This window comes from Bradyrhizobium sp. KB893862 SZCCT0404, from assembly GCF_018130885.1.
Taxonomy (GTDB): Bacteria; Pseudomonadota; Alphaproteobacteria; order Rhizobiales; family Xanthobacteraceae; genus Bradyrhizobium; species Bradyrhizobium stylosanthis.
Map to the genome: position 1 here is coordinate 55,902 of NZ_JAFCLT010000008.1, position 56,080 is coordinate 111,981.

53 protein-coding genes (2 of these 53 only partly in view) are annotated in these 56,080 nt (G+C 65.1%); 20 read left to right on the forward strand and 33 right to left on the reverse strand.

What is annotated here, in order from left to right; all coding sequences use genetic code 11:
- Positions 1–387 carry the 3' portion of a DUF2946 family protein gene (locus JQ617_RS27860; protein ID WP_212029114.1) on the forward strand. 18 nt of this gene lie to the left of the window's left edge, so only the last 387 of its 405 coding nucleotides appear in the window; the start codon falls outside the window, past its left edge; its stop codon occupies positions 385–387.
- A gap of 148 nt (positions 388–535) precedes the next feature.
- Entirely contained in the window at positions 536–2,926 is a 2,391-nt protein-coding gene (locus JQ617_RS27865) for a TonB-dependent receptor (RefSeq protein WP_212029115.1), read from the forward strand.
- Between the two features lie 267 nt (positions 2,927–3,193).
- Here the strand turns inward: JQ617_RS27865 and JQ617_RS27870 are convergent, their stop codons facing one another.
- From JQ617_RS27870 to JQ617_RS27880, 3 genes are all read right to left on the reverse strand, one after another.
- A complete protein-coding gene (locus tag JQ617_RS27870) occupies positions 3,194–3,676 on the reverse strand; it encodes a GNAT family N-acetyltransferase (protein WP_212029116.1) in 483 nt (160 codons plus the stop codon).
- Positions 3,677–3,793: 117 nt separating this feature from the next.
- Positions 3,794–4,312, reverse strand: coding sequence for a GNAT family N-acetyltransferase (locus JQ617_RS27875; RefSeq protein ID WP_212029117.1), 519 nt, complete (start codon positions 4,310–4,312; stop codon positions 3,794–3,796).
- Positions 4,313–4,365: 53 nt separating this feature from the next.
- Positions 4,366–5,505 carry a hypothetical protein gene (locus JQ617_RS27880; RefSeq protein WP_212029118.1) on the reverse strand — a complete coding sequence of 380 codons (1,140 nt, stop codon included), beginning with the start codon at positions 5,503–5,505 and terminating at the stop codon, positions 4,366–4,368.
- A 265-nt stretch (positions 5,506–5,770) separates the two neighbouring features.
- On the opposite strand from JQ617_RS27880, the gene JQ617_RS27885 reads away from it, so the two are divergent.
- Together JQ617_RS27885 and JQ617_RS27890 are read left to right on the forward strand one after the other, a co-directional pair.
- Entirely contained in the window at positions 5,771–6,499 is a 729-nt protein-coding gene (locus JQ617_RS27885; protein ID WP_212029119.1) for a glycosyltransferase family 2 protein, read from the forward strand.
- A 62-nt stretch (positions 6,500–6,561) separates the two neighbouring features.
- The gene (locus JQ617_RS27890; RefSeq protein ID WP_212029120.1) at positions 6,562–6,939 is read left to right on the forward strand and encodes a DUF2304 domain-containing protein; all 378 of its coding nucleotides are present in this window, start codon (positions 6,562–6,564) and stop codon (positions 6,937–6,939) included.
- A gap of 3 nt (positions 6,940–6,942) precedes the next feature.
- Here the strand turns inward: JQ617_RS27890 and JQ617_RS27895 are convergent, their stop codons facing one another.
- Positions 6,943–7,434, reverse strand: coding sequence for an NUDIX domain-containing protein (locus JQ617_RS27895; protein ID WP_212029121.1), 492 nt, complete (start codon positions 7,432–7,434; stop codon positions 6,943–6,945).
- A 92-nt stretch (positions 7,435–7,526) separates the two neighbouring features.
- Here JQ617_RS27895 and JQ617_RS27900 point away from each other — a divergent pair, with 92 nt between their 5' ends.
- The gene (locus tag JQ617_RS27900) at positions 7,527–8,408 is read left to right on the forward strand and encodes a metallophosphoesterase family protein (RefSeq protein WP_212029122.1); all 882 of its coding nucleotides are present in this window, start codon (positions 7,527–7,529) and stop codon (positions 8,406–8,408) included.
- Positions 8,409–8,505: 97 nt separating this feature from the next.
- Here the strand turns inward: JQ617_RS27900 and JQ617_RS27905 are convergent, their stop codons facing one another.
- The 3 genes from JQ617_RS27905 to JQ617_RS27915 form a co-directional block, all read right to left on the reverse strand.
- Positions 8,506–9,060 carry a hypothetical protein gene (locus JQ617_RS27905; protein WP_212029123.1) on the reverse strand — a complete coding sequence of 185 codons (555 nt, stop codon included), beginning with the start codon at positions 9,058–9,060 and terminating at the stop codon, positions 8,506–8,508.
- A 196-nt stretch (positions 9,061–9,256) separates the two neighbouring features.
- Positions 9,257–9,466, reverse strand: a complete 210-nt coding sequence (locus JQ617_RS27910; protein WP_008560963.1) for a DUF4170 domain-containing protein — start codon at positions 9,464–9,466, stop codon at positions 9,257–9,259.
- A 30-nt stretch (positions 9,467–9,496) separates the two neighbouring features.
- Entirely contained in the window at positions 9,497–11,131 is a 1,635-nt protein-coding gene (locus tag JQ617_RS27915; protein WP_145667765.1) for an isocitrate lyase, read from the reverse strand.
- Between the two features lie 230 nt (positions 11,132–11,361).
- Between JQ617_RS27915 and JQ617_RS27920 the strand changes: the two genes are divergently transcribed.
- The gene (locus tag JQ617_RS27920; protein WP_212029124.1) at positions 11,362–12,807 is read left to right on the forward strand and encodes a helix-turn-helix domain-containing protein; all 1,446 of its coding nucleotides are present in this window, start codon (positions 11,362–11,364) and stop codon (positions 12,805–12,807) included.
- 182 nt (positions 12,808–12,989) lie between these two features.
- Here the strand turns inward: JQ617_RS27920 and JQ617_RS27925 are convergent, their stop codons facing one another.
- The gene (locus tag JQ617_RS27925) at positions 12,990–13,283 is read right to left on the reverse strand and encodes an antibiotic biosynthesis monooxygenase (RefSeq protein WP_027575542.1); all 294 of its coding nucleotides are present in this window, start codon (positions 13,281–13,283) and stop codon (positions 12,990–12,992) included.
- A 377-nt stretch (positions 13,284–13,660) separates the two neighbouring features.
- On the opposite strand from JQ617_RS27925, the gene JQ617_RS27930 reads away from it, so the two are divergent.
- Positions 13,661–14,467, forward strand: a complete 807-nt coding sequence (locus tag JQ617_RS27930) for a hypothetical protein (RefSeq protein WP_212029125.1) — start codon at positions 13,661–13,663, stop codon at positions 14,465–14,467.
- Positions 14,468–14,631: 164 nt separating this feature from the next.
- The gene (locus JQ617_RS27935; protein WP_063692119.1) at positions 14,632–14,988 is read left to right on the forward strand and encodes a hypothetical protein; all 357 of its coding nucleotides are present in this window, start codon (positions 14,632–14,634) and stop codon (positions 14,986–14,988) included.
- Between the two features lie 230 nt (positions 14,989–15,218).
- On the opposite strand, the gene JQ617_RS27940 is transcribed toward JQ617_RS27935, so the two are convergent.
- Positions 15,219–15,860 (reverse strand): tetratricopeptide repeat protein, encoded by a 642-nt coding sequence (locus JQ617_RS27940; RefSeq protein WP_212029126.1) that lies wholly within the window; start codon positions 15,858–15,860, stop codon positions 15,219–15,221.
- 135 nt (positions 15,861–15,995) lie between these two features.
- Positions 15,996–16,955 (reverse strand): zinc metalloprotease HtpX, encoded by a 960-nt coding sequence (htpX, locus tag JQ617_RS27945; RefSeq protein ID WP_212029127.1) that lies wholly within the window; start codon positions 16,953–16,955, stop codon positions 15,996–15,998.
- A 293-nt stretch (positions 16,956–17,248) separates the two neighbouring features.
- Here htpX and JQ617_RS27950 point away from each other — a divergent pair, with 293 nt between their 5' ends.
- The 6 genes from JQ617_RS27950 (at position 17,249) to JQ617_RS27975 (ending at position 25,013) form a co-directional block, all read left to right on the forward strand.
- Complete coding sequence (locus tag JQ617_RS27950) at positions 17,249–18,595, forward strand: HlyD family secretion protein (RefSeq protein WP_212029128.1); 1,347 nt, start codon at positions 17,249–17,251, stop codon at positions 18,593–18,595.
- Positions 18,592–20,532, forward strand: a complete 1,941-nt coding sequence (locus tag JQ617_RS27955) for a glycosyltransferase (RefSeq protein WP_212029129.1) — start codon at positions 18,592–18,594, stop codon at positions 20,530–20,532. Before JQ617_RS27950 ends, JQ617_RS27955 begins: the two co-directional genes overlap by 4 nt.
- Positions 20,533–20,653: 121 nt before the next feature.
- Positions 20,654–21,511 (forward strand): L,D-transpeptidase, encoded by an 858-nt coding sequence (locus JQ617_RS27960; RefSeq protein ID WP_212029424.1) that lies wholly within the window; start codon positions 20,654–20,656, stop codon positions 21,509–21,511.
- A 117-nt stretch (positions 21,512–21,628) separates the two neighbouring features.
- Positions 21,629–22,930: a lytic murein transglycosylase gene (locus tag JQ617_RS27965; RefSeq protein WP_212029130.1), complete on the forward strand. Its 1,302-nt coding sequence runs from the start codon at positions 21,629–21,631 to the stop codon at positions 22,928–22,930.
- Positions 22,931–23,216: 286 nt separating this feature from the next.
- Positions 23,217–23,720 carry a DUF1993 domain-containing protein gene (locus tag JQ617_RS27970; protein ID WP_212029131.1) on the forward strand — a complete coding sequence of 168 codons (504 nt, stop codon included), beginning with the start codon at positions 23,217–23,219 and terminating at the stop codon, positions 23,718–23,720.
- 192 nt (positions 23,721–23,912) lie between these two features.
- Entirely contained in the window at positions 23,913–25,013 is a 1,101-nt protein-coding gene (locus JQ617_RS27975; protein ID WP_212029132.1) for an alkene reductase, read from the forward strand.
- 211 nt (positions 25,014–25,224) lie between these two features.
- Here JQ617_RS27975 and JQ617_RS27980 read toward each other — a convergent pair whose 3' ends face one another.
- The 7 genes from JQ617_RS27980 to glpD all read right to left on the reverse strand — a co-directional run bounded on the left by JQ617_RS27980 (position 25,225) and on the right by glpD (position 32,940).
- Entirely contained in the window at positions 25,225–26,967 is a 1,743-nt protein-coding gene (locus JQ617_RS27980) for an ABC transporter substrate-binding protein (protein ID WP_212029425.1), read from the reverse strand.
- 131 nt (positions 26,968–27,098) lie between these two features.
- The gene (locus JQ617_RS27985) at positions 27,099–27,428 is read right to left on the reverse strand and encodes a DUF2160 domain-containing protein (RefSeq protein WP_212029133.1); all 330 of its coding nucleotides are present in this window, start codon (positions 27,426–27,428) and stop codon (positions 27,099–27,101) included.
- Positions 27,429–27,438: 10 nt separating this feature from the next.
- The gene (locus JQ617_RS27990) at positions 27,439–28,245 is read right to left on the reverse strand and encodes a carbohydrate ABC transporter permease (RefSeq protein ID WP_063692135.1); all 807 of its coding nucleotides are present in this window, start codon (positions 28,243–28,245) and stop codon (positions 27,439–27,441) included.
- Positions 28,245–29,219 (reverse strand): carbohydrate ABC transporter permease, encoded by a 975-nt coding sequence (locus tag JQ617_RS27995; RefSeq protein WP_212029134.1) that lies wholly within the window; start codon positions 29,217–29,219, stop codon positions 28,245–28,247. Before JQ617_RS27995 ends, JQ617_RS27990 begins: the two co-directional genes overlap by 1 nt.
- Positions 29,219–30,304, reverse strand: a complete 1,086-nt coding sequence (locus JQ617_RS28000) for an ABC transporter ATP-binding protein (protein ID WP_212029135.1) — start codon at positions 30,302–30,304, stop codon at positions 29,219–29,221. The genes JQ617_RS27995 and JQ617_RS28000 overlap by 1 nt, the downstream gene beginning before the upstream one ends.
- A gap of 12 nt (positions 30,305–30,316) precedes the next feature.
- Entirely contained in the window at positions 30,317–31,393 is a 1,077-nt protein-coding gene (locus JQ617_RS28005) for an ABC transporter ATP-binding protein (protein WP_063692140.1), read from the reverse strand.
- Positions 31,390–32,940, reverse strand: coding sequence for a glycerol-3-phosphate dehydrogenase (glpD, locus tag JQ617_RS28010; protein WP_212029136.1), 1,551 nt, complete (start codon positions 32,938–32,940; stop codon positions 31,390–31,392). The genes JQ617_RS28005 and glpD overlap by 4 nt, the downstream gene beginning before the upstream one ends.
- Before the next feature lie 231 nt (positions 32,941–33,171).
- On the opposite strand from glpD, the gene JQ617_RS28015 reads away from it, so the two are divergent.
- Positions 33,172–33,456, forward strand: coding sequence for a type II toxin-antitoxin system Phd/YefM family antitoxin (locus JQ617_RS28015; protein ID WP_212029137.1), 285 nt, complete (start codon positions 33,172–33,174; stop codon positions 33,454–33,456).
- Complete coding sequence (locus JQ617_RS28020) at positions 33,453–33,878, forward strand: type II toxin-antitoxin system VapC family toxin (RefSeq protein ID WP_212029138.1); 426 nt, start codon at positions 33,453–33,455, stop codon at positions 33,876–33,878. The genes JQ617_RS28015 and JQ617_RS28020 overlap by 4 nt, the downstream gene beginning before the upstream one ends.
- A 3-nt stretch (positions 33,879–33,881) precedes the next feature.
- Here JQ617_RS28020 and JQ617_RS28025 read toward each other — a convergent pair whose 3' ends face one another.
- Together JQ617_RS28025 and JQ617_RS28030 are read right to left on the reverse strand one after the other, a co-directional pair.
- Positions 33,882–34,727: a DeoR/GlpR family DNA-binding transcription regulator gene (locus JQ617_RS28025; protein WP_212029139.1), complete on the reverse strand. Its 846-nt coding sequence runs from the start codon at positions 34,725–34,727 to the stop codon at positions 33,882–33,884.
- Positions 34,728–34,829: 102 nt separating this feature from the next.
- Entirely contained in the window at positions 34,830–35,516 is a 687-nt protein-coding gene (locus tag JQ617_RS28030; protein ID WP_212029140.1) for an HAD family hydrolase, read from the reverse strand.
- Positions 35,517–35,671: 155 nt separating this feature from the next.
- On the opposite strand from JQ617_RS28030, the gene JQ617_RS28035 reads away from it, so the two are divergent.
- Together JQ617_RS28035 and JQ617_RS28040 are read left to right on the forward strand one after the other, a co-directional pair.
- Entirely contained in the window at positions 35,672–36,124 is a 453-nt protein-coding gene (locus JQ617_RS28035) for a nuclear transport factor 2 family protein (protein WP_212029141.1), read from the forward strand.
- 183 nt (positions 36,125–36,307) lie between these two features.
- Positions 36,308–36,781, forward strand: a complete 474-nt coding sequence (locus JQ617_RS28040) for a nuclear transport factor 2 family protein (RefSeq protein ID WP_502754898.1) — start codon at positions 36,308–36,310, stop codon at positions 36,779–36,781.
- Between the two features lie 183 nt (positions 36,782–36,964).
- On the opposite strand, the gene JQ617_RS28045 is transcribed toward JQ617_RS28040, so the two are convergent.
- From JQ617_RS28045 to JQ617_RS28090, 10 genes are all read right to left on the reverse strand, one after another.
- Positions 36,965–37,156, reverse strand: coding sequence for a hypothetical protein (locus JQ617_RS28045; RefSeq protein ID WP_063692150.1), 192 nt, complete (start codon positions 37,154–37,156; stop codon positions 36,965–36,967).
- A gap of 220 nt (positions 37,157–37,376) precedes the next feature.
- Positions 37,377–37,787, reverse strand: a complete 411-nt coding sequence (locus tag JQ617_RS28050) for an acyl-CoA thioesterase (RefSeq protein WP_212029143.1) — start codon at positions 37,785–37,787, stop codon at positions 37,377–37,379.
- Positions 37,788–37,819: 32 nt separating this feature from the next.
- Entirely contained in the window at positions 37,820–39,916 is a 2,097-nt protein-coding gene (locus JQ617_RS28055; RefSeq protein ID WP_212029144.1) for a 3-hydroxyacyl-CoA dehydrogenase NAD-binding domain-containing protein, read from the reverse strand.
- 2 nt (positions 39,917–39,918) lie between these two features.
- Positions 39,919–41,202, reverse strand: a complete 1,284-nt coding sequence (locus JQ617_RS28060) for an acetyl-CoA C-acetyltransferase (protein ID WP_212029145.1) — start codon at positions 41,200–41,202, stop codon at positions 39,919–39,921.
- Positions 41,202–43,469 carry an acyl-CoA dehydrogenase gene (locus JQ617_RS28065; RefSeq protein ID WP_212029146.1) on the reverse strand — a complete coding sequence of 756 codons (2,268 nt, stop codon included), beginning with the start codon at positions 43,467–43,469 and terminating at the stop codon, positions 41,202–41,204. Before JQ617_RS28065 ends, JQ617_RS28060 begins: the two co-directional genes overlap by 1 nt.
- Before the next feature lie 272 nt (positions 43,470–43,741).
- Positions 43,742–44,365 (reverse strand): flavin reductase family protein, encoded by a 624-nt coding sequence (locus JQ617_RS28070; RefSeq protein WP_212029147.1) that lies wholly within the window; start codon positions 44,363–44,365, stop codon positions 43,742–43,744.
- Positions 44,366–44,542: 177 nt separating this feature from the next.
- The gene (locus JQ617_RS28075) at positions 44,543–45,142 is read right to left on the reverse strand and encodes a TetR/AcrR family transcriptional regulator (RefSeq protein ID WP_212029148.1); all 600 of its coding nucleotides are present in this window, start codon (positions 45,140–45,142) and stop codon (positions 44,543–44,545) included.
- Positions 45,143–45,175: 33 nt separating this feature from the next.
- A complete protein-coding gene (locus tag JQ617_RS28080; protein ID WP_212029149.1) occupies positions 45,176–48,313 on the reverse strand; it encodes an efflux RND transporter permease subunit in 3,138 nt (1,045 codons plus the stop codon).
- 223 nt (positions 48,314–48,536) lie between these two features.
- A complete protein-coding gene (locus JQ617_RS28085) occupies positions 48,537–49,643 on the reverse strand; it encodes an efflux RND transporter periplasmic adaptor subunit (protein ID WP_145667713.1) in 1,107 nt (368 codons plus the stop codon).
- Between the two features lie 304 nt (positions 49,644–49,947).
- Positions 49,948–51,279: an MFS transporter gene (locus JQ617_RS28090; protein WP_212029150.1), complete on the reverse strand. Its 1,332-nt coding sequence runs from the start codon at positions 51,277–51,279 to the stop codon at positions 49,948–49,950.
- A gap of 77 nt (positions 51,280–51,356) precedes the next feature.
- Between JQ617_RS28090 and JQ617_RS28095 the strand changes: the two genes are divergently transcribed.
- Positions 51,357–51,785, forward strand: coding sequence for a ribosomal maturation YjgA family protein (locus JQ617_RS28095; RefSeq protein ID WP_212029151.1), 429 nt, complete (start codon positions 51,357–51,359; stop codon positions 51,783–51,785).
- 120 nt (positions 51,786–51,905) lie between these two features.
- Here the strand turns inward: JQ617_RS28095 and JQ617_RS28100 are convergent, their stop codons facing one another.
- The 3 genes from JQ617_RS28100 to JQ617_RS28110 form a co-directional block, all read right to left on the reverse strand.
- Entirely contained in the window at positions 51,906–53,072 is a 1,167-nt protein-coding gene (locus JQ617_RS28100; protein ID WP_212029152.1) for a winged helix-turn-helix domain-containing protein, read from the reverse strand.
- A gap of 107 nt (positions 53,073–53,179) precedes the next feature.
- The gene (locus JQ617_RS28105; protein WP_212029153.1) at positions 53,180–53,434 is read right to left on the reverse strand and encodes a hypothetical protein; all 255 of its coding nucleotides are present in this window, start codon (positions 53,432–53,434) and stop codon (positions 53,180–53,182) included.
- A 113-nt stretch (positions 53,435–53,547) separates the two neighbouring features.
- Entirely contained in the window at positions 53,548–53,793 is a 246-nt protein-coding gene (locus JQ617_RS28110; protein ID WP_212029426.1) for a hypothetical protein, read from the reverse strand.
- Positions 53,794–54,326: 533 nt separating this feature from the next.
- Between JQ617_RS28110 and JQ617_RS28115 the strand changes: the two genes are divergently transcribed.
- A complete protein-coding gene (locus JQ617_RS28115; RefSeq protein WP_212029154.1) occupies positions 54,327–54,968 on the forward strand; it encodes an OmpA family protein in 642 nt (213 codons plus the stop codon).
- Positions 54,969–55,031: 63 nt separating this feature from the next.
- Here JQ617_RS28115 and JQ617_RS28120 read toward each other — a convergent pair whose 3' ends face one another.
- A protein-coding gene (locus JQ617_RS28120; protein ID WP_212029155.1) for a phospholipid carrier-dependent glycosyltransferase crosses the window boundary here: on the reverse strand, positions 55,032–56,080 show its 3' portion. Its footprint extends 382 nt past the window's final position; only the last 1,049 of its 1,431 coding nucleotides appear in the window; its start codon lies off the right edge, out of view; it ends in the stop codon at positions 55,032–55,034.

Here is a 56,080-nt window from a genome sequence, read left to right on the forward strand (position 1 = left end):
CATATCAGGCACGGTGCCCGGCTCGCGTTGTTCGCGATGCTGGTGCAGCTCGCGCTGACGTTCGGCCACAGCCATTGGTTCGCCCAGGCCGCCCCGCTCGCAGCAAGCTCGTTCCAGCAGACCGATGGCGCCAAGGCGGTCGGCTCGGTCGACCGGCTTGGGGTCCAGAAGCAATCGCCCTCTGCCCCCGACCGCGAGCAGCCGGGCGACGACAATTGCGCGATCTGCGCCATCATCGCGATGGCAGGCACAGTCCTGTCGGCGACGCCGCCGCTGCTGCAGCTGCCGCAGGCGATCGAGCTGCTCTACCGCACGACCGATGCCGAATTCATCCATCTGAAATCGGCCAGCACGGCATTCCAGCCGCGCGCCCCTCCCGCGTCCTGACTCCAGCCATCACTTGATCACGCCCGCCCTCGCCGCTTGCAGGCGATCGGCCGGGAAAAGCTGAAGTCGAATTCCGTCGCGCCGCGACGGCAGGCCGCCTCCGATCAACACATCCATATGCGGACGGCGCCTGAGTGGAATCAGGACCATGTCATTTGAATTGCGACGCGTGCAGCGTCTGGGCGGAGCGAGCCTGCTCCTGCTCGGCGCCGCCGCCACATCCGCGCTCGCCCAGGAGCTCGCACAGGCACCGGCACAGGCGCCCGCGCAGGACAAGTCGTCGACGGAGATCCCGGCCGTCACCGTGACGGCGCCGAGCCCGATCGTGCGCCGGGTGGTGCCGACCCGCAGCCCGGTCCGCGTCGCGCGCACCGGACGCTCGCGCAGCCAGCAACGCACGGCGGAAGCTGCGCCTGCGGCCCCCGCGCCGGCCGCGCCCCAGCAGGGCGTGCTGTCCGTCGTGACCAACCAGTTCGCCACGGTCACGGTGGTGCCGAACGAGGAGATCCGCCGCGAAGGCGGCGGCCAGCTCGGCGATCTCCTGTTCTCGAAGCCCGGCATCACCGGCTCGAGCTTCGCGCCCGGCGCGTCCAGCCGGCCGATCATCCGGGGTCTCGACGTCAACCGCGTCGGCATCGTCGAGAACGGCACCAATTCGGGCGGCGCCTCCGATCTCGGCGAGGATCATTTCGTGCCGATCGATCCGCTCGCGACCAACCAGGTCGAAGTGGTGCGCGGCCCGGCCGCGCTGCGCTACGGCTCGACCTCGATCGGCGGCGTCGTCAGCGCCACCAACAACCGGATTCCGGATGCGCTGCCGTCCTGCGCGCCGTCGTTCCAGACCTGGGGCTTGCCGACCAAGGCCCCGCTCGCAAGCACCGCGACGTCGCCTTGCGTCACCGCCGAGACGCGCACCGCGTTCTCTTCGGTCGATCGCGGCGTCGAGAGCGGCGTGCTGCTCGACACCGGCGGCGGCAATTTCGCCTTCCATGCCGACGCCTATGGCCGCACGACCTCGGACTACAACATTCCCGCCTATCCCTATCTGAACGACCAGACGCGTCCCGTGAACGGACGTCAGCCGAACTCGGCAACGCGCTCGGACGGCGCCTCGATCGGCGGCTCCTATTTCTTCCAGGGCGGCTATATCGGCGCGGCGATCACGCAGAACGACTCGCTCTACCATATCCCCGGCATCGACGGCGCCGACCACCAGACGCGGATCGACGGTCATCAGACCAAGATCAACGTCAAGGGCGAGTACCGCCCCGACGCGACCGCGATCGACACCATCCGCTTCTGGGCCGGGGCGACCGACTACCGCCACAACGAGATTGGCCTCGCCGATCCCGCCGACCTCAACAGCGACGGCATCAGGCAGACCTTCACCAACAAGGAGCAGGAAATCCGCACCGAGGTGCAGTTGATGCCGTTCAACGCGCGCTTCGCCGAGGTGACGACGGCGCTGGGCTTCCAGGTCGGCCATCAGGAACTGAGCGCGCCGAGCCCGGACAATCCCGGCACGCTGTTCAACGGCTTGTGGGACCCGAACAACAGCACGCGCGTTGCCGGCTACGCCTTCAACGAGTTCAGGTTCACGGAAGCGACGCGGGCGCAGATCGCCGGCCGTATCGAGCATGTCGAGCTGCACGGCACGACGCCTAACTTCCCCGCCGACTATTTGCCCGACGGCACACCGCAGGCTGCGATCTCGCGCAATCCCTCCTTCACGCCGAAGAGCGGCAGCATCGGCCTGCTGCAGGACCTGCCCGGCGGCATGGTCGGTAGCATCACCGCGCAATATGTCGAGCGCGCGCCGAAGGCGGCCGAGCTGTTCTCCCGCGGTGGCCATGATGCGACCGCGACCTTCGACATCGGCAACCCCAATCTCACCATCGAGACCGCCAAGTCGGTCGAGCTCGGCGTGCGCAGGGCGACGGGACCGTTCCGCTTCGAGGCGACCGTCTACTACACGCATTTCGACAATTTCATCTATCGCCGGCTCACCGGCGTGATGTGCGACGACGACTTCGCCTCGTGCGGCAATCCGGGCGCCGAGCTGAACCAGGCGGTCTATTCGCAGCGCAACGCCAACTTCCGCGGCGGCGAATTCCAGTCGCAGCTCGACGTCGGCGCGTTCCAGGGCGGCATCTGGGGCATCGAGAACCAGTTCGACTTCGTCCGCGCCACGTTCAGCGACGGCACCAACGTGCCGCGCATTCCGCCGCTGCGGATGGGCGGCGGCGTGTTCTGGCGCGACGACAACTGGCTGATGCGTGTCAACCTGCTGCACGCCTTCGCGCAGGACAATGTCGCCGTGATCGCGGAGACGCCGACAGCGGGCTACAACCTGCTGAAGGCCGAGGTCAGCTACAAGACCAAGCTCGATCCGAGCCGGTTCGGCGCACGCGAGATGATCGCCGGCATCGTCGGCAACAATCTCCTCAACGAAAGCATCCGCAACTCGGTGTCCTACACCAAGGACGAGGTGCTGATGCCCGGCATCGGCGTGCGGGCGTTTGCGAACTTCAAGTTCTAGGCTTGCGACAGCCGAGGCCCACAGGCCCCGGTACACACCGTCGTTGCGAGGAGCTCGCGACAAAATTGCGAAGCAATTTTGCGCTGATGCGACCAAGCAATCCAGACTGCCTCCGCGGAAAGATTCTGGATTGCTTCGCTGAGCCTGTCATCGGGCCGCGCTACGCGCGGACCCGGTGGCTCGCAATGACGGAGCATGAGGCGCCGATGCGCTTCTAAATCAAGGGCTGTAGCCCGGATGAAGCGCAGCGAAATCCGGGCTACGCACTCACGCCGAGCGCGTCAGCCGCTTCTCGAAGCGCCACTGGTCCACCGGAAACGGCCCGTTCGACGTGTCGGACATCATCACGAATTGGCCGGCGTTGCGCCAACCGCTCTTTTCGTAGAACCGCGCAGCGCGATTGTTGCCGATGGCGCAGGCCAGCCACGCCAGTTCGACGCCGCGCGCGGCGAGCCGCGCCTCTGCGTCGGCGATCAGCGCCGCGGCGACGCCCGTGCCGTGCGCCAGCGACGACACGAAGAGCTGGTACAATTCGTCATTCCTGATGGCGCAGAAGCCGAGCGGTGCGCCGGCCGGGCCGGCGACGCTGATGCCGGGAAGCATGACCGCCAACCGGTCGCGAAAGCTTGCGAGCGTACGGAGGCGGACCAGTTCGGGCGGCGCCAGCGCGGCATGCGATCCATGCCAGGCGTCGTGCCACACCTGCGCGAGATGATCGATCTCACCGGTACTAGCGGGCCGCACCTGCATCGCCGTGACTCCGAATGATCGTAGCCCGGATGAGCGAAGCGATATCCGGGAAACCTGTCGCGACAGAGCTTCTGTCCCGGATGTCGCTTCGCTCATCCGGGCTACGAAAGACGATCCCTACCCTGCCCGCGCCTTGCTCCAGTCGGGGATCACCTGCCCCGAAACGCCATTGAAGGCGCCGTCGACAAGCTCGAACACCAGGATGCGGGCGGCATCGACCGGGCCCGGCATGGCGACGCGGCCCTTCGGGACCGGCTTGAAACCGACGCGACTGTAGTAGGGCTCGTCGCCGACCAGCAGCACGAGGCGGTGGCCTTTCTCCCCGGCGTCCTTCAGCGCACGCTCCATCAACTGGCGGCCGATGCCGCGGTCGCGGAACGGCGGCTCGACCGTGAGCGGCCCGAGCAGCAGCGCTGGCGTGTCGCCGACCAGCACCGGCAATTGCCGGACCGAACCAACCAGCAGCGTGCCGATGCGCGCCGTGAAGGACACGTCGAGCAGATGGTCGACATGCTCGCGGATGCGATAGGCGCTGAGCACGAAGCGGCCCGGACCGAAGGTGCGCTCGTGCAGCCGTTCGATCGCCTGGGCATCGCCGGCGGCTTCGGGAAGGATGGTGACCGAGAGATCGTTCATTTGGGCATGCGTCTTCGAGCGAAATGGACCCGGGTTCGCGTCACGAAAACGCGTCAACGAGGGGAGCGGGATAACATCTCGGCGGGCCGGGGTCCATCGGCCTCGTACCGGACTCGACCACCAATCGGGCTTCGGGCGAAGATGGTCGCAAACAGCAGGGTCCAGAACGAGAGCATCACGACCGGCATGACGTAATACTGCGTGAAGACCGGGTGCGTGGCAAAGAACGCCAGATTCAGCGCAAGATTGCCCGCCACCAGCAGCGCCAGTTGCCGGGCGCCGGCCTGGTTCGCGAAACGCCAGAGCAACGCGGTCCAGGCGCAGGCCATCACCGCCAACTGGAATTGCATGTCGGTCAGATATGCGTGCAGGACGGCGGGATCGAGGTGCGGTGCGGCCGTGTCGGGGCCGCCATAGGCCGAGACCAGCGGATTGCCCGAATTGACCAGGTTCGCTGCCAGCACCGGTAACAAACCGACTAGGAACGCGAAGCCGAGCGCAAGGCCCGACACGAAGCTTTCGCGGTTGCGCTGGATCAGGAACGACAATCCGAAGAACAGAAAATAGCCGGCCGCAAGCACGACGTTGGCGATCCTGAAGCTCGCGGACAGGCCGAGCAGGACACCAACGATGGCGATCGTCGGCAGGCGGCGGCCTTGGCCGGCGAACAGCCTTGCTGTGAAAAGACCTGTCAACGCACAGACGACCATGGTCGGCGCCATCGAATAGCTGGCCTTGGTCGGATTGATCATGAAGTAGATCGAGAGCAGTCCGAACATGGCGACGAGCGCCAGCGATACGGACTCCCGCGCCCGCCACACGCCGTACAGCGCAAAGCCGGCGATGATCATGTTCGCGAGCGCGTAGAGCGGAACGACCTGGAACCCCTCGGGGAACAGCGCCAGCACGAAACCCGTGCCTGGCGGCGGTGTCATCACCGATTTGCTGCCGTCGGCGGTCAGGGTGTGGCAAGGCGCGCGTGTCGCGTCGTTCCAATCCGGATAACCGATGCTGCGCAACTTGCCCGCGAGATAGCCGTCGGTTTCATGGGCGAGATTGGTGTCGAGCCCCTGCCATCCGAAGCGCTGGAACAGATGCGCCTGCCTGAGATAGCAGATGTCGTCATAGACGCCGCGGCTCTCGCTCCAATACGAGATCAGGCGAACATTGCTGGCCAGAATTGCCAGAAACAAAATCGAAATTAGTATTTTTACGGATTTCATAATGATCTGCCAGGCGCGCCTGGCGCAGCTTGAAAAGGGTTCTGCCGCCTGTACAGGAAAAGCATCGGCAAGTATAGCAAGGCTGGAGCGCGATCAGACCTTGATCGATCGTCATCGCGCTCAGGGTTGTTGGGGCATGATACTTTCGGAAAATCGATAGACATCTTTCCGGATCATGCGCCAGGATTTGCGGGGGCAAGGGGGCGTGGCCAACAGGGAATTGGGTTCGACCGGCATGTGCGTTGCTGATGCACCGTCGGGTTCCGCACCGCGGATCCTGCTCGTCATCCCCTGTTTCAACGAAGCGGCCTCGATCGGCAATTTGCTGAACGAGATCGCTGCGACCGGCTGCGACTACCACACGCTGGTCGTCGACGACGGCTCGTCGGATGCGACGTCCGCGGTGGCGAGCCGCTCCTCGCCGGTGGCGCGCCTCACGCAGAATCTCGGCATCGGCGGCGCGGTGCAGACCGGCATCAAATACGCGGCGCGTCAGGACTTCGATTTCTGCATCCAGATCGACGGCGACGGCCAGCACGATCCGCGCGCGATCGCGACGCTCCTGAACGCCCATCGCAAGGACCCCGCCAACATCACCATCGGAAGCCGCTTCATCGACAATTCCGGCTTCTGCTCCACGCGCATGCGCCGCGCCGGCATCCGCCTGATCGTGCTTGCGCTCAACGGTCTCTTTGCAGGCGGCCGCATCACCGATCCGACCAGCGGCATGCGGCTGCTCGACCGTTCCGCCATCGCCTTCTTCGCCAGATCGTATCCGACGGATTTTCCGGAGCCGATCTCGCTGGCCTGGGCCATGCGGGCAGGGCTGACGGTGAACGAGGTCCCGGTCGAGATGCGTCCGCGCGAGACCGGCGTCAGCTCGATCGACGGACTGAAATCGGCGAGCTACATGATCCGCGTTCTCGGCTACATCCTGCTCGCGCGCCTGGTGCGAGCGCCATGACGCCGCGAACCCGGTTTGCCCATTCGAACCCATCAACCATCGAAGCAGTCTGAGGAAGCGCCATGACAATCGTCCTTCCGAGCCTGGAGACCGTCGTCGTCATCTCCGCTTTCGCGTTGATCTACATGCTGGTGCTGCTGAAGAAGACGATGCAGGGAAAGTTCGATCTCTACGACTTCCTGATGCTGTCCATGGTGGCGATCATCCCCGCGGGCTTCGCGCTGTTTCCCAGCCTCGCCTATCTCGTCAGCCACCTGACCGGCGTCGTGTTCCCGTTCGTCGTGATGTTCGGCGCGCTGTTCCTCGTGGTGTTCGCCTTCATGCACAACATGACGGCGCGGCTGCACAAGCTCGAGCGGCAGAACTGCGCGCTGATCCAAGAGCAGAGCCTGATGGCGCTGGAGCTGCAGGCGAAGGAGCGCGGCCGGTCCGGCGGCTAGATCTCACCGCCACGTCGCGATCAGCTTCTGTCCGCCAATCACCTCGGCTATGCGCTGCCGCGTGCCCTGCGTGGTGCCCTCGGGCAGCGCCGTGACCGCGAAGAATCCGCATTCGACGATCTCGTGGTTGGGCGCAGGCAGCCGGTCCTGCCGGAAATGCCTGACGACATAGACCGCGACGTGGTCGCGGCGCGAGACGTGGTCGTTGAAGAAGATGCCGTGCAGCACGGCCTCGCCGGTGAGATCGATGTCGCCCTCCTCCTTGAGCTCGCGCCGCATCGCCTGCTCCATGGTCTCGCCGAGATCGACGCCGCCGCCGGGCAGATACCAGCCCTGGATGTAGCTGTGCCTGACCAGGAACACCCGGTTCTCGGCGTCCAGCACCACGGCGCGGACGCCGAGGGTCATGCCGCGCGCCAGCAGGAACCAGGTGTGGAAGATCCGCCGCAGCAGCGGCTCGAATTTCCGTCGGACGCGGTTCAGACGCTCCCCCATCAGGCTCCCTCAAATCCCCTCGTCAGGCCCTGCTTGCGCAGTTCGCGCGACCTTGCCATTACAGCTCAGCAATAGCGAGGCAATCGCGCGTCATGGCTCCCTTCACGCTCGCCCATCTGTCCGACCCGCACCTGCCGCCGCTGCCGAAGCCGCGGCTGGTCGAGCTCGCCGGCAAGCGCGTGCTCGGCTACGTCAACTGGACGCGCAACCGCCACAAATACCAGCGCCGCGAGGTGCTCGACGCGCTCGTCGCCGACGTCAGGGCGCAGGCGCCCGACCACATCGCCGTGACGGGCGATCTCGTCAACCTCGCCATGGAGGCCGAGTTCGCGCCGGCGCGCGCCTGGCTCGACGGGGTCGGACCGCCCGACCGCGTCACCACCATTCCCGGCAATCACGACGCCTATGTCCGCGCCACCTTTCATCGCTTCGGCGAGACCTTCGCGCCCTATCTTGCCGGCGACGACGGCCGCATCGGATTTCCGAGCCTGCGCCGGCGCGGGCCGCTGGCACTGATCAGCCTGTCCACGGCGGTGCCGACCCTGCCGCTGATGGCGACGGGCACGCTCGGGCGCGAGCAGCTCGCCGCGCTCGCCGCGCTGCTCGAAGGGCTCGCGACTGAAGACGTCTTCCGCGTGCTGCTGGTGCATCATCCATTGAAATCCAAGGCGCGCCAGAAGCGGATGACGGACTCCGCCGATCTGCTGGCGCTGCTGAAGCGCCACGGCGTCGAACTGATCCTGCACGGGCACGACCACATTCATTCGACCATGTGGTTCGAGGGTCCCAACGGCAACATTCCCGCGATCGGCGTGCCCTCGGCCTCCGCGCTCGCGCACGGCCACTATCCGGCGGCGGCGTATAATCTGTTCAGCATCGAGAAGGACAACACCGGCTGGCGCTGCGAGCAGACCGTGCGGGCGCTGGGATCGGGATTCCAGATCGGGCAGATCAAGCAGGTCAGGTTGGTCTGAGGTCACGCCGTCATTCCGGAGCGATGTGCCGGCATCAAATCCGGAAGCTCGAGATTCCGGGTTCATGCTTCGCATGCCCCGGAACGACGGCCGAGAATCACCAGCTCCGCAAGGCCGCCAGCAAAGCGAGGCCGAACAGCGCGGCCGCCCCGAGCACGAAGCCAAGCACGAACGGCCAGAAGCGCGAACGTTGCGGCGGCGGCGCGACCTCGGCTTGCGGCTCGGGCGGGACCACCATCGCGCGCTCGCGCTCGACAATGCGCCGCGCGACATAGTCGGTGACGGCCTCGACGATGACAGCCGTGTCGTGCGACTCGGCGAGCACGATGCGGCCGAAGCGCGTATCCTGGACGAAGCGGTACATCCGCTTGTCGCGCCCCATCATGATGTGGGCGACGACGTCGATCCAGAGCCGCGGCGTATCGCCCTGGCTGATGCCGCGGTCGAACAGGTCGATCTGATCGGGCACCTGGGCGAACAGTGGATCGAGCGCGTCGTTGAGGATCTCGAGCCGCGCCACCTCGGCGTCCCTGAGGTCGACGACCACGCCGGTCCGGTCGGCGGCCTCGATCCGCGCGCGCAGCAGCGCATCGCGCAGCCGCACCGGGCGCGGCTGGCCGGGATGGGTCCCGCTGGTCTCGGGCTCTGACATTGTCGGCCTCGTCCTCGACTTTTCGCGGTTAACCTATCAGCAACCAAGCTGCCCGCAAAGGCCCCACAATTCCAGATACTTACGGCACCCACAGGCGCGTAACCTGTGCCAAAAACAGACGATCCCACCCAGGCAGAGCCTGGATGGGACCATCCGTCCTTGGACGTCTTCTTAGTTCAGGTCGGCGACCCGGCCCTTAAGCCGAGACGCGCGAGGGCTCTTCCACGATCGAGAAGCGGACGCCGGCCTTGTGGCGGCTCTCTTCCGAGACCTCACGCCAGCAGTCCTCGGCTTCCTTGCGGGTCTTGAACGGACCTTTGACCTGGGCCGAGCCTTCCACGAGCTTGTGGAAGTTCATCGAACCGAACTCGCCGCCGATCACCCAGAAATTGCTGCCTTTGGTCATTGTCAGTCTCCTCTCGAAACTCGTGGTGCGTTAGCCGAACTGGTTCATCGTGTTGTGGGCGCCGCCCGCCTTCAGGGCCGCCTCACCCGCGAAGTACTCCTTGTGGTCGTCGCCGATGTCGGAGCCGGCCATGTTCTGGTGCTTGGCGCAGGCGATGCCCTGACGGATCTCCTGGCGCTGCACGTTCTTGACGTAGCCGAGCATGCCCTGGTCGCCGAAATACTCCTTGGCGAGGTTGTCGGTGGACAGCGCGGCCGTGTGATAGGTCGGCAGCGTGATCAGGTGGTGGAAGATGCCGGCGCGCTTGGCCGAATCCGCCTGGAAGGTGCGGATGCGCTCGTCGGCTTCGATCGCCAGCGGCGTGCTGTCGTACTCCGGCTTCATCAGCTCGGCGCGGTTGTACATGCTGACGTCCTTGCCGGCTTCCTTCATCGCGTCGTAGACCTGCCAACGGAAGTTGATGGTCCAGTTGAACGACGGCGAGTTGTTGTAGGCGAGCTTGGCGTTCGGGATGACCTTGCGGATGCGGTCGACCATCTTGGCGATCTGCTCGATATGCGGCTTCTCGGTCTCGATCCACAGCAGGTCCGCGCCGTTCTGCAGCGAGGTGATGCTGTCGAGCACGCAGCGGTCTTCGCCGGTGCCCGGACGGAACTGGTAGAGGTTCGAGGGTAACCGCTTCGGACGCATCATCTTGCCGTTGCGGTTGATGATGACGTCGCCATTGCGGGCGTTCTCCGCGGTGATCTCCTCGCAATCGAGGAAGCTGTTGTACTGGTCACCGATATCGCCCGGCTTGTGGCTGACGGCGATCTGCTGCGTCAGGCCGGCGCCGAGCGAGTCGGTGCGGGTGACGATGATGCCGTCTTCGATGCCGAGCTCGAGGAAGGCGTGGCGGCACGCGCGGATCTTCGCGATGAACACCTCATGCGGCACGGTGACCTTGCCGTCCTGATGGCCGCACTGCTTCTCGTCCGAGACCTGGTTCTCGATCTGCAGAGCGCAGGCGCCCGCCTCGATCATCTTCTTGGCGAGCAGATAGGTCGCCTCCGCGTTGCCGAAGCCTGCATCGATGTCGGCGATGACGGGGACGACATGGGTCTGGAAGTTGTCGATCTTCGCGATCAGCTCCTGCTCGCGGGTCTTGTCGCCTTCCTTGCGCGCCTTGTCGAGCAGGCGGAAGATGTCGTTGAGCTCGCGGGAATCCGCCTGACGCAGGAAGGTGTAGAGTTCCTCGATCAGGGCCGGCACCGAGGTCTTCTCGTGCATCGACTGGTCGGGCAGCGGGCCGAACTCGGAGCGCAGCGCCGCGATCATCCAGCCCGAGAGATACAGATAGGTGCGATCGGTCTTGCCGCCGAAATGCTTCTTGACCGAGATCAGCTTCTGCTGGGCGATGAAGCCGTGCCAGCAGCCCAGCGACTGCGTGTACTTGGTCGGGTCCTTGTCATAGGCCGCCATGTCGGCGCGCATCAGCGCCGCAGTGTAGCGGGCGACGTCGAGGCCGGTCTTGAAGCGGTTCTGCAGGCGCATGCGCGCGACAGCTTCGGCCGACACGCCGTTCCAGGTCGGCTGGGTCTCGAGGAGCGCCTGGGCCGCCTTGACCTCGTCCTGGTACGAGGACGGGCCCTGGAGGGTGCTGATGCCGCGGGGCTGGTAGTTCATGTGCCTGATCCTTCTCGAGTGATGGCGAGCTAGGCTCGTCATCGACATTTTTGACAATGCATTGCGAAATGCGTGTCATGAGATAAACGCGAGAAAGGGAAGCTCGTACAGATGGCTTGTATTCGAATGGTGATGTCATGTAACATCAGAACATGTAATAGATGTTATTTTGTAAAAAATGTAACAAATAGGTCAGCGAGACTGTCCTTTACGCGCACGGAGATCTGAGAATGCCCGCCGAGTCCGGGAAGAAACTGTTCGTCGGCCCACGCTTCCGGCGGATCCGGCAGCAATTGGGGCTGTCGCAGACCCAGATCGCCGAGGGGCTCGGGATCTCGCCCAGTTACGTCAACCTGATCGAGCGCAACCAGCGCCCGGTGACCGCCCAGATCCTGCTCCGGCTGGCCGAGACCTACGACCTCGATCTGCGCGACCTCGCCACCGCCGACGAGGACCGCTTCTTCGCCGAGCTGAACGAGATCTTCTCCGATCCGCTGTTCCGCCAGATCGACGTTCCCAAGCAGGAACTGCGCGACCTCGCCGAGCTCTGCCCCGGCGTCACCCACGCGCTGCAGCGGCTCTACGCCGCCTATACCGAGGCCCGCCAGGGCGAGACGCTGGCCGCGGCCCAGATGGCCGACCGCGACGTCGGCACGCGCTTCGAGGCCAACCCGGTCGAGCGCGTGCGTGAGCTGATCGAGGCCAACCGCAACTATTTTCCGGAACTCGAGCAGGCCGCGGAAAACCTGCGCGACGAGCTGAACGTGCCGGCCGAGAGCCTTTACGCGGCCCTCGTCGCGCGGCTGCGTGAAAAGCATTCGATCCAGACCCGCATCATGCCCGTGGACGTGATGCGCGAGACGCTCAGGCGCTTCGATCGCCATCGCCGCCAGCTGCTGATCTCCGAGCTGGTGGACCCGCCCGGCCGCGCGTTCCAGCTCGCCTTCCAGCTCGGGCTTGGCGAATGCGCGCAAGCCATGGAGACCATCATCGGCCGCGCCGGTCCGCTCGACGATGCGCCACGGCGGCTGTTCAGGATCACGCTCGGCAATTACTTCGCGGCCGCCGTGATGATGCCCTACCCGGCCTTCCTCGCCGCCGCCGAAGCGCTCAACTACGACATCCACGTGCTGGCGCAGCGCTTCAATTCCGGCTTCGAGCAGGTCTGCCATCGCCTCACCACCCTGCAGCGGCCGAACGCGCGCGGCATTCCGTTCTTCCTGCTGCGCGTCGACAACGCCGGCAACGTGTCGAAGCGCTTCTCATCAGGCACGTTCCCGTTCTCCAAGTTCGGCGGCACCTGTCCGCTGTGGAACGTGCATTCGACCTTCGACACGCCGGATCGCCTGCTCAAGCAGGTGATCGAGCTGTCCGACGGCACGCGCTATTTCTCGATCGCGCAGATGGTGCGACGTCCCGTGGCACCGCATCCGCTGCCGCAGCCGCGCTTTGCGATCGGCCTCGGCTGCGAGATCCGCCACGCCGCGCGCCTGACCTATGCGGCCGGCATGGACCTGGAGAAAGCCGAGGGCACGCCGATCGGCGTCAACTGCCGCCTCTGCGAACGCGAAAACTGCGCCCAGCGCGCCGAGCCGCCGATCACGCGCACGCTGATCCTGGATGAGACGACGCGGCGTGTGTCGAGCTTCGCGTTCTCGAACGCGCGGGAGTTGTGAGGGGGCAGAGGTCTCGTGTCCCGGACGCGCTGCAGCGTGCAACGCTGCTGCGCAGAGCCGGGACCCAACGAGCCAGGCGTGCAGCAGCATCTGGCCCCTGCTCTCTCATCCGTCATGGCCGGGCTTGTCCCGGCATGACGACCAAAAATGCAGCCGCCCTCGTCACTCTCGGCGACAAGGCCTCAGGCCAGCGTATGCACGATCACCGGCCCGGCGGCCGCGCTCGCGTGGCCTGCCAGCAGCGGGCCGAGATCCTTCTCGATCCAGGCGATGGCGCGCTTGTTGGCCTCCTCGGCCTGCTCGAACTTGTCGAAGATCGAGATCGCGGTGACCGTGTCGTCGCCGGCATAGACGACGTAATAGGCGCGGAAACCGTCGACGTCGCTGATGATGGGAACGGCACCGTCCTTGATGCGGCGCGCGAGCTCTTCCGCGCTCCCGCTTTTCGCCTTGGCCTGACGGATGGCGGCATACATGGCTTCCTCCCTTCCGGCTGTCTGATCGGGGCTTGCTGCCCTCCGATGAATCTATACCTCCGTGCTCATTCCGTCATCCTGAGGTGCGAGTGGCGCGATGCAAATGCATCGCGCCGGGAGCCTCCAAGGATGCACGGCCCAGATGCAGCCGGGCCGTCGCCCTTCGAGGGCCGCTGAAGAAGCGGCCACCTCAGGGTGACGGTGACCGGCTGGCGTCCGCGGCCTTGGCCTTGGTTAACCCAGCCCTAATCCATCCCCGCGATCTGCAACCAGCGGTTAAGCACGCCTCAACATCGCTGCCCTAGTCTCGCCTCACTCACTTTTCGCAAATAACGGCGGCCTATCCTGCCGGGCGAAGTGACATCAGGGGGTTCATCATGCGCATTGCGTTGCTGCTGACCGCGACCATCGTCGGCGCGCTCTTTGCCAATCCATCCAACGCCGGCTCGCTCGATGCGTCCGGGGAGGCCGCGCAGGCGCTGCCGCCGGGCTTCCAGAGCTATCGCGGCTACATGTTCGACATTTCCGAGAACCGCGACCGCAAGGATGTCGACAAGCTCACCGACAATCTGAAGGCTCAGATCGACGTGGTCGAGGGCGTCGGCCTGTCGCCGCGCGTGCTGCGCTTCTTCCACACGGTTCCGATCGTCGCGAGCGAGCTCGCCTGTCTCGACGAAGGCGCCGCCACCGCCTGCTACGGCCGGGTCACGCCGGACATGCAGCGCACCGCGCCGCGGACGCTGACGGTCTGGGATCCCGCCAAGCAGCGCTGGACCAATCCCAACGCGGTCGACCTCGCGGTCGATTCGGGCCTCGGCGTGATCATGCTGCGGCCGGACATGATGCGTTACGAGAAGGAGGTCGTGCTGCTGCACGAGCTGCTGCACGCCTATCACGCGCGGCTTCTGCCGGACGGCTACGCCAACAAGGGCGTGATCGGCTATTATGCCCTCGCCAAGTCCAAGGACCTGCTGCCCAAGGAATCCTACGCGCTGAAGAACCCCATGGAGTTCTTTGCCGTGACCGCCAGCATCTTCCTCTCCGGAAAGAGCGAATTCCACGACCCGAAGTCGCGCGAGGTGCTCAAGGAGAAGATGCCGGACTATTACAAATATCTGGTCGGCGTGTTCGGCTTCGACCCCGACCCGGCAGCGTCGAGCGGCCCGGTTGCCTCGTTGAAATAAGACGGCGGCACTCAATCACCCCAAAAGCCGCGCAAAAAATGCGCGGCTTTTTTGTTTTGCGGGCCGGAAGCTGCGGATGACGGGCGGCCGGCAATTGCCAAGGTGGGGCCCGATCTGCATAGTCCCGCCCGCATCGATACCTGTTTTCAAGAGGATGGAAGAACATGGCGGACGCCGACCTGGATGTCGTGATCCGGCAATTGGCCAGACAGCTGCATACGGGCCTGATGACCCGCGCCAAGGAGCGGCGGGATCGCTTCAACGGCCTTGCGGCCAAGGCCAAGGGCAAGGAGACCGGCGACCGCTTCAAGATGATGGCCAAGGCCACCATGGAGCAGGCTAACGCCGCCGCCAAGCGCCTGCAGATGTCCGCCGACAACGTCGCCGACAGCTACGCCCGCGCGATGCGGCTTGCCGCCAGCACGCCGGTCGCGGTGAAGGTCGAGAAGAAGGCCAAGGAAGAGAAGCCGGCGAAGAAGGCCGCCAAGGCCAAGAAGGCGAAGGCCAAGAAAGCGAAGTAGGCGCTTTCTTCCTTCTCCCCATGCGGGAGAAGGTGGCGTAGGCGGCCTTCGGCCGCCGTTCTCGAGAACGCCGAAGCGAAGCGTTGGCTATGGCGCCGGATGAGGGGTTCTTTCCAGCCGCAATACTGTTCGTGAGGATGGAGACCCCTCACCCGTCTCGCCGCTAACGCGGCGAGCCACCCTCTCCCGCAAGGGGAGAGGGGTACAGCGGCGAATGCGGCTTTGAAAGCTCACCTTCTCGGCACGGTGACCGGCGTCGCCTCTGCGCTTGCGAGTTCGGCGAGCTTGGCGCGCGCCGCCTCGCGGGTGCGGGCATCCTTGCCGGCCGGCAGCGCCAGGGCGGCTTCGAAATCGGCGCGCGCATCGTCGGCCTGGCCGCGTGCGAGGAATGCGAGGCCCCGATCGAGGCGGGCCTGCGCATCGGAGGGATCGAGGCGCACCGCTGTGTTGTAGCTCAGGATGGCGCGGTCGAGATCGCCGGTGGCGGCGAGCGCGAGGCCGCGCTGGTGATAGGGCGCGGCGAGCTTCGGATCATGCGCAATCGCCTCGTCGTAATCCTCGATGGCCAGCTCAAGATCGCCGTTCTGCCGGCGTGCGAGCGCGCGGTCACGATAGAGCGCGGCGCGGTTGGGATTGAGATGGATGGCCTCGTCGAAATCCGCGATCGCTCGTTGCCAGTCGCCATGGCGCAGCGCAATCCGCCCGCGCCCCTCATAGGCAAAGGCGATCAGCGAGCCGCGCAGCGGCGAGAAGCCGATCACCGCGGCGCAGATGTCGGGATCGTCCTCGTCCCCGCAATTGACGACCATATGCGTGGACAGGCCCAGGAGCACGGCCAGGACGATCAGCAATGGTACGGCAACTCTGGTCATCTTCGACCGTGGCCAGCTGAGGGCCGGCCACGCATCCCCTTTCGAAGCAAATCTCACGGCGAGGTGTTAGCACCCGCCGCGACAATCCTGTGTGCGCCAGGTCACAAAGCCCAGCGCAAAACCCCGAGGGTTCCGTCAGCCCCAAGGACCACGTGAAGGACCACCAGAAGGACCGCGCGAGGACGAGCGGCCCCACGGGCCCTGCGACGGATAATTCTCGTTGGCGCCGACCGAGGGCGCCGCATGCGCGCCGAGCTCGGCCGCAAGCCGCTGAAGCGCCGCAATACGGTTCTGCGTCGAGGGATGGGTGGCGAACAGATTGTCCACGCCGTGGCCCGACAGCGGATTGATGATGAACATGTGCGCGGTCGCGGGGTTTCGCTCGGCGTCGAAATTCGGCACCTGATGCGCAGCGCCCTCGATCTTCATCAGCGCCGAGGCCAGCCACATCGGCTGTCCGACGATGCGCCCGCCGAGATCGTCCGCGGCATATTCGCGGGTGCGGCTGATCGCCATCTGCACCAGCATGGCGCCGAGCGGTGCCAGGATCATCATCAGGATCGAGCCGACGATGCCCGGGCCGTTGTTGTTGCCGCGATTGCCGCCGAAGAACATGCCGAACTGGGCGAGCATGGAGATGGCACCGGCAATGGTCGCGGTGATCGTCATCAGCAGCGTGTCGTGATGCTTGATGTGGGCGAGCTCGTGCGCGATCACGCCGGCAAGCTCCTCGCGGCTGAGCTGGTGCATCAGGCCGGTGGTGACGGCGACGGCGGCGTTCTCGGGATTGCGGCCGGTCGCGAACGCGTTCGGCTGCGCCTCGTCCATCACGAACACGCGCGGCATCGGCAGACCGGCACGGCCCGCCAGCTCGGCAACGAGGCCGACCAGTTCCGGCGCGCTCGAACGGTCGACCTGATGGGCGCCGTACATCGACAGCACCATGCGGTCGGAGTTCCAGTAGGTGAAGAGATTGGTCGCGGCCGCAATCACGAGCGCGATCATGGCGCCCGAGGCTCCGCCGATCAGATAGCCCACGCCCATGAACAGGGCGGTGAGGCCTGCAAGCAGCATTGCGGTACGAAGATAGTTCATGGCCGTCTCCTGGGGCGGCCGCGGGCAAGCCTCCGGCCGGCACATTCGAAGTATGAACGCAGGATACCACTGCAAGGTTCGTGCGTCGCCGGGCCGCAGATGTGCAGATGTATCGCCGCACGGCCAGCCTTTCCCGCCTCGCTAAAGCTTGACCGGGATTTGCGCAAAAACACGCGTGCGGGCTTAGCAACCTGGAAAGCGCAGCTTGGGCTTAATCCACGGTAACCGGGCACGCTGCACGGACCTTGCGCATTGACCGGTTCCGTTGGCCTTTCGTCAACAAGGTGACCGTCATGGCAGATCGCTCGTTCGCCGCTTCCGTCGACCCGGCATCCACACCCTCCCCTCAGGACACGAAGACCGACGCGAAAGGATTGCAGGACGCGCTGCACGAGCAGCTGTTCGCCAATGACGAGCCCGGCCACCCGCCCGAGGCGCAGGCCGGAGCCGAACCCGGACCGCGCTGGCCGCATTTGCGACGTGGCGCCAAGATCGCGATCGGACTTGCGCTCATCGCCGTATTCGGCTGGCTGCCGCTGCGCGCGATCTGGGAATATTCCAGCGTCGAAGCCGTGCTGAACTCCCGCCTGGTTACCCTGCGCTCGCCGATCGGCGGCCGCGTCGCAGCCGCGCAGCGCATCACCGATCAGGCCAAGCTGGATGCCGGCACCGTGATCCTGCGTGTCGTGAATTCGCGCGGCGACCGCACCCGCCTCGACGATCTCCGGCGGCAGAAATCGCGCCTGGAAAACGAGCGGCCGAGCCTTGCCGCCAAGCTCGCCTCCGCGCAGGCCGCGCAGAAGGATCTGGCCCGGCAGGCCGCGCAGTTCCGCGACGGACGGGTGCTCCAGCTGGAGGCACGCATCGCCGAGATCCAGACCTCGATCGAGGCGGCGGCGGCGCGGCGGGACGAGGCCAGCGCCGCCGTCGAGCGCGCTTCGTCGCTCGCGAAGTCCGGCAACGTCTCGACCGTGGAGCTGGCGCGGCTGACGCGCGAGCTTTCGGTGTCGCAGCAGACCGAGCTCGGCGCGCGCAAGCGGCTGGACGCTGCCAAGGTCGAGCTGACCGCGGCACAGAACGGTTCCTTCCTCGGCGACAGCTACAACGACCGCCCGAGCTCGGTGCAGCGCGAGGAGGAGATGCGCCAGCGCGCCGCCGACCTCGAGGCCGATCTCGCGCGCACCGACACCGAGATCGCCTGGCTCGCCAACGAGATCATCGTCGAGGAGGTCCGCTTCTCCGATCTCGCCGAGGCCAACATCACGACGCCCGTCGCGGGCCGCGTCTGGGAGATGATGACCTCGCCGGGCGAGGACGTTCAGGCCGGTCAGCCGCTGCTCAAGGTGCTGGATTGCAGCAGCGCGGTCATCACGGCCAACGTCACCGAGAGCGTCTACAACCGCCTGCAGCTCGGAGACCGCGCCACGTTCGAGCCGAATGACGGGGGCGCGCCGATCTCCGGCACCGTGGTCAATCTGACCGGCGCCGCGGGCGCACCGGCCAATCTCGCCATCAATCCCGACGCGCTCAGCAAGGAGCCGTATCGCGTCACCGTCGCGCTTGCCGATGCCGCCGCCCACGGCTGCACGGTGGGCCGCACCGGCCGCGTCGTGTTCGGCCAGCGCGCGAGCGCATCGTGACGATGGCACTGACGCCCGGCCTGATTGCGCTCGGCGCCTTCATGGCGATCGTGCCGCTGCTCAAACGCGACAGCACGATGGCGCGCTCGTTGCTGGCGGTGGCGTCGCTGGCTTTGCTGCTCCGTTACCTCCATTGGCGCGTGACGTCGACGCTGCCTCCGCCGCACCTGACGTGGGACGCCGTGATCGGCTATCCCTTCATGCTGCTGGAAGGCGCCTCGCTCGTCGCGGTCGCGCTGTCGCTGTTGTTCCTCAGCCGCACGCGCGACCGCACCAAGGCGGCCCGGATCGACGGCCGCGCCACCGACCCGCACGCGCCGCTGATCGACGTCTTCATCTGCACCTACAACGAGGAGCGGTCGATCCTCGAGCGCACCATCATCGGCGCGACCGGAATGGAATACGGCAATTATCGCGTCTGGGTGCTCGACGACGGCCGGCGGCCCTGGCTGCGGCGGCTCGCCGGCGAGCTCGGCTGCCACTATCTGACGCGGCCGGACAACCGCCACGCCAAGGCGGGCAATATCAATCATGCGCTCCGGCATGTCGGCGCGCTGCCGCAGCCGCCGCAATTCGTCGCCATTCTCGATGCCGATTTCGTGCCGCGGCCCGATTTCCTCGCCCGAACCGTCTCGCTGATGGACGATGCTTCGGTCGGCGTGGTGCAGACGCCGCAGCACTTCATCAATCCCGACCCGATCCAGACCAACCTCGCCGCGACCGACGTCTGGCCCGACGAGCAGCGCTTCTTCTTCGACATCCTGATGCCGGCCAAGGACGCCTGGGGCGTCGCCTTCTGCTGCGGCACGTCGTCTCTCATCCGCTATGCCGGGCTGGTGCAGATCGGCGGCTTCCCGACCGACTCCGTCACGGAAGATTATCTCGTCACGCTGCGCCTGAAGGAGCATGGCCTCACCACCATCTATCTCAACGAACGGCTGACGATCGGGCTCGCGCCGGAGGGGCTGAAGGAATACATCACCCAGCGCGCCCGCTGGTGCCTCGGCTTCATGCAGATCATCCGCGGCCGCAGCGGCCCGCTGTCGCGGGAGTCGAAATTGACATTCATCGACCGGCTATCGTTGGTCGATGCCTTCATGAGCTGGTCCGCGGTCTACACGTCGAAGACGGCGGGCCTGGTCGTGCCATGGCTGTTCCTGCTGTTCGGCATCAAGGCGGTGCAGGCTGATCTCACCGAACTGCTGCGCTTCTTCCTGCCGTTCTATGTCTGGCACGGCCTCACCATGGCCTGGCTGTCGCGCGGCCGTTCGCTGGCGATGATGACGGACGTCTCGCAGCTGATCGCCGCGCCCGCCGTGCTGAAGGCGGTGGCGGCCGGCCTGCTGAAGCCGCAGGGACACAAATTCAAGGTCACCGCAAAGGGCGGCGACCGCGACAACAGGTTCGTCGAGTGGCCGCTGCTGCGACTCTACGGCACCGCGCTCCTCATCACGCTCGCGTCGATCGCCTATGCCTTCATCCTGCATTTGCGCGGCGAGAACATCGCCTATGGCGGGCTGGCGCTGGCGTGGAGCCTCTACAATGCGTTCATTCTCACCGTGGTCTGCTTCGTCTGCATCGAGCAACCGCGCAAGCGCAAGGCGGAACGCTTTGACCGCAACGAGCCGGTGCTGCTGCGCCAGGACGGCAGGTCGCATCTGGCCAAGCTCGCCGACATCTCCATCACCGGCGCGCGGCTGATCGATCCCGCCCCGCCGCTCCCGGGCAGCACGATCGAGTGCCGGATCTATGGCCGCTCGATCGCGGCCATCGTGGTGCGGCGGACGGCGGATGGCTTTGCGGTGCGCTTCGAGGAAGGCATGGACACGCGCGTGCACGCGATCCGGGCGTTCTATGCCGGCGAATATGTGCGGGCCTATCGCGGCGTCAGGGCGCTGCCGGTCGGCAAAGCACTGCTGATGCGGCTGTTCGGTTAGAGCTGTGCATCTCGTGAACGTCGATGCAGCCAAACATGGTTAACGCTTCCGGTCCGAGCGCTTCGAGGTTTGTTAAAATTTGCTCGGTACCTCTTCCAGACGCAGTGAGCTGGAGGACGACATGGGTAAGCGGGCCAAGCGCGGAAAGGCCGAGACGCTCGCAATACCAATGGTCGCGAGAGTCGGCATTGGCGCCGTAGCCGTCGCCGCACTGGGATACGGTCTGCTGTCGTCCCCGGAGAGCGTGCAACCGGCACGGAAGCCCGCCGCAGAGCAGGCCCGCGCATCGTCCTCTCCAGTCTACGTGGCAGCTCCAGTTCCCGCATCGGTACCAGTGCCGACGCCCGCTCCGGTTCCGGCTCCGGCGCCTCTGGTCGAACCGCCAAAGGCCGCTGAAGGTCCCGGCGCATTCGTCCGGCAGGTGGTTGACTACGCAAGCCGCCAGCCGCCGGGCACCGTGATCATCGATACCGGAAACACGTTCCTCTATTACGTCCTGAACGACAGGCAGGCGATGCGCTATGGCATCGGCGTCGGCCGCGAAGGCTTCACATGGTCGGGCGAGCAGACTGTGGCTCGTAAAGCAGAATGGCCGGACTGGCATCCGCCCGTAGAGATGATCGGACGTCAGCCTTATCTGCCGCGGTTCATGGCAGGCGGTCCCGGCAATCCGCTCGGCGCGCGGGCGATGTATCTCGGCGAGACCGAATATCGAATTCACGGCACCAACAAGCCCGACACGATCGGCAAGCGGGTCTCGTCCGGCTGTATCAGGCTGACCAATGAGGACGTCACGGACCTCTATGAACGGGTCAAGGTCGGCGCGAAAGTGATCGTGATGCCGGCCAATCGGCCATCCCCGGCCCCGATGCCCGACGCCGCGTCGCGAGCGACCGACCCGGCATCGCCGTTGAAGCGACCGCTGGCAGCCAACGCGCAGATGCTGTCACCCCAGGCAAAGATCGCCGACGCCCAGTAACCGCAATTTCTCTATCGAGAAGACAAGCGGACCTTGGCCCTGAAGGGATGGCCTGAGGCCGTCACTTCCCCTAGACTTCCGGCGAATCCACGCCTGCCCCTCCCCGCCGGAACCCCTATGCTCCAGACCCGATTTGCGATCGCGGCCGTCGCGCTCCTTGCATGCTCCGCCACCGCCTCCGCCCAGTTCGCACCGCCGCCCGCAAGGCCCGCGGCGCCCAAGGCCAGCGCGCCGTCGCCGCGCGCGGCCTCCTGCCATAACGGAGCGAGCTTCGATCGCTTCCTCGCCGACGTGAAGAGCCAGGCGGTCGCCGCCGGCGTGTCGCAGCGGACGATAACCGAGGCTTCGCCGTACCTCGTCTACGACCAGGGCATCGTCAACCGCGACCGCGGCCAGCGCGTGTTCGGCCAGCTCTTCACCGAGTTCGCCGGACGCATGGCCGCGCCCTATCGCATGCAGAACGGCCAGCAGCACATCAAGAACCACGCCTCTGCATTCGCGCGCGCGGAAAAGGAATACGGCGTGCCGCCGGCCGTGATCGCCGCGTTCTGGGGACTGGAGAGCGATTTCGGCGTCAACATGGGCAATCTGCCGACGCTGAAATCGCTGGTGTCGCTGGCCTATGACTGCCGCCGCTCGGAGATGTTCGTGAAAGAGACCATCGCCGCGCTGAAGATCGTCGACCGCGGCGATCTCACGCCCGACGAGATGGTCGGCTCCTGGGCCGGCGAGCTCGGCCAGACGCAGTTCCTGCCGGTGCACTATGTCAACTATGCCGTCGATTATGACGGCGACGGCCGGCGCGATCTGTTGCGCAGCGAGGACGACGTGATCGGCTCGACCGCGAACTACATCGCCAACGGCTTGAAGTGGCGTCGCGGCGAGCCGTGGCTCGAGGAGATCAAGGTGCCGCAGAACCTGCCGTGGGATCAGACCGATCTCACCGTGCAGCTACCGCGCTCGAAATGGGCGCAACTCGGGGTCACCTATCCCGACGGCCGCGCGCTGCCGAACGACAATCTGCCGGCCTCGGTGCTGTTGCCGATGGGACGCTCCGGGCCGGCCTTCATGGCGTATGCGAATTTCGCGGCCTATACGGAATGGAATAACTCGCTGATCTACTCGACCACCGCGGGCTATCTCGCCACCCGCATCGCGGGCGCGCCGCCGATGCGCAAGCCGGCCCAGCCGGTCGCGCAACTGCCGTTCAACGAGCTCAAGCAATTGCAGCAGCTTCTGGTCCAGGCCGGCTTCAACGTCGGCAAGGTAGACGGCGTGCTCGGCCAGCAGAGCCGCGCCGCGGTGAAGGCGATGCAGATCAAGTTCGGCCTGCCCGCGGATTCCTGGCCGACCGCCGAACTGCTCGCGCGGATGCGCGGCGGCACGGCACAGGCGCAGCCGGGGGCCGTGGTGCGGTAGCATGCTTACTCGGTGACGCCTCACGCGCTGTCATGCCCCGCGAAGGCGCGGCATCCAGTACGCCGCGGCCATAGTTGGTTCGCACAATTCCCGCCGCGGAGTACTGGATCGCCCGGTCAAGCCGGGCGATGACAGCGGAGGAGGTGGCGCCGATGGCACCACGAGCTGGCACAATAGAATTTTCGCATCGCACAAGCCCTCCCCGCGATTGTATTTTTCCATGAGGCTCCCATGTGAGTGGCTCAGGTTTTCTCCTGAGATTTCCACTCATTGAAGCGAGCATCACATGTCCTTTTACGACGCGGTCGTCCCCGCCTACCTGCAAATGCTGAACAGCCTCACCGGCCTGCTCACCAAAGCCGAGGCGCATTGCGCGGCGAAGAAGATCGACCCGAGCGTGCTGCTCGGCTCCCGCCTGTTTCCGGACATGCTGCCGCTGTCGAAGCAGATCCAGCTCGTCAGCGATTTCGCCACCAAGGGCTGTGCGCGGCTGACGCATAGTGAAGTGCCTTCGAACCCCGACACCGAAAAGACGTTCGAGGAATTGAAGCAGCGGCTCGCCAAGACGATCGACTACGTGAAGTCGTTCAAGCCGGAACAGTTCGCGGGCGCCGAGGCCAAGGACGTCACCTTCCCGACCGGGCCCGACAAGACCACCACCCTGAAGGGCCAACAGTTCCTGAGCGCGTTCTCGCTGCCGAACTTCTATTTCCACTGCGCGACCGCCCACGGCATCCTGCGCCACAACGGCGTCGAGGTCGGCAAGCGCGATTTCATGGGCTTGAACTGATCGGCTTGCCCTGATTTGCGCAATCGCACGGCCGCGTAGTGGAATTCTGCTGCCGCGGCCGAAATTGCACATCAATTGTGCTGCGCGGGGCTTGCCGCGCAGCTCGCTTGCACTTTCCGTATGGCTCGTCACTTGCGCTGGATATCGCGATGCACAAGTGTGATTGACCTCTCACCGCCTGGAAGCATTCCCATGAGCCGTTCGACCAAATTGTTTGAGACCTACAAGCTCGGCCCGATCACGCTGGCCAACCGCTTCGTGATGGCGCCGCTGACGCGCAACCGCGCCGTTCCCGGCACCTTCGTCCCCGGCTCGCTTGCCGCCGACTATTACAGCCAGCGCGCGTCCGCAGGGCTCCTGATCACCGAAGCAAGCCAGGTCTCGCAACAGGGCCAGGGCTACCAGGACACCCCCGGCATCTATTCCAAGGAGCAGGTCGCGGGCTGGCGCAAGGTCACCGACAAGGTCCATGAGCGCGGCGGCAAGATCTTCATCCAGCTCTGGCATGTCGGCCGCATCTCGCATGTCGATCTGCAGGCGAATGGCGCAGCCCCGGTGGCGCCGAGCGCGATCCGCGCCAAGGGCAAGACCTTCGTGAACGGCACCTTCGCCGACGTCTCCGAGCCCCGTGCGCTCGAGCTGTCCGAGATCCCCGGCATCATCGACGACTTCAAGCGTGCGACGAAGAACGCGCTCGAAGCCGGCTTCGACGGCGTCGAGATTCACGGTGCCAACGGCTACCTGCTCGAGCAGTTCGCCAAGGACGGCACCAACAAGCGCACCGACGCCTACGGCGGCTCGATCGAGAACCGCGCCAAGCTGATGCTTGAGGTTTCCAGGGCCGTCGTCGCTGAAGCCGGCGCCGACCGCACCGGCATCCGCATCTCGCCGGTGACGCCCGCCAACGACATCTCGGATTCCAATCCGCAGGCGCTGTACGATCACATCGTCGACGGCCTCAGCGCGCTCAAGCTGGTCTATCTCCACGTCGTCGAGGGCGCCACCGGCGGACCGCGCGACATCGCGCCGTTCGACTATGCCTCCCTGCGCAAGCGCTTCAGTGGCGCCTACGTCGCCAACAACGGCTACGACTTCGATCTCGCCACCAAGGTGCTTGACGCGAACGCGGCCGACCTCATCGCCTTCGGCAAGCCGTTCATCTCCAACCCCGACCTCGTCGAGCGGTTGAAGAAGGGCGCGGCGCTGAACGACTGGGACAAGAACACCTTCTACGGCGGCGGCGCCAAGGGCTACACGGATTACCCGGCGCTGGCGGCCGAGCCGGCGGAGTAGCGGAGCGTCGTCGCTCTATCCTCCGTCATTGCGAGGAGCTCTTGCGACGAAGCAATCCAGACTGCCTCCAAGGAAAGACTCTGGATTGCTTCGCTTCGCTCGCAATGACGTTGTGGTGACGGCTGCGCCACAAACAAAAAGGCCGGGATCGCTCCCGGCCTTTCGTTTTGGATGGATGGCCGGGTCAAGCCCGGCCATGACGTCTACGACGTCACTTCGCTTCTGCGCGCTTGGGCGGGGTCGCCGGCCACGACTTGATCAGCGTGTCGTAGTCGACCGTCTCGCCCTTCGGCTTCTCGTTGGCGAGCTTGCGCTGCGGGGCGATGGTGCCGTCCTTCTGGGCCTTGGCGAACCAGTACTCGGCCGACTCCTTCTTGTGCAGCTTCGGACCGCACTCCTTCTGCACGCCGGACTTCTCCAGGCGCTCCATCACGGAGTCCTGGGCCGCCGCGAGAGCGTCCATCGCCTGCTGCGGCGTCTTCGCACCGGACGACGCGTCGCCGATGTTCTGCCACCAGAGCTGCGCGAGCTTCGGATAGTCGGGCACGTTGTTGCCGGTCGGGGTCCACTGCACGCGCGCGGGCGAGCGGTAGAACTCGATCAGGCCGCCGAGCTTCGGCGCACGCTCGGTGAACGACTTGTCCCAGATGTCCGACTCACGGATGAAGGTGAGACCGACATGGCTCTTCTTCAGCGACACCGTCTTGGAGACGATGAACTGCAGATACAGCCAGGCCGCCTTGCGGCGGTCAGCCGGGGTCGACTTCAGAAGCGTAAGCGAGCCGGCATCCTGGTAGCCGAGCTTCATGCCTTCCTTCCAGTACGATCCGTGCGGCGACGGAGCCATACGCCATTTCGGCGTACCGTCCGCGTTCATCACGGCGATGCCCGGCTTCACCATGTCGGCGGTGAAGGCGGTGTACCAGAACATCTGCTGGGCGATGTTGCCCTGCGCCGGCACCGGACCCGACTCGGAGAAGGTCATGCCCTGAGCCTGCGGCGGAGCATACTTCTTCATCCACTCGAGATACTTGGTGATCGAGTAGACCGCGGCGGGACCATTGGTGTCGCCACCACGCTCCACGCTCGAGCCGACCGGACGGCAGCCTTCCATGCGGATGCCCCATTCGTCGACCGGCAGACCGTTCGGAATGCCCTTGTCGCCATTACCGGCCATCGACAGCCAGGCGTCGGTGAAACGCCAGCCGAGCGAGGGGTCCTTCTTGCCATAGTCCATATGGCCGTAGACCTTGACGCCGTTGATCTCCTTGATGTCGTTCGTGAAGAACTCGGCGATGTCCTCATAGGCCGACCAGTTCACGGGAACGCCGAGCTCGTAGCCATACTTGGCCTTGAACTTGGCCTTGTAGTCGGGGTTGGTGAACCAGTCGTAGCGGAACCAATAGAGGTTGGCGAACTGCTGGTCGGGCAGCTGATAGAGCTTGCCATCCGGCGCGGTGCCGAACGACTTGCCGATGAAGTCGTTGACGTCGAGCATCGGGTCGGTGACGTCCTTGCCCTCACCGGTCATGTAGTCCGACAGCGCGATGGTCTGGCCGTAGCGGAAGTGCGTGCCGATCAGGTCGGAATCGTTGATCCAGCCGTCATAGACGTTCTTGCCGGACTGCATCTGGGTCTGCAGCTTCTCGACGACGTCACCTTCCTGGATGATGTCGTGCTTGAGCTTGATGCCGGTGAGCTCGGAGAACGCCTTGGCCAGCGTCTGCGATTCATATTCGTGGGTGGTGATGGTCTCGGAGACGACGTTGATCTCCATGCCCTTGAACGGTTCGGCGGCCTTCGCGAACCACTCCAGCTCCTTCTTCTGGTCGTCCTTCGACAAGGTCGACGGCTGGAATTCGGTGATCCACTTCTGGATCGTGGCATCGTCGGCGGCGCGGACCGGCGCCGAGACGGCGAACGACACCGCAGCGAGCGCGGCGACGCTGGACATGGTCAGAAAGCTATTCTTGGTCAATGGACCTTTCCTTCTCCTAAACTGTCGCATGTTGTTCCTCCGTTGCAGCGACAAACTTTTATATACAGACCCGGTTGCCCCGGATCTGGCCGTCCCTTCGCGAAGCGTCAGACCGTGCGGAAAATGAGCACGGCCGTGGCCAGCGAAATTCCTGATGCGAGCCACAGGCTCGAAATCTCAAAACCCTCCTCACCGATCGGCAGCGTGGCGATCGCATCGGTGCCGGCGAAGGCGATCCATAGCAGGTGGATGACGGCCGCCGTGATCAGGGAAATGAACAGGCGATCGCCCCGCGTCGTCGGTATGCTGAGCACGCCGACGCGCTCGGCTTCGGGATAGACCGCGGCCAGGTACGTCATGACCCCGAGGGTGCAGGCGAGCGCCACGAAGAAAATCGCCGTCGGCAGCGTCCAGGCCATCCATGCAATAGATTCCATTGATGCCTCCCTAGACGCGACCGAGCGCAAAGCCGCTCGCGATGTAGTTGCGGACGAACCAGATCACGAGAGCGCCCGGAATGATGGTGAGCACGCCGGCGGCCGCGAGCAAGCCCCAATCCATGCCGGCCGCCGAGACCGTGCGCGTCATGATCGCCGCGATTGGCTTGGCATGAACGGAGGTCAGCGTGCGCGCGAGCAGCAGCTCGACCCAGGAGAACATGAAGCAGAAGAAGGCGGCGACGCCGATGCCGCTCGCGATCAGAGGCACCAGGATCTTGATGAAGAAGCGCGGGAAGGAATAACCGTCGAGGAAGGCGGTCTCGTCGATCTCGCGCGGCACGCCCGACACGAAACCTTCGAGGATCCACACCGCCAAGGGTACGTTGAAGATGCAATGCGCGAGCGCGACGGCCCAGGGCGTATCGAACAGCCCGATCGCCGAATAGAGATTGAAGAACGGCAGCGCATAGACCGCGGCCGGCGCCATGCGGTTGGACAGCAGCCAGAAGAACAGGTGCTTGTCGCCGAGGAAGCGGTAGCGCGAGAAGGCGTAGGCCGCCGGCAACGCCACCGAGATCGAGATGATGGTGTTGAGGACGACGTATTCCAGCGAGTTGATGTAGCCGGAATACCAGCTCTCGTCGGTGAAGATGCGCTTGTAGTGCTGCAGCGTCGGGGTGTGCGGCCACAAGGTCATCGTCGAGACGATCTCGGCGTTGGTCTTGAAGCTCATGTTGACGAGCCAGTAGATCGGCAACAGCAGGAAGATCAGGAACAGCCCCATGATGAGGCGGCGGCCGGGAATCGAATGCATCAGGCCACTCCTTCCTTTGGCTTGAGCGCGGGCGCGGGCTTGAGCGCAGCCGACGACTTCGGCTCCGCCGCCGGCTCGCTCTCCGCCTGAACCTTCCGCTCGACGCCGGCATTGGTCATGACGGTGTAGAATATCCAGCAGACGATCAGGATGATCAGGTTGTAGACCAGCGAGAGCGCCGCGGCCTTGCCGAGGTCGAACTGGCCGAGCGCGATCTTGACCAGTTCGATCGACACGAAGGTCGTGGAGTTGCCGGGCCCGCCGCCCGTCACCACGAACGGCTCGGTGTAGATCATGAAGCTGTCCATGAAGCGCAGCAGCACCGCGATCAGCAGCACGCGGTTCATCTTCGGCAGCTGGATCGCCTTGAACACGGCCCAGCGCGAGGCGCCGTCGATCTGGGCGGCTTGGTAATAGGCTTCGGGAATCGACTTCAGGCCGGCATAGCAGAGCAGCGCGACGAGGCTGGTCCAGTGCCAGACGTCCATCACGATGACCGTGACCCAGGCGTCGATCTCATTGGAGACGTAGTTGTAGTCGATGCCGATCGCGTTCAGCACATAGCCGAGCAGGCCGATGTCGGGCCGGCCGAAGATCTGCCAGATCGTGCCGACCACGTTCCACGGAATCAAGAGCGGCAGCGCGAGGATGACGAGGCAGGCTGCCACCGTCCAGCCCTGGCGCGGCATCGACAGCGCGACGACGATGCCGAGCGGCACCTCGATGGCGAGGATGACCATCGAGAAGAACAGGTTGCGACCGAGCGAGGCGAGGAAGCGGCCGCCGAGATCGGTCGAGGGATCGAGCAGCTCCTTGAACCAGCCGACACCGTTCCAGAAGAACTGGTTGTTGCCGAAGGTGTCCTGCATCGAATAGTTCACCACCGTCATCAACGGCAGCACCGCCGAGAAGGCGACGACCAGGAACACCGGCAGCACCAGGAACCAGGCTTTTTGGTTGACGGTCTTGTCCATCAGGCGGCTCCCTCCACCAGAAGGCTGTCGGCATAGACGTGAACATGCGACGGGTCGAACTTCAGCCCGGCCGTGCCGTCGGATGACGTGAAGCCCGCCGGCGCGCGCGCCGCAAGCTTGGCCTCGCCAAGGCGGGTCCGCGCAAAACGGATGCGGCCGAGATCGTCGATCCGCTCGATCCTGGCGGTGAGCAGGCCCGGCCCGGGCGCGACGGCCTCGACGAACTCCGGACGGACGCCGATCTCGATCTTGGCACCGGCCGGAATGTTGTCGTAGCTGCGGTTGAGCGCAATGACGTGACCGTCGATCCGCGCCTCGCGCCCCCTCACCTCCGCCGGCAGGATGTTCATGCCGGGTGAGCCGATGAAATAACCGACGAAGGTGTGCGCCGGCTTGTCGAACAGCTCGGCGGGCGTGCCGCTCTGCACCACGCGGCCGTCATGCATGACGACGACGGTGTCGGCGAAGGTCAGCGCCTCGGTCTGGTCGTGGGTGACGTAGATCATCGTGAGGTCGAGCTCGCGATGCAACGCCTTCAGCTTGGAGCGGAGCTGCCATTTCAGCTCGGGATCGATCACCGTCAGCGGCTCATCGAACAGCACGGCGGCGACGTCGTTGCGCACGAGGCCGCGGCCGAGCGAGATCTTCTGCTTGGCGTCGGCCGTGAGGCGCGTTGCCTTGCGGTTCAGATAGGGCTCGAGGTCGAGCAGGCGGCCGATCTCGGCGACGCGCCTGTCGATATCCGCCTTCGGCACGCCGCGGTTCTTCAGCGGAAAAGCCAGGTTCTGCCCCACCGTCATGGTGTCGTAGATCACCGGAAACTGGAACACCTGGGCGATGTTGCGCTTCTGGGTTGACAGCGGTGTGATGTCGACGCCGTCGAACAGGATTTTCCCCCGCGACGGCGTGATGATGCCGGAGATGACGTTGAGCAGCGTGGTCTTGCCGCAGCCGCTCGGGCCGAGCAGCGCATAGGCGCCGCCCTGCCGCCAGGTCATGGTGACGGGCTTCAGCGCAAAGCTTTCCTGCGGCGCAGCATTGCCGCCGTAGGAATGGGCGAGATCGACGAGGTCAATGCGGGCCATGGCGCATCTCCCTCAGGAAGCCGGTGCAGCGACCAGGCGGTCGGCCGCATCGAACACGAAGACATCATTGGGGTCGAGCACGGCGTCGATGGTCTGGCCGGGCTCGAACTCGTGCACGCCGTGCAGCACCGCAACCCAGTTCGATCCGTCGCGGGTCAAATGCACAAAGCTCTCCGAACCGGTGATCTCGGTCACCGTGACAGTGGCATGGAAGGCGTGGCGGTTGGCCTCGCCATTGGCGAGCGCGAGCTGATGGGCGCGGAAGCCGACGCGATAGGCGCCGTCGGCCAGCGACGAATAGAGGCCCGAGGCCGGCGAGGACGTGCCGCCGGCATAGGCGACGTGCCCGTTCTTCTTCTCGATGCCGACGAGGTTGAGCGGCGGATCGGAGAAGACCTGGGCGACGCGCAAGGTCTGCGGCCGCCGGTAGACATTGGCGGTCTCGCCCATCTGCAGCGCCTGGCCCTCCCACATGCAGACCGTGTTGCCGCCAAGCAGCAGCGCCTCGGTCGGCTCGGTGGTGGCATAGACGAAGATCGCGCCGGAGGCCTCGAAGATGCGCGGCAGTTCGGCACGCAGCTCCTCGCGCAGCTTGTAGTCGAGATTGGCGAGCGGCTCGTCGAGCAGCACGAGATCGGCGCCCTTGACCAGCGCGCGCGCGATCGCGGTGCGCTGCTGCTGACCGCCGGAAAGCTGGAGCGGCGTGCGCTTCAGGAACGGCTCGAGCCGCAGCAGCTTTGCCGCTTCCGCGACCCGCGTCTCGATCTCCTCGCGCGGCTTGCCCTGCACGCGCAGGGGCGAGGCGATGTTCTCGTAGACCGTCAGCGAGGGATAGTTGATGAACTGCTGATAGACCATGGCGACCGAACGCTGGCGCACGTCGGCGCCGGTGACATCCTTGCCATTGACCAGCACCTTGCCCGTGGTCGGCTTGTCGAGGCCGGCGAGCAGCCGCATGATCGAGGTCTTGCCCGACAGCGTCGGCCCCAGCAGCACGTTGAGCGTGCCGCTCTCGAGCGTCAGGGAGACGTCGCGGATGTGCGCGACACCCTCGACGGTCCGGGTCACGTGATCGAGTGTCACGCTCATGAGCGTCCTCCTGCTTCCAGCAGGGGAGTTTGCGGCACGGCGTGGGTCCTGATCCAGTCGTCCAGGGCAGCGATCTCGTCGGCAGATAGTCGCAGGCCGAGCTTCGAACGGCGCCAGACGACATCCTCCGCGGTGACGGCCCATTCATTGGCCATGAGGTACCGCACCTCGCGTTCGGTCAGCGTCGCGCCGAAGGTCTGGCCGAGATCGGCGGCCGATTTGGCATCGCCGAGCAGCTTGATGGCGCGGGTGCCGTAGGCCCGCGCGAGACGGCGCGCGTGCTCATGGCTGAGGAAGGGATAGCCGCGCTGGAGCTCGGCGATCAGGCCGTCGATATCGGACACGTTCATGTCGCCGCCCGGCAGCGGCCATTTGCCGGTCCAGCCCTCACGCGCCTTGGCGCTGCGCAGATAGGGCGCAAGCCGCTCCAGCGCCTCCTCGGCGAGGCGGCGATAGGTCGTGATCTTGCCGCCATAGATCGACAGCAGCGGCACGCCGCCGGGCGTGTCGAGCTCGAACACATAGTCGCGCGTCGCGGCCTTGGCCTCGCTGGCGCCGTCGTCATAGAGCGGTCGCACGCCGGAATAGGTCCAGACCACGTCCGCCGGCGTCACCGGCTTTGCCAGATATTCGCTCGCCGCGGTGCAGAGATACTGGATCTCCTCGGCCGTCGCCTTCACCTTGGCGGGGTCGCCGTCATAGTCGCGGTCGGTGGTGCCGATCAGCGTGAAATCGTCCTGGTACGGGATCACGAAGATGATGCGGCCGTCCGCGTTCTGGAACATGTAGGCGCGGTCGTGGTCGTAGAGTTTCTTGACCACGATGTGCGAGCCCTGCACCAGGCGCACCTTGGCTTTCGCATTCACGCCGGCGCCGCGGCCGAGCACGTCCTCGACCCAGGGGCCGCCGGCATTGACCAGGGCCTTCGCCTTGATCGAGGAACGCTCGCCGGTCAGCGTGTTGACCATGCTGACGGTCCAGACGCCGTCGGACTGCTTGATATCCGTCGCACGGGTGCGGGTGCGGATCTCGGCGCCCTTGTCGGCGGCGTCGCGCGCGTTGAGCACGACGAGACGGGCATCGTCGACGAAGCAGTCGGAATATTCGAACGCGCGGCTGTAGCGATTCGGGATCAGCGGCTTGCCGACCTCATCCCGCTTGAGATCGACCGAGCGGGTCGCGGGCAAGAGATGGCGGCCGCCGATGTGGTCATAGAGGAAGAGGCCGAGGCGCAGCAGCCAGGCCGGGCGAAGGCCGGCGTGATGCGGCAGAACGAAACGCAGGGGGCGGATGATGTGGGGCGCGATGCCCCAGAGAATCTCGCGCTCGATCAGCGCCTCGCGCACAAGCCGAAACTCGTAATATTCGAGGTAGCGCAGGCCGCCATGCACCAGCTTGGTCGACCAGGACGACGTCCCGCTCGCCAGATCGTTCATTTCGCACAGGAAAACCGTGTTGCCGCGGCCCACCGCATCGCGCGCGATGCCGCAGCCGTTAACACCGCCTCCAATGATGGCGAGATCGAAAATACGCTCCAACAGACGCATCCCCCGGCGACCGCTCGTTCCTTCGAGCGGCTACTTTCGTTTTTGATTAGATCACACCGAAAAACGAAAGCAAGATGAAAGAGAGGCGAAAGGAAGTGAAAGCGGAACTTTTTGGTGGGCAAGGAGCCACGCAAATGCGCAGCTTGGACAGCAATTCGAGAAGCAGCCACGCCCTTGAATGGCCAGCCACGCAGAATTATAGTCATAATAGTCATATTGGTTCCAGCTCGCATGACCGATCGCAACACTGCACCCGACACACCTCCGACCGATGACACCTGGACGCTCGCCAACGCCAAGGCACGACTGTCCGAGGTGATCGACCGAGCCCAAGCCGGCCCGCAGGTCATTACCCGCCACGGCAAGCCGAATGCCGTGGTCGTTTCCGCCGAGGAATGGGCGCGCAAGGTCGCACGCAAAGGCACGCTCGCCGAATTCCTGCTGGCCTCGCCGCTGCGCGGCGCCGACCTCGAGCTTGAGCGCGCGCACGACGCGCCGCGCGACGAAATGCCGTGAATCTTCTGCTCGACACCAACGTGCTGTCGGAAGTACAGCGGCCCACGCCTTCGCCGAAAGTCCTGGCGTGGCTGGATACGATCGATGAGGATCGTGCGTTCATCAGCGTCGCATCGATTGCCGAGCTTCGCCGCGGAATCGCATTGCTGGAGGATGGGCGCCGGCGCACCACGCTGGCCGCCTGGCTTACCCATGATCTTCCGGCGCGATTTGCCGAACGCGTCCTGCCGATCGATCACGCGGTGGCTGAGCGCTGGGGCGACCTGATGGCGCAGAGCCGCCGCAGCGGGGTTGCGTTGTCAGTGATGGACGGCTTCTTTGCAGCCACCGCGCTCGCGCACGGCCTCACACTCGTCACGCGCAACGTGAAGGATTTTGCCGCGTTCGGCGTCCCGCTGCTCAATCCATGGGACGACGTTTGAGCCCTATCTCAGCCGCACCACCGGCGCTGCTTCGGGCGCGGCGTCCTGCACATCGGCTTGGGGATCGTCGATATCCGCCCCCTTCGGCATCGCTTCCACCACCTCGATGCCCTTGCTGTGGCAGATGGTGGCGAGGCGCTCGGGCAGCTCCTGGTCCGTCACGAACGTCTGGATCTGGGTGATGTGGGCGATCCGCACCGGCGCGCTGCGGCGGAGCTTTGTGGAATCGGCGACCAGCATGACGCTGCGGGCATTGGCGATGATGGCCTGCGCGACCTGCACCTCGCGATAGTCGAAGTCGAGCAAAGCGCCCTCTTCATCGATCGCGGACGCGCCGATGATGGCGTAGTCGACCTTGAACTGGCCGATCAGTTGCGTCGCGGTCGAGCCGACCACGGCGCCATCCGCACGCCGCACCGTGCCGCCGGCGACCACCACCTCGATGCGGGGATGGCGGTAGAGCAGCATCGCGACATTGAGGTTGTTGGTGATGACGAGCAGATCCTCGTGCGAGGTCAGCGCGCTCGCGACCTCCTCGGTCGTGGTGCCGATGTTGATGAAGAGCGAGCAGCCGTTCGGGATCAGCGAGGCCGCCGCGGCGCCGATCGCCTTCTTCTCGTCGGCGGCGACGAAGCGGCGCGCCTCATAGGCAAGGTTTTCCACGCCCGAAGCGATGATGGCGCCGCCATGGATGCGGGTCAGCGATCTCCGTTCGCAGAGATCGTTGAGATCCTTGCGGATGGTCTGCGCCGAGACCTCGAACCGGCGCGCGAGCTCCTCGACCATGACGCGGCCGGAAGCACGCGCGATGTTGAGGATTTCGGCTTGGCGATGGGTCAATCCGGTCACGGCAGCGGCCTCGAGTCAGGATGATGCATGGTGCGGCGGATCGCGGCTTCGGTCAATGCGCGCGCCGATCACGGTTAACCACAGCGCTCACCACGCCATATCCTACCAAGTCAGGGCGCGCGCCAGATGCGCGAGCAGCTGCGGATCGTCGAAGGCGCTCGCGGAGGCGACCGCGCCTGACGCAACCAGGTCAGCATGGCTGAGGCTGGTGCGGATGCCGATGGTGGGAATGCCGGCCGCCGTGGCGGATTGCACGCCGGTGCGGGAATCCTCGAAGGCGATCGAGCTTTCCGGCCGCGCCCCGACGAAACGCAGCCCCTCCTGATAGGGCAGCGGATGCGGCTTGCCGTGCGGCAGCTCGGCGCCGATCACGAGCGCCTTGAAACGGTGGGTGATGCCGAGGCCGGACAGCAGCAGCTCGGCGTTGAGCCGCGGCGCGTTGGTGACGGCGACCATGGGAATGCCGGCGCCGTCGGCCCGGTCGAGCAGCGCCATCAGGCCCGGCAGCGGCGCGATCTGCCCGGCCACCAGCGCGCGGAAGACCTCTTCCTTCTCATCGAGGATCACGGCGCGCCGTTCCGGAGCCTCGTGAGGCAGAAAGCGCTCGCCGATCGCGACATTGGCGAAGCCTTGCAGCTCCCTGGAGAAGCGCGCGTGGTCGAAGACATGGCCGTGCGGGCCGAGCACCTGGTTGAAGGCCTTCAGGTGCAACGGGTCGGTGTCGGCAAGCGTGCCGTCGATGTCGAACAGCAACGCCCTGCCCGTCGCATCGTGTTTTGCCTCGATCATTTCCGTACTTTCCCAAATGCGCGACGCATCGATGCGCGAGACGTATCAATACGGCCTCGATCGCGCAATGACGCATCCACATGACCACAATGCGACACTCGACAAAGTCGCGCGCGACTGCAACACTCCGGTCAAGATCAAAAAGGAGGAAACGAATGACGATCAACCGACGCGATCTGGCTCTCTCGACTCTCGCCCTCTCGGCGCTCGCGCTCACGACACCGGTGCTGGCGGCCTCGGCCGACGAAGAGGCCGTGGCGAAGAAGGTCGAGGCCTTCCGGCTCGCCCAGATCGCGGCCGACCCGAAGGCGCTCGGCGCGCTGTGCTGGGACGATCTCAGCTACAGCCATTCCAGCGGCAAGGTCGAGGACAAGGCAACCTTCATCACCAACGCCACCGACGGCAAATCGAAGTTCCTGTCGATCGAATACAAGGACCCGACCATCAAGGTCGTCGGTCCCACCGCGATCGTCCGCTTCCACTGGCTGGGCGAGCAGGAAATGGCGGCCGATGGGAAAAAAGTATCGACCAACCTTCACATCCTGATGAACTGGCAGAAGCAGGGCGACGAATGGAAGCTCTTGTCGCGTGCCGCGACGAAATTGTGATGTGACTATTCACCCTCTCCCCTCATGTCCGCCGAAGCCCAGGCGAAGGCGGATGTTGGAGACGGTGGCATAGGCGGCTTCGGCCGCCGTTCTTAAGAACGCCGAAGCTTTGCTTCGGCGTTTTCTTAGGAACGACCGCCCGAGGCGGCCGACACCACCTTCTCCCACAGAAGGAGACAAAAAGTGCAGCGGCATCAAGGACTGCAAAAAATTCCGACCACGCGCTGTGCAAGAGCGGGCGCAAAATCAAGAACGGAGAATACGATGACATCAAATCGCGATCGTGCTGCCACGGCGGACCACGAGGCGGTGGCAAGGAATGTCGAGGCATTTCGCCTGGCCCAGATCGCAGCCGATCCGAAGGCGCTCACCGCGCTGTGCGCGGATGATCTGAGCTACAGCCACTCCAACGGCTTCCTGGAGGACAAGGCGGCTTTCGTCGCCAACGCCACCGACGGCAAGACGGAGTTCCTGTCGATCACGTACAAGGACCCGACCATCAAGATCGTCGGCCCCGCCGCGATCGTGCGCTTCCACTGGCTGGCCGAGATGATGACCGGCGGACAGAAGGTGGCCAACAGCCTTTACATCCTGATGAACTGGCAGAAGCAGGGCGACGATTGGAAGCTGTTGTCGCGCTCCGCGACAAAGATGTGATGGCGACTCTTACCCTCTCCCCTCATGTCCGCCGAAGCCTAGGCGAGGCGGATGTGGGAGAGGGCGGCATACGCGGCCTACGCCACCTTTTCCCACAAGGGGGAGAAGGAAGTGCAGTCGCATCAAGGGCTGCAAAAATTTCCGACCGCGCTCGGCGCGTCGGAAAACCACGGCGGCAGGCGCTTACGCCGCTTCCTTCACATCGCCGTTAACCAGCTTGCGCGCAGCGCGCTCGGCCTCGCGGGCGTTGCGGAAAAGCTGGCCTTCGAGGCGGTTGAACTGGTTGGACGAGGCGAAGAAGCAGTAGCCACCCTGGCCGCGAACGACGATGCCCGCGGTCTGCGAGTTGACTTCGATGATGTAGCTGTCCGGCATGCCCGTAGATTCCTCAATGCGGGCAGATAACGGCATCTCTGCCCTTTGGTTCCTAGGGCAAATCAACCGGTTTCCACCCCGAATCGACACGCAATTGAGTACGCCGGGACCTCATCCGTTTTATGACTTGTTGTTGGCGAAGCCGCGACGCGTTGACTCATCGGCGCCGCGTTTGGCGTGCTGCAACTCTTCGTGAGATGGGACGCAAAGCCGCGCGCGATTACGTCGCGATCGGCGCATCGGTCGAGCGGACTTCCTGCGGCCGGCCATGCTCGTCAATCGACACATAGGTAAAATTGCCGTCGGTGACGAGGAACGGATGCTCCTCCCCGCGCCGCAGCGCCCAAGCTTCCAGATGCACGGTCATCGATGTGCGGCCGACGCGGACGAGGTTGGCATAGACCGAGACGAGATCGCCGACATAGACGGCCTTGCGAAAGTTCATCGCCTCGATCGCGACGGTCACGGTGCGCGACTTCGCGACCTTCGAGGCGAATACTCCGCCGCCGACGTCCATCTGGCTGAGCAACCAGCCGCCGAAAATGTCGCCATTGGCGTTGGTGTCGGCAGGCATCGCCAGCGTGCGGATGCAGAGATCGCCGCGCGGCGCGCTGTCGGACTTCTCGGTCATCGGATCTCTCTTGGCGCTCCCTCTTGGAGCTCTCACTTGAAATTGTCCCAGCCCGGATCGGGCGCGAAGCGCTCGCCGAATCGCTCAGTCAGCGCACGCAGGGTGGATACAATGTTTTCCACGCCGCGCGTGCGCGCATAATTCAGCGGACCGCCGCGGAACGGTGCATAACCCGTGCCGAAGATCATGGCCCCGTCGACCGTATTGGGGTCGTCGACGATGCCTTCACGAAGGGCTGCGACGCAGACGTTGGACATCGGCAGCACCAGCCGGTCGATCATCTGGTCGGTGACGCGCGGACCGGTCTCCTGCAACGGCGCCTTCTCCGCCTTGCCGTCCTTCCAGGTGTAGAAGCCCTTGCCGGTCTTGCGGCCGAGCTCGCCCTTGGCGACCTTCTCGCGCAGCCAGGCCGGCGTCGGCGGCAGCAGGTCGCCGAACTTGGCGCGCAGCATGTCGCCGACGTCGAGGCAGATGTCGAGGCCGACCTGGTCGGCGAGCTCGATCGGCCCCATCGGCATGCCGAACTGCTCGGCCGCGGCGTCGATCAGGCGCTGGTCGGTCTTCTCGTCCAGCATCACCATGGCTTCCAGCATGTAGGGCGTCAGCGCGCGGTTGACGAGGAAGCCCGGCGAGCTCTTCACGGATAGCGGCAGGCGATCGATCGCGCCGACGAAGGCGAGCGCTTGCTTCAACACCTCGGGGGCGTTGCCGTCATGGCTGACGACCTCGACCAGCTGCAGGCGCGAGACCGGATTGAAGAAGTGCAGGCCGACCAGCCGTTCGGGCCGCGCCAAGGTGGTGCGCAGGTCCTGAAGCGGAATGCTGGAGGTGTTGGTCGCCAGGATCGCGCCTGGCTTCATCCGCGGCTCGAGGCCGCCATAGACCTTCTGCTTCAGCTCGAGCTTTTCCGGCACCGCCTCGATGATGAGATCGGCATTGCGGACACCCTCGCCGTCCATGTCGGGGATCAGGCGATCGAGCGCGTCGCGCACCTCGGTCGGCTTGCGGATGATCTTGCCGTAGAGCTCGGCGGCGCGCTTCACTGCACCCGCGATCGGCTCCGGCTTCATATCCGCAAGCGAGACGCGAAGCCCCTGCCCGGCTACCCAAGCCGCGATGTCGCCGCCCATGGCGCCGGCGCCGATGACGTGGATATGCTTCACCGTGTTGCCGGAGCCTGCGGCCTTCTTCATCTGCTCGCGCAGGAAGAAGACGCGGATCAGGTTCTGCGCGGTCGGCGTCACCATCAGCTTGGCGAACGAGGCCTGCTCGGCCTTCAGCATCGCGGCCTTGCTGCCGCCGTGGGTCTCCCAGAGATCGATCAGCGCATAGGGAGCCGGATAGTGCTCGCGGGACGCGGCCTTTGCCGCCTCCGCGCGCATGCGTTTTGCGAGCAGCCCGCGCACGGGCCCGAGATTGGCGGCGCGCGTCAGCAGGCCGGGCCTGGTCCGCTTCTGCCGGCCGAACAGCACATCTTTCACGGCGCCGCGGACATGACGCTCTTGCGTCACGGCATCGACGAGGCCCAGCGATTTGGCACGGCGCGCATCGATGGTGCGGCCGGTCAGCATCAGCGCCATCGATTGCGTCGGATTGACCAGCGCGGTGAAACGTGCGGTGCCGCCGAGGCCGGGATGCAGGCCCAGCATCACCTCGGGGAAGCCGAAGCGCGCATTGTCGATGGCAATGCGCGACTGGCAGGCGAGCGCGACCTCGAGGCCGCCGCCAAGACAGAAGCCATGGATCACCGCGACCGTCGGAAGCTTCAAGGCTTCCAGATGGTCCACCACCGCATGGGCGGCGCGGATCCGCGTCTCCACCATCTCGGTATCGCTGGCGCCGCGGAATTCGTTGACGTCGGCGCCCGCGATGAAGCCGGAGGGCTTTGCGGAACGGATGACGAGACCGGCCGGGCGCTCGGTCTCGATCGCCGCAAGCACGGCGTCGAACTCCTCCATCACGTCCGAGGAGAGCGTGTTGGCGCTGGCATCGGCGCGGTCGAACAGAAGCCAGGCGACGCCGTCGGCATCGCGGGTCAGCTTGAAGTGCTTGTAGGGGCTGTCAGCCGCAGGCTTGGGTCCCAGCTCCAGCACGCGGTCGCCGAGCACGGTGATGATCCTGGAATCCATGGTCACACCGCCTCGATCAGCATGGCGCCGCCGAGCCCACCACCGATGCATTCGGTGGCAACCCCTCGCCGCGTGCCGAGCCGTTTCATCGCATTGACGAGATGCAGCACGATGCGGTTGCCCGAGGTGCCGACGGGATGGCCGAGCGAGATCGCGCCGCCATCGACATTGAGCCGTTCACGGTCGATCTCGCCGGCGGCACCGTCAAGCCCGAGAATTTCCCGGCAGAATTTGTCATCGTTCCAGGCGGCGAGACAGCCGAGCACCTGCGTCGCAAAGGCCTCGTTCAATTCCCAGGTCTCGACGTCCTTGACGGTCAGGTCGTTGCGCTGGAGCAGCGGCGTCGCCGACATCACGGGCCCAAGCCCCATGATGCTGGGATCGAGCGCGGCCCAGTGGCTGTCGACGATCACAGCTTTCGGCGTCAGCTTGTGTTTTGCGACCGCCGCATCGGAGGCGAGGATCACCCATGACGCACCGTCGGTGATCTGCGAGGAATTCCCCGCGGTGACTTGGCCCCAGGGACGTTCGAACACCGGCCGAAGTTTTGCGAGCGTCTCCGCCGTCGAGTCCGGACGCACGCCGTCGTCATGATCGAAGAATTTTCCGTTGCGGGAGAACGCGGTCTCGACCTCGCCTTTCAGATAGCCTTCGGCCTGTGCATGCGCGAGGCGGCGATGGCTCTCGGCGGCATAGGCGTCGGACTGCGCACGGGTGATGCCGAAGAGATGGCCGACGACCTCGGCGGTCTGGCCCATGTTGAGGTCGGTGATGGGATCGGTGAGCCCGCGCTCGAGGCCGATGATCGGCTTGAGATCGCGCGGCCGCAGCTTGAACGCGGCGGCGAGCTTCGCCGCCATGCCCTTGGCGGTGGCAAGGCCGGCGAACCAGCGCACGCCGGAATTCGGCCAGACCAGCGGCGCGTGGCTCAGCGCCTCGGTGCCGCCAGCGAGGATCATGTCGGCATGGCCTTCGCGGATGTAGCGATAGGCGGTGTCGATCGACTGCATGCCGGAGCCGCAATTGATCTGCACGGTGAAGGCGACCATGTCCTCGCCCATGCCGAGCCTGAGCGCAGCAACGCGCGCCGGGTTCATCTCGTCGGCGATCACGTTGACGCAGCCGAGGATGAGCTGGTCGAAATCTGCAGGCGAAAACGGCTGCCGCGCCAGGAGCGGCCGTCCGCACTGCACGGCGAGATCGACCGGCGTGAACGGGCCCGGTCCGGAGCGCGCTTTCAGGAACGGCGTCCGGCTGCCGTCGACGATGAATACCGGTCGTGCCATCAGCTCGCCGCCCTCTGTTCACCGAGTTCCTGGAAGAACTGATGCACGTCGGCGGTTTTCTTGTAAATCGGCGACAGCGCCTCCGGCGCGAAATCATCGACTTCTATCACTTTTGTGACGGCTTCATGCGCCGCGGCAAGCTGCTCGCCTTCAGCTTGCGTGATCACGCCCTTGGTGACCGCCTCCTTCCAGTCGCGGATATGAGCCCCACGCATGCGCTTGGCGATCGCGTCGGTCGCCGCCACCAGCTTGAATGCGCGCTCCAGCCGGGCAAAGCCGCCGTCGTCGTCGACATGAGCAAGATCCGGCGTCAGCCGCTCGCGTGCTGCCGATGGCTCCAATACGAGGCCTGCGCATTGGTGCACGACGCGGTCGGACGGGCCGAGCACGCGGGCACCGAATGGCTGGACGACGAACTTCAGAAGGGCCGCGACGAAGCGGTTGGGCAGATTGGCGAGGATCTCGGCCAGCCGGTTCTCGATGGTCCTGAAGCCGGTCGCCATGCACCATGCCAGCGCAGCAAAATCCTCCTTCTGCCGGCCCTCGTCCTGCCAACGCTTCAGCGCGGCCGAGAGCAGGTACAGCTCGGACAGGATGTCGCCGAACCGCGCCGACAGCATCTCCTTGCGCTTGAGCGCGCCGCCGAGCGTGAGCAGCGCCATGTCGGCGCAGAGCGCGAACGCCGCGGAGTAACGCGAGAGCTGGCGATAGAACGGCGTGGCATCGCCCGCATCGGGCGCCATGGCGAAGGCGCCGAAGCTCCAACTCCGGCCGAAGGCGCGGAACAGCGTCCGGAAACTGTGGCCGACATGTTTCCAGAACGCCGTATCGAAGGCGGTGAGCCCGCGCTCGCGATCGGTGTCGGCAAGCGCATTCATCTCGTCGAGCAGATAGGGATGGGCGCGGATAGCGCCCTGCCCGAACACGATGAGATTGCGGGTCAGGATGTTGGCGCCCTCGACCGTGATGCCGACAGGCACGGCGCGATGCAGATTGCCGAGATAGTTTTGCGGGCCGTCGATCACGCCCTTGCCGCCGTGGATGTCCATGGCGTCGTCGATCGCGGTGCGCATCCGCTCGGTCGCGTGCAGCTTCATGATGCCGGAGATGACGGCGGGATGAACGCCGGCGTTCAGCGCCGCGCAGGTCAGCCGCCGTGCCGCGTCGAGCTGATAGGCGGTGGCGACGATGCGCGCGAGCGGCTCCTCGACGCCCTCGAACTTGGAGATGGAGATGCCGAACTGCTCGCGGATGCGGGCATAGGCGCCGGTGGTGCGCGCGGCATAGGCGGCGCCCGCCGCCGACAGCGACGGCAGCGAGATGCCGCGGCCGGCCGCGAGCGCCGTCATCAGCATCTTCCAGCCCTGCCCGAGGCGCTCCTGGCCGCCGATGACGTAGTCGAGCGGGATGAAGACGTCGCGGCCCCAATTGGGACCGTTCTGGAATACCTGCATCGACGGCAGATGACGCTGGCCGATCTCGACGCCGGGCAGATTGGTCGGGATCAGTGCGACGGTGATGCCGAGCTCTTCCTGATCACCCACGAGATGGTCGGGATCATAGGCCTTGAAGGCAAGGCCAAGCAGCGTCGCGACGGGACCGAGCGTGATGTAGCGCTTGTGCCAGTTCAGCCTGAGGCCGATGACCTCGCGGTCCTCGAAATGACCCTTGCAGATGATGCCGGTGTCGACCATCGAGGCGGCGTCGGAGCCGGCTTCCGGGCTGGTGAGACCGAAGCAGGGAATGTCGCGGCCATCGGCAAGGCGCGGCAGCCACCGCTCCTGCTGCTCTTTTGTGCCGAAGCGCATCAGCAGTTCGCCGGGCCCGAGCGAGTTCGGCACCATCACCGTGACGGCGGCGGCGATCGAGCGGGTCGAGATTTTCCGCACGACTTCCGAATGCGCATAGGGCGAGAAGCCGAGGCCGCCAAATTCCTTCGGAATGATCATGCCGAAGAATTTCTCGCGCTTGACGAAATGCCAGACTTCCGGCGGCAGGTCGCGCCATTCCCAGAAGATCTTCCATTCGTCGAGCATGGCGCAGAGCTCGTCGACGGGACCGCTGAGAAAGGCCTGCTCCTCGTCGGTCAATTTGGCCGGCGCAATTTTCAGCAGTTTCGTCCAGTCGGGATCGCCGGTGAAGAGATCGGCATCCCACCAGACATCGCCCGCCTCCAGCGCCTCGCGCTCGGTGTCGGACATCGCCGGCAGCACGCCGCGCGCCCAGGAGAAGATCGGCTTTGTGATGTTGTCGCGGCGGAAGCTCATGGCGGACCTCATGGATCGGCGCGGTCAGGGCATTTTAGCGGAAACTGGCCGGAGTGAGTGAACACTTCGCAGGCAAAAAGAAGCGAATTGACGCGGCCGGGCGGCCGCCCCCGGGGACCATAACGGCCGGGGCGTGGGGGCAGTTCCGGGAGGGGGATGACGGGTGATCGTAGCCCGGATGGAGCGAAGCGTAGTCCGGGGTGGTCCATCCGCGAGGAGAGAACCCGGATTTCGCTTCGCTCCATCCGGGCTACAGGACCTGATCGGCTGGCCTAATCCGGCCGGACCATCTCGAACATGTTTTCCGGCTTGATCTCGAAATAATCGCCGCGGCGGCCGGCGCGGACGATCGGGCGGGCGGCGGCGGTCTGGTAGACGCCGTCCTTGATCATGGCCTTGTCGATATGGACGGCGACGACCTCGCCCAGCGTCAGCCAGGCGTCCGCCGCCTTGCCGTCGGCGCCCTTGAGGCGGACGATGTCGGACACCTTGCACTCGAAGGCGACGGGGCTCTCGGCCACGCGCGGCACGTTGACGAGCTTGCCGGGGACGGCGGTCAGGCCTGCGATTTCGAACTCGTCGACCTCAGGGGCGACATGCGCGGCGGTCGCGTTCATGTGCTTCGCAAGGTCCATCGTGGTGAGATTCCAGACGAACTCGCGGGTCTGCTCCATGTTCGACACCGTGTCCTTCCAGTTGGTGGAGGAGAAGCCGATGATCGGCGGCACGTAGCAGAAGGCATTGAAGAAGCTGTAGGGCGCCAGGTTGACGTTGCCCTTGGTGTCGCGGGAGGAGATCCAGCCGATCGGACGCGGCGCGATGATGGCGTTGAAGGGATCGTGCTTGAGGCCGTGGCCCTTGGAGGGCTCGTAGAAGTACAGGTCTTTGTCGGTCACGCTGTTTCCTCCTCGTCATTGCGAGCACAGCGAAGCAATCCAGAATCCCTCCGCGGAAAGACTCTGGATTGCTTCGCTGCGCTCGCAATGACGGAGTTTGTTGGTCCGTCCTGGGCTGCCGCCTGCCGGTCATTCCGGGACGGCAGGTGGGCTTATAGGAGGAAACCAGCCGCCCCGTCAGTGGCGCGGCGACAGACCGGCGATGACGAAATCGATCATCTGGTCGATGGTCGGGCCCGGCTTGGTGGCGCACTGGGCGATCATCTGGGGGTGGAAGAAGCGAATCATCGCGGTGCAGGCGCACAGCGAGGCCAGCTGCAGGTCCGGCGCCTCGAACTCGCCGGAGGCGACGCCTTGCGTGATCATCTGGCCGATCACGCCGGCAATGCACTCCATATGAGCGACGCAGACGTCCCAGTCCTCCTCCATCGCGACCGCGACCATCTCGTGCAACTTGTTGTCGGCGACATAGCGCTCGGTGTTCATGCGATGGATGGTGGTGAGCAGCTCGCGGAAGCGCGGCAGCACCGGGCCGGGCCGGGTCACGATCCGCTGCGCCTCCAGCTCGACCTCGACCATCAGCCCCCGCGCCACCGCCTGGTGGATCGCCTTCTTCGATTCGAAGAAGCGATACACGTTGGCGGGGCTCATCCGGAGCTCCTTGGCGATGTCGCCGACCGTGGTCTTCTGGTAGCCGATCACACGGAACAGCCGCTCGGCCACCTCGAGGATACGATCCCGGGTGTCGACTTCGATATGTTCCGAAACAAGGGCCATCAGTCAGGACTCGTTGGTCAGCAGTCTTCTCATCTATTCAGCCGCTTGGGCAAGCGGAATTGCGTGCTGGTCATCGCTCCCATGCTGCGGCGCGGCAGGCTGCTCGGGGGTCCCCGCCTCGTCCAGGCTCTTGCGGAACCACAGAGCATAGAGGCCCGGCAGGTACAGGAGCGTCAGGAATGTCGCGACAAACAGGCCTCCCATGATCGTGATCGCCATCGGGCCCCAGAAGGCCGAGCGCGACAGCGGGATCATGGCGAGGATCGCGGCCAGCGCCGTCAGCACCACCGGGCGGGCCCGGCGGACGGTCGCCTCCACGATCGCCTCGCGCCGGGTCAGGCCGTGGCTGACGTCGGTCTCGATCTGGTCGACCAGGATGACCGTGTTGCGCATGATCATGCCGGCGAGCGCGATCAGACCGAGCAGCGCCACGAAGCCGAACGGGGCATTGGCGACGTTGAGGCCGAACGAGGCGCCGACGATGCCGAGCGGCGCGGTCAGGAACACCAGGATCAGGCGCGAGAAGCTCTGCAGCTGGATCATCAGCAGCGTCAGCATCACCATGACCATCACCGGGAAGAGGATGAAGATCGAGGCATTGCCCTTGGCGGATTCCTCGAACGCGCCGCCCGCCTCGATGCGGTAGGCCGGCTCCAGGTGATCCTTGATCGCCTTCAGCTTCGGCGTGATCTGGTTGGTGACGTCGGGGGCCTGCACGCCGTCGACGACGTCGGAGCGCACGGTGATCGCCATGTCGCGGTTACGCCGCCACATGATCGGCTCCTCGTGGGCATATTCGATCTTGGCGATCTGCTGCAGCGGCACGGCGACGCCATTGCGCGAGGTGATGGTGAGATCGCCGACGCCGCCGAGATCGAGGCGCTCGGACGGGATCGCACGGGCGACCACGCCGACCTTCTCGATGCCGTCGCGCACGGTGGTGACCTGCGAGCCCGAGATCAGCATCGCGAGCGCCTGCGAGACCTCCTGCGGGGTCAGGCCCATGGCACGGGCGCGATCCTGGTCGACGACGAGCTTGAGATAGGGCGACTGCTCGTTCCAGTCGAGCTGGACGTCCTTGACGCTCTTGTTCTGCCGCATGACGTCGCGGACCTGGTAGGCGATCTCGCGCACCTTGTTGGCGTCGGGGCCGATCACGCGGAACTGCACGGGGAAGCCGACCGGCGGACCGAAGTTGAAGCGGTCGACGCGCACGCGCGCCTCGGTCAGGAAGCCGTCGGCAGCCGCGTTCTCGATCTTGGCCTTGATGCGCTCGCGCGCCTCGACGCCCTTGGCGACGATGACGATCTCGGCGAAGGCCTCGTTCGGCAGCTGCGGGTTGAGGCCGAGCCAGAAGCGCGGCGAACCCTGGCCCACATAGGAGGTATAGGTCTCGATGTCCTTGTCGTCCTTGAGCAGCGTCTCGGCCTTCTTCACCGCCTTCTCGGTGACGTTGAACGCGGTGCCCTCGGGCAGGCGCAGCTGCAGGAACAGCTCGGGACGCTCCGACAGCGGGAAGAACTGCTGCTGGACATGGCCGAAGCCGACGATCGAGACAATGAAGACGCCGACGGTCGCGACCACCACGGTGATGCGGTGGTTGACGCACCATTGCACGATGGCGCGCAGGCCGCGGTACATGCGGGTCTCGTAGACCGCGTGCGGGTCGTGGTTGTGGTGCGCCTTCATCTCCGGCAGCAGCTTGACGCCGATATAGGGCGTGAAGATCACCGCCACGAACCAGGAGGCAACCAGCGCGATCGCCACGATCCAGAAGATGCTGCCGGCATATTCGCCGACCGCCGAATTGGCAAAGCCGATGGGGAGGAAGCCAGCGGCCGTGACCAGCGTTCCCGTGAGCATCGGAAACGCAGTGGATTCCCAGGCGAAGGACGCCGCACGCATGCGGTCCCAGCCCTGCTCCATCTTCACCACCATCATCTCGACCGCGATGATGGCGTCGTCGACGAGCAGGCCGAGCGCGATGATCAGCGCCCCCAGCGTGATGCGGTGCAGGTCGAGCGACATCGTGTTCATGACGACGAAGACGATGCCGAGCACGAGCGGCACCGACAGTGCGACCACGATGCCGGTGCGCCAGCCGAGCGCCAGGAACGAGACGAACAGCACGATGACGAGCGCTTCCATGAAGGAGTGCACAAACTCGCCGACGGCGTGCTCGACCACCTTGGGCTGGTCGGCGATCAGCTTGACGTCGATGCCCTGCGGCACGGCCTTCATGAACTCGCTGGTGGCCTTCTCGACCTCCTTGCCGAGCTCGAGGATGTTGGCGCCCTTGGCGGTGACGACGCCGATGCCGATCGCGGCGTTGCCTTCCTGGCGGACGACGAAGCTCGGCGGATCGACATAGCCGTGGGTGACGGTGGCGATATCGCCGAGGCGGAACACGCGGCCATTGCTCTCGACCGGCGTCTCGGCGACGGCCTTGGCGCCGTCGAGCGCGCCGGTGACGCGCAACGGCACGCGCTGCGACGATGTCTCGACCGTGCCGGCCGGGGTCACGTTGTTCTGCTTGGCGAGCGAGTCGAACAGCGCCTGCGGCGTGATGCCGAGGGTCGCGAGCTTGGCGTGGCTGAACTCGACGAAGATGCGCTCATCCTGGTTGCCGTAGACGTCGACCTTGGTCACACCGGGCACCTTCAGCAGGCGCTGGCGGAAACCTTCGGAGACCTTCTTGAGCTGGGCATAATCGGCGCCGTCGCCGGTCATCATGTACAGGATGGAATCGACGTCGGAGAACTCGTCGTTGACGACGGGTCCGAGGATACCTGCGGGCAGCTGGCCCTGCACGTCGGCGAGCTTCTTGCGCAGCAGATAGAAGAGATACGGCACGTCCTTCGGCGGCGTGGAGTCGCGGAAGGTGACCTGCAGCGCGGTGAAACCGGGCTTCGAATAGGTCTGCACCTTCTCGAAATAGGGCAGCTCCTGGATCTTCTTCTCGATGGGATCGGCGACCTGTGCCTGCATCTCCTGCGCGGTCGCGCCCGGCCACAGCACGGAGACGTTGACCACCTTCACCGTGAAGAACGGATCCTCGGCGCGGCCGAGCTTCTCATAGGAGAAGAACCCGGCGACGCCGAGAATGATCATCAGGAAGAGAACCAGCGTCGGATGGCTGACGGCCCAGGCCGAAAGGTTGAAGCGCTTCATCGCTCTCTCCGAAAAGACGATCCAGTTGCAAAAACGGCAGCCGCCCGTTCAAACCATCGTCGCGAGGCAGCGAAGCAATCCAGGGGGCTGGGCAGGTTCTGGATCGCTTCGCCGCTTCAGCCTTTGCTTAGGGACAAGGGCCGAAACTCACCTCACACGACGTAACTCGACTTTCCCTTGTCATTCCGGGGCGCCCGCGGGGCGAACCCGAAAACGACAGACGCTAGAAACTCAATGACGACACGACCCGCACCCGCTGGCCCGGATCGAGCTTCTGCACGCCGAGCGCGACGATCTTCGCGCCCTCGTCGACACCGCTGGTGATGACGACGTCGTTGCTCTCGTAGGACTTCACCACGACCGGCTTCAGCGTGACCGAACCGTTGTCGTCGACGACGTAGAAGGACGGCTTGCCGCCTTCGTTGAACAGCGCCGACAGCGGCAACCGCGCGACGCGTTCGGTCGCGGCATCCGACAGCGACAGCGTCGCGGTCATGCCGAGCGCGACCTTGTCGTCGGCTTCGGGCAGCGAGAACTTGGCGAGATAGGTGCGGGTGGCAGGATCTGCCGCCGGCGCGATCTCGCGAAGCTTCGCCGTGTATTTCTTGTTCGGCTCGGACCAAAGAGTGACGCTGGCGACGCCCGACTTGGCGCGTCCGACCAGCGTCTCAGGGATCGCGACGACCGCTTCCTTTTCGGCAAAGCGGGCGACACGGATCGAAGCCTGGCCCGCGGCGACCACCTGGCCGGGCTCGATCAGCGTTGCGGTGACGACGCCACGGGCGTCGGCAACAAGCGTCGCGTAGGAAAGGGAATTCTTGGTCAACTCGACCGAGCGGACGGCGCGGTCGAGGCGCGCACGCGCTTCGTCGGCGGCTGCCCGGCTCGAATCGAGCTGCGCATCCGTGGTCCAGCCCTTGGCCTTCAGATCCTTGGCGCGCTGCTCGGCGGCGCCAGCCTGGGCCAGGACGCCAGTGGCGGCGGTCTGCTCGGCGACGGCCTGCTCCGCCTGAAGCTTCAGGTCGACCTCGTCGAGGGTGGCGAGCGGCTGGCCGATCTCGACGGTCTGGCCGACCTCGACCAGGCGCTTGGCGACCTTGCCGGCGACGCGGAAGCCGAGATCGCTCTCGATCCGGGGCCGCACGGTGCCGACGAAGCTGCGCTCGGGGGTCTCGGCATCATAATGGGCGGTCGCCACCAGAACCGGCCGCGGCGGCTCGGCTTTTTCAGCGACGGTGTCATTGCACCCAGCCAGGGCCGCGGCCATCAGGGCCAGCGAAACACCCGCCAACAGCTTGGAATAGCTGGACAAAACGGACCGAACGAACATCGGAGGACACTCCTGCGGCTGCAATGAGAGGAATGTCGACTAATCACTGATAAAAGTCAATAATCGTCAGTCATCAGGAAAGCGTGATCGTTAAGGGGTGGTAAGGATTGGGAGGGATTGTCAGGAAGGTGTGATGGTAGGGCGACCTGAGGCCCCCTAGCCTGGTCAAGGGCCTCAGGCGAGGTGCCGTAGGGTGGGCAAAGGCGCGCTAGCGCCGTGCCCGCCGTCTCTCATTTACAGATCGCAATAACGGTCTGGTGGGCACGCTTTCGCTTTGCCCACCCTACGGGACCGTTTGCTCGGCTTACCGCTTCTGCTCGACGAACTCGTGCTTGGTCTCGTGGCCGCCGATGAAGACGAGAATGCCGGCGATCAGGGGCAGCACGGCGAGCACCAGCAAGCCGTGCGAGGTCTGGCCCGTCGCTTCCTTGACCCAGCCGATCAGATAAGGGCCACCGAAGCCGGCGAGATTGCCGATCGAGTTGATCAGCGCGATGCCGCCGGCCGCCGCGGTGCCCGAGAGCCATGCCGTCGGCAACGTCCAGAATACGCCGAAGACGCAGAACACGCCGATGGCGGCGAAGGTCAGCGCCACCATCGTCATGGTGGGGTCGGTGAGATAGCTGGAGACGGCGAGCGCGATCGCGATCAGGATCATGGGCGCGCCGACATGCATCACGCGCTCACGCGTGGCATCCGAGTGCCGCGCCCACAGGATCATGGCGATCGTGCCGAACAGATAGGGGATCGCGGTGACGAAGCCGGTCTGCGCATTGGTGAGACCGAACGCCTTGACGATCTGCGGCAGCCAGAACTGCATGCCGTAGAGCGCGCCGACGAAGCCGAAATAGATCAGGCTCAGCATGATCACCTTGGGCGAGGACAGCGCCTCGCCCAGCGTCAGATGCTTCGCGGCCTGCTTGGCCGCGGTCTCAGCATCAAGCTTCGTCTTGAGCCAGGCCTTCTGCTCGGCCGAAAGCCAGTCCGCCTTCTCCGGCCTGTCGGTCAGGTAAAACCAGGTGACGATGCCGAGCAGCACCGAGGGGATGCCCTCGAGAATGAACAGCCACTGCCATCCCTTCAGGCCCATCAGGCCGTCGAGCCCGAGCAGCAGGCCGGAGATCGGCGCGCCGATCACGGTCGAGATCGGCACCGCAACGGCGAAGGCCGCAAGGAAGCGGGCGCGATATTCGGCCGGATACCAATAGGTGAGATAGAGGATGATGCCGGGGAAGAAACCGGCTTCGGCGACGCCGAGCAGGAAGCGCAGGACATAGAAGCTGGTGACGCCGCTGACCATCGCCATCAGCGCCGAGATGATGCCCCAGGTCACCATGATGCGGGCGATCCAGCGGCTGGCGCCGAACTTCTCCAGCGCCAGATTGCTCGGCACCTCGAAGATGAAATAGCCGATGAAGAAGATGCCCGCGCCCCAGGAGAAGATCAGCGGCGTGAACTTCAGCTCCGCGTTCATGGTCAGCGCGGCGAAGCCGAGATTGACGCGGTCGAGATAGGAGAAGAAGTAGGCCAGCACCAGGAACGGAATCAGGCGCCAGGAAATGGCGCGGATGGTCGAGGTCTCGATTTCGCTCTTGGCTCCGCCGGCGGAACCGGCATAGGTCGTGGTCTGGCTCATGGCTTCCCCCGGGGTTGTTGCTTTTATGGGCTTGAGCCGTTTTGAGCATCGCGGGCCAAGAGTCAATGGAGCGAGCAATGCATGGGACGCAACCGGTCAACTCCGCAGCCCCGCTCCGGACATCGCTGATCCGCGCCGCCCTCGCCTTGGTCGTGATCGCCTGCGGGCTGTCCTTGCGGTGGTACGGCTTTCCCCTCGGCCTTCCCGCCTTCGTGGTGAAGTATGGCGGCTCGCTGCTGTGGGCGACGATGGTGTTCTTGCTCGCCGGTGTTCTGTTGCCGCGACTGCCCCCGGCACAGCTCGCGGCCATTGCGATGGCGATCGCGCTCGTGGTCGAACTCTCCCGGCTGGTCCACACGCCATGGCTCGACGCCTTCCGTCTGACCACGGCAGGCGCGCTGCTGCTCGGGCGCATCTTCTCGCTGTGGAATCTGGTGGCGTATGCGGCGGGGATTGGGTTTGGGGTTTGGATCGATCGGTTCGCCCAACTTCGTAGGGTGGGTTAGCCCGGGCTGCGCGAAGCGCAGTCCCTTGGCGTAACCCACCTCTTTGGTTTCCGCGGCGGGAGAAGTGGTGGGTTACGCTGCGCTAACCCACCCTACGGGACCGACACCGTGGCGAGCATCTCACTCCGCGAGCTGAAACCGCTCGAACCGATCGAGCTCGTCCTCGATCACGCGCTTCAGCTCCTTGCGCCCCGCCGTCTTCTTCCCCTCGCCGACCCAGGTCCATTTCTGCATCAGCAGCTTCTTCGCCTGCCTGTCGGTCTTGAGGTCCAGCGCGGCGACGATCTCGTCGCCGACCAGCACCGGCAGCGCGAAATAGCCGAGCTTGCGCTTGGCCTTGGGCACATAGGCTTCGAACAGATGGTTGTAGCCAAAGATGAGATTGGTGCGCTTGCGCTGGATGATCAGGGGATCGAACGGCGAGAGGATGTGGACGAGGTCGGGCGACGGCCCCTCGCCGCCCGCCTCCAGCACCGCGGGCTGCGCCCAATGCTCCTGCTTGCCGGCGCCGTCGATCGCGACGGGCACGAGCTCGCCGCGGCGGACGCGCGCGGCGATCAGGCCGGCGACCGCCTTCTTGCTGGGCGCGTCGAGATGGCAGATCGAATCCAAACTGACAACACCTTGCGAGCGCAGCGCCCGGTCGAGCAGGTAGGTTGTGATGTCCCTGGCCGATGCCGGCTTCGGCAGCTTGTCCCAGCCGAAATGCCGCGTCATCAGCTCATAGGTCTTGAGCATGCCCTGGCGCTCGCTGACGGTCGCAACACCGGTGTAGAAGGCGAGCTGCAAGGCGCGCTTGGAGGGCTTGCGACTCTGCCACAGGTGCTCCTTCTCGGTGAGCACGTCGTCCTCGATATCGCGGATCGTCAGCGGGCCGGCGCGCAACAGCCGCATCACCTTGCGCGTGTCGGCCGGCTTGACCGAGGCGTACCATTTATGGCCCTCGCGCTTGTGCTCGCGCATGGCAGGGAGGAAGAAGCGGAAGTCACCGGCCGGCACGTAGGACAGCGCGTGGGTCCAGTATTCGAACACGCTCCTGTCGGCGCTCTGGGCCTGGCGCAGATCGGCGCGGCGATAGGACGGGATGCGGCTGAACAGGATGTGGTGGTGGCAGCGCTCGATGACGTTGATGGTGTCGATCTGGACATAGCCGAGATGGGAGACCGCGTCCGCGACGGCCTGCGCGCCCTCGCCGAAAGGGGTGCGCTCATCCAGGCGCTGGGCACGCAGCCAGAGCTGCCGGGCCTTGTTGGTGCTGAGGGGGAGCGGTTTGGGCGCGCGTGACATTGCGGGACACAATGTAGCGGGATTCGCGCCGGGAAAAAGGGAGATCGAAAAGACGAAGCCGCGCTGCCATCTGCTGACAGCGCGGCTGGATGATGCGCGCGGCGCGCCTACTTCATCGACATCGCCTTCTGCGACTTCATGTAGTGCATGCAGGCGCTCTTCATCTTGCCGTTGCTCATGTCGGTATTGGCCATGGCCATTTCCTTGTTCGCCGCCATCTTGGCCGGCGTGTCCGGCGTGCCGCCCATCGCGGCGGCGGACTTCATCATGTTGTCCGAGGTGCACGCCATCATCGCGGCGGATGCGGGGGACAGCGAAAGAGTGAACGCGACAAAGGCTGCGGTCGTGAGCAAAATCTTCATCGAAAAGTCTCCTCCGTAAAACGAAACCGGCGTCATGCCGGCCTCGCAGTTACGTATTCTCTCGCGCGGACGTTTCCCGGAGAAGACAATTTTCTTGCTGCGTTGCGAAGGGATCAGCGCCCATCCTTCGGCGCCTTGGGCTGGCCTCCGATGCTGCCGGTCGCAACGTCGGGTTCGCAGGCCGCCTTGCCGCGCCCCTCGGCCTGGCAGCGATAGACGCTGCCGGTGAGGCGGTCCACCAGCCACATGTTCTCGTCGTTCGGCGCTTCGAGGCCGACATAGCGGGAGGTCAGCCCCGTGATCAGCGTCGACAACAGGATCGCCACCGCGATCATGGCCGCGCCGACATAGATGGGCAGGGAATTCAGGAACACAGTCCGATCCGGCAGGCCGCTGCGATAGAATTGATAATCACTCGGCCTCGGCACTGGACGGAACTCGGCTCCTTCGTCTGCGATTGGTGGCGAAGACCCCTGCTAGGCGCGCATCTGGCCGATTTGTTGTTCGCGAGCAGGCCGCGCCGGGACGGCTTTGCGACGATCGGTGTGCAGAGGTTTCCGCAAGTGAACCGGGCCGCATGGTCCGGCGCGCGCCGGCTTCGACTTTCGCCGCCGGGCCGCCGGGCAGCGCCAACGTGATCCGGATCACGCCGGCGCTGCAGCGCCTCGAACCCCTAGGGGGAGCGGGCGCGACCATCGAAGTTCACCCAGCGCGCCGGCTCGAGGACCAGAGCAGCGGCGGCCTGCTTCCGGCAGCCAAAACGCCCCGAAACCCAAGGGATCGCCACGGAATCTGCCGTTGACACCGTGACCAAGATCACACCCGGGCTTTTGAACCTCTCCTATGCTCGCAGCATCAAATCGCCATCAGGCGTAACATCGAGGATACGACAATGACCCGTTTCGATAAGTTTTTTGGACTGAAGGCGATTACTCTCTCCGCGGCGCTGTCGATGACGGCAGGCCTGGCTCTGGCCGGCGACAACAACGTCTCGACCGACAAGATCCTGGATGCGCTCAAGCCGAAGCCGGCGACCCGCGGCCTGTCCGTCGGGCCGCAGGCCGACCCGACCGCGCAGGCCAAGGAAGCGACCTTCCTGAACACGGTGCGCAACCGCTCGACCCGGTCGCTCTCCACGGGCGAGCGCGAGCAGATCGCCGAGCTCGCTGCGACCAAGCCGAAGATCGATCTGGAGATCCAGTTCGACTACAACTCGGCCGACATCGCCAAGACCTCGGTGCCGTCGGTGCAGGCGCTCGGCAAGGCGCTGTCCGACCCCGCGCTGAAGGGCTCGACCTTCGTGGTCGCCGGCCACACCGACGCGGTCGGCGGCGAAGACTACAATCAGGGCCTCTCCGAACGGCGCGCCGACACTATCAAGAAGTACCTGGTGCAGAACTACGGCCTCAACGGCACCGATCTCGTCACCGTCGGCTACGGCAAGACCAAGCTGAAGGACACCGCCAACGGTGCCGACCCGATCAATCGCCGCGTCCAGGTCGTGAACATGGACACCAAGACCGCGTCGAAATGATCTGAAAAGTCATCGCCAATCAACAAGCCGCCTGCCGCGCGAACGGCAGGCGGCTTTCTGCTGTCAGATCCAGCTCTGGAACAGCATCAGCCGATTGAAAGTCTGCATCGACGTGCCGATGAAGGCGGCCGAGATCGGCAGCATGACCGCAAAGCCGATCGCGGCGATGCCGACATAGGCCCAGAGCAGCCAGCGCGGCAGCTCCTCTCTTCGCAGCACATAGACCAGTGCAAGTGATGCGAGCGTTGCGGCGGGCAGATAATAGTAAATGAAACCGAGCGTGCGCGGCAGCAACGCCCAGGCGAGCCAGCAGCCAAAATAGAACGCCGCGATCAGGAACGCATCCCACCGTCGCGCGACGAGGACGTCGCGCAGCACGACGACGAGCGCGGCCAGTGCCGGCCACAGCACCAGCGGATTACCGAGGAAGACGATGGCGGCGACGTTATCGTCCGACGTCTTGTCGAACAGGAACCACACCGGCCGCGCGAGCAGCGGCCAGGATGGCCACGAGCTCATATAGGTGTGGCCGGCAATCGCGGTCGTGGTGTTGTCGGCAAAGATCCGGCGCTGCGCCTCGATCAGATCGGGCAGCGACAATCCGTAAAGCGGCACGAACGCGGCAAGATAGGTCAGGGCCGGCAGCACGGCGAAGCAGAGCACGGCATCGCGCGCCCTGAAGTCGGACCAGAGGTCGGGCCGGTACCAGTCGTCCGGCCTCGCGTCGGCGAACAGCGTGCGCCAGCCCTGCAGCAGACGGATCAATGCGACGATGACGATGCAGACGCCGAGGGGAAACAGCCCGCTCCATTTGCAGGCGGCGGCACAGCCGAACAGGGCGCCCGCCACCGCGAACAGCGCATGCGGGCGCTCCCTGCGAAAGCCGTGCATGAAGGCCGCGATCGCGAGCAGGCCGAAGCCGAGGGCAAAGATGTCGAGCATCGCAACGCGCGCCTGCACGTAGAGCATCTGGTTGAAGGCGGCGATCAGCGCGGCGGCGATCGCCGGCCCTTGCGCCGCGAACAGCGCAAGGCCGCACAGATAGATCGCGACGATGGCGAGCGCGCCGAACAATGTCGCCGGATAACGCCAGCCCAGCGCGTTGTCGCCGA

What these genes read in the sequence shown, in the direction of transcription:
- JQ617_RS28090 (WP_212029150.1), bottom strand. Translation starts at nt 51,279, where the DNA reads ATGAGCCAGACCACGACCTATGCCGGTTCCGCCGGCGGAGCCAAGAGC.
- JQ617_RS28015 (WP_212029137.1), top strand. Translation starts at nt 33,172, where the DNA reads ATGACCGATCGCAACACTGCACCCGACACACCTCCGACCGATGACACC.
- JQ617_RS27925 (WP_027575542.1), bottom strand. Translation starts at nt 13,283, where the DNA reads ATGTATGCCGCCATCCGTCAGGCCAAGGCGAAAAGCGGGAGCGCGGAA.
- JQ617_RS28085 (WP_145667713.1), bottom strand. Translation starts at nt 49,643, where the DNA reads ATGTTCGTTCGGTCCGTTTTGTCCAGCTATTCCAAGCTGTTGGCGGGT.
- JQ617_RS27910 (WP_008560963.1), bottom strand. Translation starts at nt 9,466, where the DNA reads ATGACCAAAGGCAGCAATTTCTGGGTGATCGGCGGCGAGTTCGGTTCG.
- JQ617_RS27995 (WP_212029134.1), bottom strand. Translation starts at nt 29,219, where the DNA reads ATGGACAAGACCGTCAACCAAAAAGCCTGGTTCCTGGTGCTGCCGGTG.
- JQ617_RS27965 (WP_212029130.1), top strand. Translation starts at nt 21,629, where the DNA reads ATGCTCCAGACCCGATTTGCGATCGCGGCCGTCGCGCTCCTTGCATGC.
- JQ617_RS28065 (WP_212029146.1), bottom strand. Translation starts at nt 43,469, where the DNA reads ATGAGCTTCCGCCGCGACAACATCACAAAGCCGATCTTCTCCTGGGCG.
- JQ617_RS27980 (WP_212029425.1), bottom strand. Translation starts at nt 26,967, where the DNA reads ATGTCCAGCGTCGCCGCGCTCGCTGCGGTGTCGTTCGCCGTCTCGGCG.
- JQ617_RS28080 (WP_212029149.1), bottom strand. Translation starts at nt 48,313, where the DNA reads ATGAAGCGCTTCAACCTTTCGGCCTGGGCCGTCAGCCATCCGACGCTG.
- JQ617_RS28035 (WP_212029141.1), top strand. Translation starts at nt 35,672, where the DNA reads ATGACGATCAACCGACGCGATCTGGCTCTCTCGACTCTCGCCCTCTCG.
- JQ617_RS27900 (WP_212029122.1), top strand. Translation starts at nt 7,527, where the DNA reads ATGGCTCCCTTCACGCTCGCCCATCTGTCCGACCCGCACCTGCCGCCG.
- JQ617_RS27990 (WP_063692135.1), bottom strand. Translation starts at nt 28,245, where the DNA reads ATGCATTCGATTCCCGGCCGCCGCCTCATCATGGGGCTGTTCCTGATC.
- JQ617_RS28000 (WP_212029135.1), bottom strand. Translation starts at nt 30,304, where the DNA reads ATGGCCCGCATTGACCTCGTCGATCTCGCCCATTCCTACGGCGGCAAT.
- JQ617_RS27950 (WP_212029128.1), top strand. Translation starts at nt 17,249, where the DNA reads ATGGCAGATCGCTCGTTCGCCGCTTCCGTCGACCCGGCATCCACACCC.
- JQ617_RS27930 (WP_212029125.1), top strand. Translation starts at nt 13,661, where the DNA reads ATGCGCATTGCGTTGCTGCTGACCGCGACCATCGTCGGCGCGCTCTTT.
- JQ617_RS28115 (WP_212029154.1), top strand. Translation starts at nt 54,327, where the DNA reads ATGACCCGTTTCGATAAGTTTTTTGGACTGAAGGCGATTACTCTCTCC.
- JQ617_RS27895 (WP_212029121.1), bottom strand. Translation starts at nt 7,434, where the DNA reads ATGGGGGAGCGTCTGAACCGCGTCCGACGGAAATTCGAGCCGCTGCTG.
- JQ617_RS27970 (WP_212029131.1), top strand. Translation starts at nt 23,217, where the DNA reads ATGTCCTTTTACGACGCGGTCGTCCCCGCCTACCTGCAAATGCTGAAC.
- JQ617_RS28075 (WP_212029148.1), bottom strand. Translation starts at nt 45,142, where the DNA reads ATGGCCCTTGTTTCGGAACATATCGAAGTCGACACCCGGGATCGTATC.
- JQ617_RS27975 (WP_212029132.1), top strand. Translation starts at nt 23,913, where the DNA reads ATGAGCCGTTCGACCAAATTGTTTGAGACCTACAAGCTCGGCCCGATC.
- JQ617_RS28100 (WP_212029152.1), bottom strand. Translation starts at nt 53,072, where the DNA reads ATGTCACGCGCGCCCAAACCGCTCCCCCTCAGCACCAACAAGGCCCGG.
- JQ617_RS27920 (WP_212029124.1), top strand. Translation starts at nt 11,362, where the DNA reads ATGCCCGCCGAGTCCGGGAAGAAACTGTTCGTCGGCCCACGCTTCCGG.
- JQ617_RS27940 (WP_212029126.1), bottom strand. Translation starts at nt 15,860, where the DNA reads ATGACCAGAGTTGCCGTACCATTGCTGATCGTCCTGGCCGTGCTCCTG.
- JQ617_RS28050 (WP_212029143.1), bottom strand. Translation starts at nt 37,787, where the DNA reads ATGACCGAGAAGTCCGACAGCGCGCCGCGCGGCGATCTCTGCATCCGC.
- JQ617_RS27870 (WP_212029116.1), bottom strand. Translation starts at nt 3,676, where the DNA reads ATGCAGGTGCGGCCCGCTAGTACCGGTGAGATCGATCATCTCGCGCAG.
- JQ617_RS28030 (WP_212029140.1), bottom strand. Translation starts at nt 35,516, where the DNA reads ATGATCGAGGCAAAACACGATGCGACGGGCAGGGCGTTGCTGTTCGAC.
- JQ617_RS27985 (WP_212029133.1), bottom strand. Translation starts at nt 27,428, where the DNA reads ATGGAATCTATTGCATGGATGGCCTGGACGCTGCCGACGGCGATTTTC.
- JQ617_RS27890 (WP_212029120.1), top strand. Translation starts at nt 6,562, where the DNA reads ATGACAATCGTCCTTCCGAGCCTGGAGACCGTCGTCGTCATCTCCGCT.
- JQ617_RS28095 (WP_212029151.1), top strand. Translation starts at nt 51,357, where the DNA reads ATGCATGGGACGCAACCGGTCAACTCCGCAGCCCCGCTCCGGACATCG.
- JQ617_RS27865 (WP_212029115.1), top strand. Translation starts at nt 536, where the DNA reads ATGTCATTTGAATTGCGACGCGTGCAGCGTCTGGGCGGAGCGAGCCTG.
- JQ617_RS27935 (WP_063692119.1), top strand. Translation starts at nt 14,632, where the DNA reads ATGGCGGACGCCGACCTGGATGTCGTGATCCGGCAATTGGCCAGACAG.
- JQ617_RS28060 (WP_212029145.1), bottom strand. Translation starts at nt 41,202, where the DNA reads ATGGCACGACCGGTATTCATCGTCGACGGCAGCCGGACGCCGTTCCTG.
- JQ617_RS28045 (WP_063692150.1), bottom strand. Translation starts at nt 37,156, where the DNA reads ATGCCGGACAGCTACATCATCGAAGTCAACTCGCAGACCGCGGGCATC.
- JQ617_RS28105 (WP_212029153.1), bottom strand. Translation starts at nt 53,434, where the DNA reads ATGAAGATTTTGCTCACGACCGCAGCCTTTGTCGCGTTCACTCTTTCG.
- htpX (WP_212029127.1), bottom strand. Translation starts at nt 16,955, where the DNA reads ATGAACTATCTTCGTACCGCAATGCTGCTTGCAGGCCTCACCGCCCTG.
- JQ617_RS27960 (WP_212029424.1), top strand. Translation starts at nt 20,654, where the DNA reads ATGGGTAAGCGGGCCAAGCGCGGAAAGGCCGAGACGCTCGCAATACCA.
- glpD (WP_212029136.1), bottom strand. Translation starts at nt 32,940, where the DNA reads ATGCGTCTGTTGGAGCGTATTTTCGATCTCGCCATCATTGGAGGCGGT.
- JQ617_RS28055 (WP_212029144.1), bottom strand. Translation starts at nt 39,916, where the DNA reads ATGGATTCCAGGATCATCACCGTGCTCGGCGACCGCGTGCTGGAGCTG.
- JQ617_RS27885 (WP_212029119.1), top strand. Translation starts at nt 5,771, where the DNA reads ATGTGCGTTGCTGATGCACCGTCGGGTTCCGCACCGCGGATCCTGCTC.
- JQ617_RS27905 (WP_212029123.1), bottom strand. Translation starts at nt 9,060, where the DNA reads ATGTCAGAGCCCGAGACCAGCGGGACCCATCCCGGCCAGCCGCGCCCG.
- JQ617_RS27915 (WP_145667765.1), bottom strand. Translation starts at nt 11,131, where the DNA reads ATGAACTACCAGCCCCGCGGCATCAGCACCCTCCAGGGCCCGTCCTCG.
- JQ617_RS27875 (WP_212029117.1), bottom strand. Translation starts at nt 4,312, where the DNA reads ATGAACGATCTCTCGGTCACCATCCTTCCCGAAGCCGCCGGCGATGCC.
- JQ617_RS28005 (WP_063692140.1), bottom strand. Translation starts at nt 31,393, where the DNA reads ATGAGCGTGACACTCGATCACGTGACCCGGACCGTCGAGGGTGTCGCG.